This is a genomic window from Streptococcus caballi DSM 19004 (assembly GCF_000379985.1).
GTDB lineage: Bacteria > Bacillota > Bacilli > Lactobacillales > Streptococcaceae > Streptococcus > Streptococcus caballi.
The window spans coordinates 1-52,034 of sequence record NZ_KB904066.1 but is presented as its reverse complement, the minus strand read 5'-3'; the positions used below and the strand labels follow the sequence as shown (position 1 = coordinate 52,034).

48 protein-coding genes, 2 pseudogenes and 1 other annotated feature are annotated in these 52,034 nt (G+C 41.2%); of the genes and pseudogenes, 19 read left to right on the top strand and 31 right to left on the bottom strand.

Annotated features, from left to right (window positions below; genetic code table 11):
• Window positions 1–217 (bottom strand): annotated as a pseudogene (locus tag A3GS_RS11400) (IS4 family transposase); the annotation flags it as partial.
• A gap of 746 nt (window positions 218–963) precedes the next feature.
• On the opposite strand from A3GS_RS11400, the gene mutY reads away from it, so the two are divergent.
• Entirely contained in the window at window positions 964–2,127 is a 1,164-nt protein-coding gene (gene mutY / locus A3GS_RS0102860; RefSeq protein ID WP_018363916.1) for an A/G-specific adenine glycosylase, read from the top strand.
• A 393-nt stretch (window positions 2,128–2,520) separates the two neighbouring features.
• On the opposite strand, the gene A3GS_RS0102855 is transcribed toward mutY, so the two are convergent.
• Window positions 2,521–3,204 (bottom strand): type 1 glutamine amidotransferase domain-containing protein, encoded by a 684-nt coding sequence (locus A3GS_RS0102855; RefSeq protein ID WP_018363915.1) that lies wholly within the window; start codon window positions 3,202–3,204, stop codon window positions 2,521–2,523.
• Window positions 3,205–3,611: 407 nt separating this feature from the next.
• Here A3GS_RS0102855 and A3GS_RS0102850 point away from each other — a divergent pair, with 407 nt between their 5' ends.
• Window positions 3,612–4,043, top strand: coding sequence for a YjdF family protein (locus A3GS_RS0102850; RefSeq protein WP_018363914.1), 432 nt, complete (start codon window positions 3,612–3,614; stop codon window positions 4,041–4,043).
• 298 nt (window positions 4,044–4,341) lie between these two features.
• Here A3GS_RS0102850 and A3GS_RS0102845 read toward each other — a convergent pair whose 3' ends face one another.
• The 4 genes from A3GS_RS0102845 to A3GS_RS0102830 all read right to left on the bottom strand — a co-directional run bounded on the left by A3GS_RS0102845 (window position 4,342) and on the right by A3GS_RS0102830 (window position 7,411).
• Window positions 4,342–5,382, bottom strand: a complete 1,041-nt coding sequence (locus tag A3GS_RS0102845) for a zinc-binding dehydrogenase (protein ID WP_018363913.1) — start codon at window positions 5,380–5,382, stop codon at window positions 4,342–4,344.
• Window positions 5,383–5,825: 443 nt separating this feature from the next.
• A complete protein-coding gene (locus A3GS_RS0102840; protein ID WP_018363912.1) occupies window positions 5,826–6,095 on the bottom strand; it encodes a GIY-YIG nuclease family protein in 270 nt (89 codons plus the stop codon).
• On the bottom strand, window positions 6,085–6,852 hold the full coding sequence (locus A3GS_RS0102835; protein WP_018363911.1) for a tRNA1(Val) (adenine(37)-N6)-methyltransferase: 768 nt from the start codon (window positions 6,850–6,852) through the stop codon (window positions 6,085–6,087). Before A3GS_RS0102835 ends, A3GS_RS0102840 begins: the two co-directional genes overlap by 11 nt.
• Before the next feature lie 34 nt (window positions 6,853–6,886).
• On the bottom strand, window positions 6,887–7,411 hold the full coding sequence (locus tag A3GS_RS0102830; protein ID WP_018363910.1) for an HXXEE domain-containing protein: 525 nt from the start codon (window positions 7,409–7,411) through the stop codon (window positions 6,887–6,889).
• A gap of 110 nt (window positions 7,412–7,521) precedes the next feature.
• On the opposite strand from A3GS_RS0102830, the gene A3GS_RS0102825 reads away from it, so the two are divergent.
• The 5 genes from A3GS_RS0102825 (at window position 7,522) to sodA (ending at window position 13,734) form a co-directional block, all read left to right on the top strand.
• Complete coding sequence (locus A3GS_RS0102825; RefSeq protein WP_018363909.1) at window positions 7,522–8,268, top strand: lysophospholipid acyltransferase family protein; 747 nt, start codon at window positions 7,522–7,524, stop codon at window positions 8,266–8,268.
• A gap of 57 nt (window positions 8,269–8,325) precedes the next feature.
• Window positions 8,326–9,009: a helix-hairpin-helix domain-containing protein gene (locus tag A3GS_RS0102820; RefSeq protein ID WP_018363908.1), complete on the top strand. Its 684-nt coding sequence runs from the start codon at window positions 8,326–8,328 to the stop codon at window positions 9,007–9,009.
• On the top strand, window positions 9,002–11,233 hold the full coding sequence (locus A3GS_RS0102815; RefSeq protein WP_018363907.1) for a DNA internalization-related competence protein ComEC/Rec2: 2,232 nt from the start codon (window positions 9,002–9,004) through the stop codon (window positions 11,231–11,233). Before A3GS_RS0102820 ends, A3GS_RS0102815 begins: the two co-directional genes overlap by 8 nt.
• 688 nt (window positions 11,234–11,921) lie before the next feature.
• Window positions 11,922–12,983 (top strand): DNA polymerase III subunit delta, encoded by a 1,062-nt coding sequence (gene holA / locus A3GS_RS0102810; protein ID WP_018363906.1) that lies wholly within the window; start codon window positions 11,922–11,924, stop codon window positions 12,981–12,983.
• A 145-nt stretch (window positions 12,984–13,128) separates the two neighbouring features.
• Window positions 13,129–13,734, top strand: coding sequence for a superoxide dismutase SodA (gene sodA / locus A3GS_RS0102805; protein WP_018363905.1), 606 nt, complete (start codon window positions 13,129–13,131; stop codon window positions 13,732–13,734).
• A gap of 313 nt (window positions 13,735–14,047) precedes the next feature.
• Here the strand turns inward: sodA and trxA are convergent, their stop codons facing one another.
• Window positions 14,048–14,365 carry a thioredoxin gene (gene trxA, locus A3GS_RS0102795; protein ID WP_018363903.1) on the bottom strand — a complete coding sequence of 106 codons (318 nt, stop codon included), beginning with the start codon at window positions 14,363–14,365 and terminating at the stop codon, window positions 14,048–14,050.
• A gap of 194 nt (window positions 14,366–14,559) precedes the next feature.
• Here trxA and A3GS_RS0102790 point away from each other — a divergent pair, with 194 nt between their 5' ends.
• A complete protein-coding gene (locus A3GS_RS0102790; protein WP_018363902.1) occupies window positions 14,560–15,177 on the top strand; it encodes a DUF975 family protein in 618 nt (205 codons plus the stop codon).
• A 52-nt stretch (window positions 15,178–15,229) separates the two neighbouring features.
• Here A3GS_RS0102790 and A3GS_RS0102785 read toward each other — a convergent pair whose 3' ends face one another.
• From A3GS_RS0102785 to A3GS_RS0102775, 3 genes are read right to left on the bottom strand one after another with little or no spacing between them, the layout of a single operon-like run.
• Complete coding sequence (locus A3GS_RS0102785; RefSeq protein ID WP_018363901.1) at window positions 15,230–17,566, bottom strand: endonuclease MutS2; 2,337 nt, start codon at window positions 17,564–17,566, stop codon at window positions 15,230–15,232.
• A gap of 40 nt (window positions 17,567–17,606) precedes the next feature.
• Entirely contained in the window at window positions 17,607–18,155 is a 549-nt protein-coding gene (locus A3GS_RS0102780; protein WP_018363900.1) for a CvpA family protein, read from the bottom strand.
• A 2-nt stretch (window positions 18,156–18,157) separates the two neighbouring features.
• Window positions 18,158–18,466, bottom strand: a complete 309-nt coding sequence (locus tag A3GS_RS0102775) for a hypothetical protein (protein ID WP_018363899.1) — start codon at window positions 18,464–18,466, stop codon at window positions 18,158–18,160.
• Window positions 18,467–18,617: 151 nt separating this feature from the next.
• Between A3GS_RS0102775 and rnhC the strand changes: the two genes are divergently transcribed.
• The 4 genes and pseudogenes from rnhC (at window position 18,618) to A3GS_RS0102755 (ending at window position 23,309) form a co-directional block, all read left to right on the top strand.
• Window positions 18,618–19,511 carry a ribonuclease HIII gene (gene rnhC / locus A3GS_RS12640; RefSeq protein ID WP_018363898.1) on the top strand — a complete coding sequence of 298 codons (894 nt, stop codon included), beginning with the start codon at window positions 18,618–18,620 and terminating at the stop codon, window positions 19,509–19,511.
• 9 nt (window positions 19,512–19,520) lie between these two features.
• Complete coding sequence (gene lepB, locus A3GS_RS12635) at window positions 19,521–20,114, top strand: signal peptidase I (RefSeq protein WP_018363897.1); 594 nt, start codon at window positions 19,521–19,523, stop codon at window positions 20,112–20,114.
• A 173-nt stretch (window positions 20,115–20,287) separates the two neighbouring features.
• A pseudogene (recD2, locus tag A3GS_RS0102760) lies at window positions 20,288–22,528 on the top strand (SF1B family DNA helicase RecD2); the annotation flags it as partial.
• Between the two features lie 316 nt (window positions 22,529–22,844).
• Window positions 22,845–23,309 carry a hypothetical protein gene (locus tag A3GS_RS0102755; protein WP_018363895.1) on the top strand — a complete coding sequence of 155 codons (465 nt, stop codon included), beginning with the start codon at window positions 22,845–22,847 and terminating at the stop codon, window positions 23,307–23,309.
• 37 nt (window positions 23,310–23,346) lie between these two features.
• Here the strand turns inward: A3GS_RS0102755 and dinB are convergent, their stop codons facing one another.
• The gene (gene dinB, locus A3GS_RS0102750; protein WP_018363894.1) at window positions 23,347–24,441 is read right to left on the bottom strand and encodes a DNA polymerase IV; all 1,095 of its coding nucleotides are present in this window, start codon (window positions 24,439–24,441) and stop codon (window positions 23,347–23,349) included.
• Window positions 24,442–24,659: 218 nt separating this feature from the next.
• Here dinB and pflB point away from each other — a divergent pair, with 218 nt between their 5' ends.
• Both pflB and A3GS_RS0102740 read left to right on the top strand, forming a co-directional pair.
• Window positions 24,660–26,993, top strand: coding sequence for a formate C-acetyltransferase (gene pflB, locus A3GS_RS0102745; protein ID WP_018363893.1), 2,334 nt, complete (start codon window positions 24,660–24,662; stop codon window positions 26,991–26,993).
• Between the two features lie 68 nt (window positions 26,994–27,061).
• Window positions 27,062–27,499 carry a GNAT family N-acetyltransferase gene (locus A3GS_RS0102740; RefSeq protein ID WP_018363892.1) on the top strand — a complete coding sequence of 146 codons (438 nt, stop codon included), beginning with the start codon at window positions 27,062–27,064 and terminating at the stop codon, window positions 27,497–27,499.
• A 51-nt stretch (window positions 27,500–27,550) separates the two neighbouring features.
• On the opposite strand, the gene A3GS_RS0102735 is transcribed toward A3GS_RS0102740, so the two are convergent.
• From A3GS_RS0102735 to A3GS_RS0102725, 3 genes are all read right to left on the bottom strand, one after another.
• Complete coding sequence (locus tag A3GS_RS0102735) at window positions 27,551–28,165, bottom strand: DUF1269 domain-containing protein (RefSeq protein WP_018363891.1); 615 nt, start codon at window positions 28,163–28,165, stop codon at window positions 27,551–27,553.
• Between the two features lie 97 nt (window positions 28,166–28,262).
• Window positions 28,263–29,186, bottom strand: coding sequence for a serine hydrolase domain-containing protein (locus tag A3GS_RS0102730; RefSeq protein ID WP_018363890.1), 924 nt, complete (start codon window positions 29,184–29,186; stop codon window positions 28,263–28,265).
• Window positions 29,183–29,938, bottom strand: coding sequence for a CppA family protein (locus tag A3GS_RS0102725; RefSeq protein WP_018363889.1), 756 nt, complete (start codon window positions 29,936–29,938; stop codon window positions 29,183–29,185). Before A3GS_RS0102725 ends, A3GS_RS0102730 begins: the two co-directional genes overlap by 4 nt.
• Before the next feature lie 139 nt (window positions 29,939–30,077).
• Between A3GS_RS0102725 and A3GS_RS12630 the strand changes: the two genes are divergently transcribed.
• Window positions 30,078–30,242, top strand: a complete 165-nt coding sequence (locus A3GS_RS12630) for a hypothetical protein (RefSeq protein ID WP_018363888.1) — start codon at window positions 30,078–30,080, stop codon at window positions 30,240–30,242.
• Between the two features lie 621 nt (window positions 30,243–30,863).
• On the opposite strand, the gene gla is transcribed toward A3GS_RS12630, so the two are convergent.
• Window positions 30,864–31,715 (bottom strand): aquaglyceroporin Gla, encoded by an 852-nt coding sequence (gene gla / locus A3GS_RS0102715; RefSeq protein ID WP_018363887.1) that lies wholly within the window; start codon window positions 31,713–31,715, stop codon window positions 30,864–30,866.
• A 119-nt stretch (window positions 31,716–31,834) separates the two neighbouring features.
• On the opposite strand from gla, the gene A3GS_RS0102710 reads away from it, so the two are divergent.
• Complete coding sequence (locus A3GS_RS0102710) at window positions 31,835–34,114, top strand: Xaa-Pro dipeptidyl-peptidase (RefSeq protein WP_018363886.1); 2,280 nt, start codon at window positions 31,835–31,837, stop codon at window positions 34,112–34,114.
• 537 nt (window positions 34,115–34,651) lie between these two features.
• On the opposite strand, the gene A3GS_RS0102705 is transcribed toward A3GS_RS0102710, so the two are convergent.
• The 6 genes from A3GS_RS0102705 to A3GS_RS0102680 all read right to left on the bottom strand — a co-directional run bounded on the left by A3GS_RS0102705 (window position 34,652) and on the right by A3GS_RS0102680 (window position 40,251).
• Window positions 34,652–35,509 carry an NAD(P)H-binding protein gene (locus tag A3GS_RS0102705; RefSeq protein ID WP_018363885.1) on the bottom strand — a complete coding sequence of 286 codons (858 nt, stop codon included), beginning with the start codon at window positions 35,507–35,509 and terminating at the stop codon, window positions 34,652–34,654.
• 200 nt (window positions 35,510–35,709) lie between these two features.
• Complete coding sequence (locus A3GS_RS0102700; RefSeq protein WP_018363884.1) at window positions 35,710–37,044, bottom strand: lanthionine synthetase LanC family protein; 1,335 nt, start codon at window positions 37,042–37,044, stop codon at window positions 35,710–35,712.
• Between the two features lie 134 nt (window positions 37,045–37,178).
• Window positions 37,179–37,922 (bottom strand): amino acid ABC transporter ATP-binding protein, encoded by a 744-nt coding sequence (locus A3GS_RS0102695; RefSeq protein ID WP_018363883.1) that lies wholly within the window; start codon window positions 37,920–37,922, stop codon window positions 37,179–37,181.
• Window positions 37,915–38,616: an amino acid ABC transporter permease gene (locus A3GS_RS0102690; protein ID WP_018363882.1), complete on the bottom strand. Its 702-nt coding sequence runs from the start codon at window positions 38,614–38,616 to the stop codon at window positions 37,915–37,917. The genes A3GS_RS0102695 and A3GS_RS0102690 overlap by 8 nt, the downstream gene beginning before the upstream one ends.
• A 17-nt stretch (window positions 38,617–38,633) precedes the next feature.
• The gene (locus A3GS_RS0102685) at window positions 38,634–39,479 is read right to left on the bottom strand and encodes a transporter substrate-binding domain-containing protein (RefSeq protein ID WP_018363881.1); all 846 of its coding nucleotides are present in this window, start codon (window positions 39,477–39,479) and stop codon (window positions 38,634–38,636) included.
• Complete coding sequence (locus A3GS_RS0102680; protein WP_018363880.1) at window positions 39,472–40,251, bottom strand: amino acid ABC transporter permease; 780 nt, start codon at window positions 40,249–40,251, stop codon at window positions 39,472–39,474. Before A3GS_RS0102680 ends, A3GS_RS0102685 begins: the two co-directional genes overlap by 8 nt.
• A 173-nt stretch (window positions 40,252–40,424) precedes the next feature.
• Window positions 40,425–40,721, bottom strand: a binding site (T-box leader).
• A 198-nt stretch (window positions 40,722–40,919) separates the two neighbouring features.
• Here A3GS_RS0102680 and A3GS_RS0102675 point away from each other — a divergent pair.
• On the top strand, window positions 40,920–41,102 hold the full coding sequence (locus A3GS_RS0102675) for a hypothetical protein (protein WP_018363879.1): 183 nt from the start codon (window positions 40,920–40,922) through the stop codon (window positions 41,100–41,102).
• Between the two features lie 45 nt (window positions 41,103–41,147).
• Here A3GS_RS0102675 and A3GS_RS0102670 read toward each other — a convergent pair whose 3' ends face one another.
• From A3GS_RS0102670 to A3GS_RS0102640, 7 genes are read right to left on the bottom strand one after another with little or no spacing between them, the layout of a single operon-like run.
• Entirely contained in the window at window positions 41,148–42,800 is a 1,653-nt protein-coding gene (locus tag A3GS_RS0102670) for an ATP-binding protein (RefSeq protein WP_018363878.1), read from the bottom strand.
• Window positions 42,793–43,470 (bottom strand): winged helix-turn-helix domain-containing protein, encoded by a 678-nt coding sequence (locus A3GS_RS0102665; RefSeq protein ID WP_018363877.1) that lies wholly within the window; start codon window positions 43,468–43,470, stop codon window positions 42,793–42,795. Before A3GS_RS0102665 ends, A3GS_RS0102670 begins: the two co-directional genes overlap by 8 nt.
• Window positions 43,467–44,120, bottom strand: a complete 654-nt coding sequence (gene phoU, locus A3GS_RS0102660) for a phosphate signaling complex protein PhoU (RefSeq protein WP_018363876.1) — start codon at window positions 44,118–44,120, stop codon at window positions 43,467–43,469. The genes A3GS_RS0102665 and phoU overlap by 4 nt, the downstream gene beginning before the upstream one ends.
• On the bottom strand, window positions 44,117–44,866 hold the full coding sequence (gene pstB / locus A3GS_RS0102655) for a phosphate ABC transporter ATP-binding protein PstB (protein ID WP_018363875.1): 750 nt from the start codon (window positions 44,864–44,866) through the stop codon (window positions 44,117–44,119). Before pstB ends, phoU begins: the two co-directional genes overlap by 4 nt.
• Window positions 44,859–45,737 (bottom strand): phosphate ABC transporter permease PstA, encoded by an 879-nt coding sequence (gene pstA, locus A3GS_RS0102650; RefSeq protein ID WP_018363874.1) that lies wholly within the window; start codon window positions 45,735–45,737, stop codon window positions 44,859–44,861. The genes pstB and pstA overlap by 8 nt, the downstream gene beginning before the upstream one ends.
• Window positions 45,738–45,739: 2 nt before the next feature.
• On the bottom strand, window positions 45,740–46,585 hold the full coding sequence (gene pstC, locus A3GS_RS0102645) for a phosphate ABC transporter permease subunit PstC (protein ID WP_018363873.1): 846 nt from the start codon (window positions 46,583–46,585) through the stop codon (window positions 45,740–45,742).
• A 10-nt stretch (window positions 46,586–46,595) separates the two neighbouring features.
• Window positions 46,596–47,489, bottom strand: coding sequence for a substrate-binding domain-containing protein (locus A3GS_RS0102640; protein ID WP_018363872.1), 894 nt, complete (start codon window positions 47,487–47,489; stop codon window positions 46,596–46,598).
• Between the two features lie 249 nt (window positions 47,490–47,738).
• Between A3GS_RS0102640 and A3GS_RS0102635 the strand changes: the two genes are divergently transcribed.
• Both A3GS_RS0102635 and A3GS_RS0102630 read left to right on the top strand, forming a co-directional pair.
• Complete coding sequence (locus A3GS_RS0102635) at window positions 47,739–48,038, top strand: YbaB/EbfC family nucleoid-associated protein (protein WP_018363871.1); 300 nt, start codon at window positions 47,739–47,741, stop codon at window positions 48,036–48,038.
• 283 nt (window positions 48,039–48,321) lie between these two features.
• Window positions 48,322–49,221, top strand: a complete 900-nt coding sequence (locus A3GS_RS0102630; protein WP_240430884.1) for a PrsW family intramembrane metalloprotease — start codon at window positions 48,322–48,324, stop codon at window positions 49,219–49,221.
• 616 nt (window positions 49,222–49,837) lie between these two features.
• On the opposite strand, the gene A3GS_RS12190 is transcribed toward A3GS_RS0102630, so the two are convergent.
• The 3 genes from A3GS_RS12190 to A3GS_RS11385 all read right to left on the bottom strand — a co-directional run.
• Entirely contained in the window at window positions 49,838–50,770 is a 933-nt protein-coding gene (locus tag A3GS_RS12190) for a trypsin-like peptidase domain-containing protein (protein ID WP_018363869.1), read from the bottom strand.
• Window positions 50,767–50,937, bottom strand: coding sequence for a hypothetical protein (locus tag A3GS_RS11390; protein ID WP_018363868.1), 171 nt, complete (start codon window positions 50,935–50,937; stop codon window positions 50,767–50,769). Before A3GS_RS11390 ends, A3GS_RS12190 begins: the two co-directional genes overlap by 4 nt.
• An 854-nt stretch (window positions 50,938–51,791) precedes the next feature.
• Window positions 51,792–52,034, bottom strand: a 243-nt coding sequence (locus A3GS_RS11385; protein WP_018363866.1) for an IS3 family transposase, incomplete at its 5' end; no start/stop codon positions are given.

Below are 52,034 nucleotides of genomic sequence, written 5' to 3'. Positions count from 1 at the left end.
GTTGAACAAAGGCAGATTGAGTGACAGGCAAATCTAAATCAAGTAGCTCTTTGGCTAAGGTATTACCACCCATGGTCAGTATAGCTTGAATCATGGTTTCCATCGTTAGCTGACTTTTCCGACTAAAATCTTTTTCAGGATGAAGCACAAACTGGTTTGCGGTGGAAACGATGTCGTTAATACTATCAAGTAAATGAGCTTTAATCTGGTCTAGCATGATTTTTCCCCTTTTATTTTTAGTGTAACATAAAAAACTAACCTACCACAAAACGTGATAGGTTAGTTAGCTTAATGACATTGGGTGCAAACCCGCCTTTTCTAAAAATATTTGCTGTTTGTGCTCCCACAAACTTTCTCATAAGGAGTCAGTCTGTCGGATTTTTATCTCCATTTTTATAGCGATTCAAATTCATTTTTAGCATAAGCTTATACCTCCACTAACAACTTTTATCACTATTTACATCGGCAACACTCCTTTAGCTATATTTTGCAACAGCTAAGTTATCACCATTCTTGTACCGAGCAACGTTCATAAGATACCTCCAATGTTACTTGAAAATCTTTATTGCAAGGTCTCCCTCGTCACAGCGAGTGACGCTCCGCTGTGATCTTTACAGGTCTCCATTACTGTACCTGTTGACATTTATCATTAGCATAATCTTTACCTCCGATAACCTTCAAACATGCACATAACTAGCGACTATTTTCTACCCCAATGGCCATTGAGTGCTGAATCTAGCAAATTAACTAGACTGGTGTAAAGTTGACGTTTGCCTACCGAATCTGGAGACTAGTCTCCATTTTTGTACCTCGAAATGTTAAACATCACCATGGATAAACCTCCTTGATGCATCTCATCTTCTTTACACTTATATTATATTGCAAACGCTTACTTTTGTCAATGTTTTTATTTTAAAAATTAACTTTTTTTGAAATATTTTTTCAGTCTGCTACAATAGATTTATGTTAGATTTAAACGATTACGGTATCAAAATGTGGGATTCTGAAAAGATTGCCTCTTTTCGCCGCACGCTTCTAGCTTGGTATGATCAAGAAAAGCGTGATCTACCTTGGCGCCGCACTAAGAACCCTTACCACATCTGGGTCTCCGAAATCATGTTGCAACAGACACAGGTTGTCACTGTCATCCCCTACTATGAACGCTTTTTAGACTGGTTCCCAACGATTGATCAACTGGCTCAAGCTTCCGAAGAAAAATTACTCAAGGCCTGGGAGGGACTAGGCTACTACTCCCGCGTCCGCAACATGCAAAAGGCTGCCCAACAAATCATTGCTGACTTTGCTGGCAAGTTTCCTTCAAGCTACGACGACGTTGCTAGTCTTAAAGGCATCGGTCCTTACACCGCTGGTGCGATTTGCTCCATTGCCTTTGACTTACCTGAACCCGCTGTCGATGGCAATGTTATGCGGGTTATAGCCAGACTTTTCGAGGTTAATTACGATATTGGAGAGCCTAAGAATCGCAAGATTTTTCAGGCTATTATGGAAGAACTCATTGATCCCGATCGTCCTGGAGATTTCAACCAAGCACTGATGGACTTGGGCTCCGACATCGAATCAGCTAAGAATCCTCGGCCTGAAGAAAGCCCTATCCGATTTTTCAGCGCAGCCTATTTACACGGAACCATGGACAAGTATCCCATCAAAGAGCCAAAGAAAAAACCTCGGCCTGTGCAGATTCAAGCCTTTGTCATCCGCAATGAGAAAGGCGAATTTCTCTTGGAAAAGAATACTGCTGACCGTTTGCTAGCTGGCTTCTGGTCCTTCCCCATCATGGAAACGGACTTTATTGGCCAACAGCTGGATTTATTTGATGAAGGAACGCCTCAGATAAAGGAAACAGTCTCTCAAAAAGCTCTTTTTAAGCAGGATTACCTGCTGGACGTGACTTGGTCCGAGCAATCATTTGAGAAAGTCAGCCATACCTTTAGCCATCAAAAGTGGACTATCCAGATGACTGAGGGCTTTATCAAAAAGGCAGCGCTGCCTAACTCGCATGAGCTCTGCTGGGTAGCTGCGGCTGATTTTGACAACTATCCCATGGCTGCGCCTCAGAAAAAAATGCTGGCCCAATACCTAAAAACAAGAAAGGAAGCCAAGTTATGATTACAAGCTCTGCTTATTCAGTCAAGTGACCTACCAAGCCCATAAATCACTTAGTCCTCTTGTCTTTTCTTTTTGCCAAAAGGCTAGCGCTACTGCCTTTTCTAGCAATGCTCTGGTAGCCAGTCAAGACTTTAAGATTCTGACTGGCCAAGACAGCCTAGTCACTTACCAATCCTCTCCTGACAAGCTCCGCTATTATTGTTCACACTGACACAGCCAAGTCTACCACACCAAGGATGATACACCTGATAAAATCACCCTCAAACTAGGCACCATTGACCACTGCGACCAAGTTTTGACAGCTATGGAGCGTAAACACATCTTCAATGACCAAACCTTCCCTTGGTTGGCAGATAAATAATACAAAAAAGTTGAGCTTAATCACTCAACTTTTTATGCTTTTTTGATCAGATCAAGCACTGCTAGACCAACTGCGGCTGCTGATTGTGGATTTTGTCCAGTGACCAGACGTCCGTCTGTCACGACAAAGCTTGAAAATGGCTGTGCTTCTTGGTAAAGCCCTCCCTTGGCAATGAGTTCATCCTGAGTTAGGAAAGGCACCGCATCACTGGTGCCGTTGGCCGCTTCTTCGGCATTTGAAAAGCCTGCTACCCTTTTGCCAGCAATAAGTGGAGTACCCACTTGGTCTACAATGGCTAACAGCCCCGCTGCTCCATAACAAACTGAAGAAATAATACCGCCTTTTTGGTAAATCGAGCGAGCAAGTTTGGCCAGCTCTGCATTGTCCGCAAAATCCCACATGGTGCCGTGACCGCCCGTGTAATAGATGATATCATAATCGTCTGCCTTGACCTGACTTGGCTTGAGACTATTAGCCAGCGCTTGGTTTCTGAAGTCTTCGTCTTTGTAATAAGCCCAGTCGCTCTCTGTCATGAAGGCCAAACTGTGCGGGTCAAGAGGCACATAGCCGCCCTTAGGACTGACAAAGTCAACCGCAATATTTTCCCTAATCATGACATCGTAAAAATGGGTTAGTTCTCCAAACCAGAGCCCTGTGGCACGGTCAATCTTCTCGTATTGTTCCACATTGGTCAGTACAATAAGTGCTTTTGTCATTTTATTCTCCTTTTCTTGTCTGAAATCAATAAAGGCTATTATACGACGGGCAGCTCTTCCAAGCAAATATTTTGTTTGCGAGCCATTCCCAAGTTAATCTGAAAATAGCCGTCAATTAGGAGGAATACTCTACTACCGCTTGGATAATAGCTGTCAACTCTTGTTGATGACTTGATGAAAGTTGAACAGCTCTTAGCAAAAATCTTTGATAGCTTGCAATTTCTTAGGTAATAAACTTCAGCAAGTACCTGCTAATTTTTTTCGTCTTTTGAAGCACAAAATGGTATCATAATAAGAGATATAAAAACACAGTTGCAGTTAGGTAGTCTGCAAGCACCTATTGGTGTCAGTAACCTTCCCCTCCGGGTTGTCCTTTATCGCTAAACAGTCAAAAAGGAGGGAACTGTATGGAAATAACAGTTTATTTTGATGGGACTTTTTGGGCGGCTTTGTTAGAATGGCAAAGCAGAGGAGCTTACTATGCCTGTCCTTATGTTTTTGGTAAAGAACCAAAAGATGCCGACATCTGGGACTTTATCCACAGAGATTTGCAAGGGCTTGTGAGAAAACAAGAGCGTCTGCTAGAGCAAACAAACAGCTCTGCCATTTTCCCAAAGGAAAAGAGAAGAAAAACCAACCCTAAGCGTATGCAGCGGGATATAGCCAAGGCTAAGAAAAAGCCTGTGCTGTCAACCAAGGCCCAGTTGGAGATGCAAAAAGCGCATAAGCTCTTGAAACTTGAACGCAAAAAGGCGAGAAAAGACAAGCGAGAAAAAGAAAAGGCATCTCAGTTCGCCATTCGCCAAGAAAAGCGCCATCAAAAACACAAAGGTCACTAACCTAAAAAAGAGTAGGACGCTCGGCCGAAGTAAAAATTCGACCAGCTCCTGCTCTTTTAACGTTAAAAGCCTATCGCAAAACTAATTTTCGATGTTTTCTTATGCTAGGTAGTGCAGACATTAGCAACCGACCTCCTCGTTTCATGACTTATTTTGGGCCTAAGCTCCAAAAGTCCCCTTCCCAGTCGTTACCAACCATACTAGGGCAAAGATAGCTTCTTTGGCTCACTTCATCATGCTTACTGCAGCAAACATTTCCATGTTAGTAAGGTAATCGATGATAAACCGAATGGCTATGTTAAATGATAATCATGGACTTGATAGTCTTGCGGGTTTCCATGTCCTTATAGGCTTGGTCAATGTCATCCAGTTTGTAAGATCTAGTAAAGACCTTACCTGGGTTAATGTCGCCATCAAGGACTGCCTTGAGGAGCACTTGCTTGTCATAGGTTGTGACAGAAGCTGAACCACCTGCGATGGCAATATTTTGTGCAAAAGTAGAGCCAATACGATGGTCCCCGTAGTGAGGGACACCAACAGCACCGATACGACCGCCATTATGAAGAACACCTAGGGCTTGCTCAAGTGCAGCTTCTGTCCCAACACATTCAAGGGCCACATCAGCACCACCACCTAAGATGTCACGCACTTTAGCAATACCTTCTTCACCGCGTTCGGCAACAACTGCCGTAGCACCAGAAGACAAGGCCATTTGTTGACGGTCTTCATGACGGCTCATCATGATAATTTGTGACGCACCACGCATTTTAGCTGCAATGACAGCACATTGACCAACAGCGCCATCACCGATGACAACGACCTTGTCACCACGTTCAACATTAGCCACACGTGCAGCATGATAGCCAGTTGGCATAACATCTGCTAGGCTCAGCAATGATTTCAACATGCCTTCTGTATAATCAGACGGCTGTCCAGGAACTTTGACCAAAGCCCAGTTGGCATAGTGGAAACGCAAGTATTCTGCTTGGTAGCCATTACCCCAATTAGTTGGAATAACATGATTGTCACAAGTCCCATCAAAACCAGCGCGGCAGGCATCACACTCGCCACACCCATGCGTAAATGGCACAATAACAAAATCACCTGGTTTAACAGTGGTAATAGCAGAGCCCACTTCTTCAACTATCCCCAGCGCTTCATGTCCACTATTTGCTGAATGAGCTGCTTTTTCATCCCCGTTCGAATAAGACCAGAGATCAGAACCACAGACACAGGCACGCACAATCTTGATGATAGCATCATCATCAGCTTGCAAACAAGGTTTTTCAACTTCTTCAACTGTCATAAGACCGGCTTTTTCAAAAATAGCTGTTTTCATTGTAAAATACCTAGAGCCCTCCACCGTTAGATTAAGAACGCTCTATCCTTTCTTTAATTAAATAATTAAATCAATTATAACACTTAGACTGAACTCCAAGTCAAGGATTTTTCTTAGTAAAATAGGATGGAGAAAATCAGGATAAACACGGTGGCCAGCTAATAGAACTAGAAGACTTAAAAAGGGATAACTTTCATTCACACAATCCAAAAATCTGACTAATGATTAGGCAAGCTGACCAGAAACTATTAGGGAGTTATTTGAAAAACAATGTCGCGGCCAGATACTTTTTGAGTCATTGTTTCATTTTTCTCTAAATTGAGTGGCTTCAGCCTTACCTGTCTCCAACTCCAGCACAGCATCGCTAGATAAGAGAAAAAGAGCCGGACTTCTACCCTAGCTCTTGTGCGTAATTCTAGAAAAATGAAATAGAGCTAGCAAATCTAGTTTCCCTTACTGTTCATCTGCTTGATATAGGCCAGCTTTTGTTGTCTAGTTTTTTGTTTGAAGTAGCTTTCGGCACTCATGGCAGCTTGCTTGCTATCGAAAGTCTCAAAATAGAGGAGCTCGACTGGCAGGCGAGCACGGGTGTACTTGGCTCCCTTACCAGCGTTGTGGGTTTTAAGGCGGTGCTCAAGATTTGTTGTGTAGCCTGTGTAGAGCGTCCCATCTGAACATTCCAAGACATACATATAGGCCTTTTTATCTTTCATCTGCTCTGCCATTTTTCCCGAAATAAATCTCAAAAATCTCGTCAGTGTAATCGCCATTAACCTTGTGGACAAAAAGTGGCGGTAGAATCTTCATGCCATCCGTTGAGCCATCCTTGATGGCTTCGATAAGGAGCATGTTGGCTTCGCGGCCTGCCTTAGGATAGACGAACTGGATACGCTTAGGCGCGAGGTTGTAACTGCGCATGGTGTCGATAATGTCAAGGAAGCGGTCAGGACGGTGAACCATGGCTAAGCGGCCATTGGATTTGAGGGCATGGCGGGCGACTTGACAGATTTCTTCCAAATTGGTTGTGATTTCATGCCGCGCTAGTAAATAATGCTCGGACAGATTTTTCTTGGAAGTCTCTGTAGCCTTGAAATAGGGCGGATTGCATAGCATGAGGTCAACTTGCGAGCGGGGGACGTAGTCCAGTAGATTTTTCAAATCATCATTGACCATCCGCACTTGGTCTTGTAGGTCGTTGAGTCGGATAGACCGCTCTGCCATGTCCGCCAAACGCTCTTGCAATTCAACTAGGGTGATGGGAGCTGAAGTCGTAGTGCTAGCAAAGAGGCCAACAGCACCATTGCCCGAGCAGAGGTCAACGATCAAGCCTTTTTTAGGGATTTTTGGAAAGCGTGACAACAGAACACTGTCAATAGAGTAGCTAAAGACGTCCTTGTTTTGGATAATTTTGACGTCAGTAGAGAAGAGTTGGTCAATACGCTCTCCCTCTTTTAAAATCGGATTTGTCATAGTCTTCATTATAGCAGAAAAAGTGACAATTGAGTTAGAGGAATGACTTTTTTGCCAGCCATTTTGAGAATTGCTTGCCAAACGTGAGTGCTAAAATTAGATTAACACCGACAATGAGACAGCCAATGATAGAAAAAACAAGCAGCTCCGCCCAACGAACCTGCAACAGCAGACTAACTTTTCCAATAATCCAGCAACTGATAGGAAGGCAGATAAGAGACGTCGCTAGCGAGGGAATGTACTGTCTGAGAAAGAGTGCCTGAAAGATGTGAACCAGTAGGTGGAGGGCATAGGCGATGAAGCCACCTAACCAGATGAGGTAGAGGATTCTATGATGGCCGATAAGAGCGACCAGTGAAAATATTAAGACGATTATCAGTTCCTCAAAAACAGCTAGTGCAAAACCTTCTGTTGAAAGGCCGTCATGAAGTCTCAGAAAAATCGGAGCCTTCTCTTGGAGCAGCTGTTTGTACTTGCTTATCCAAGGCATGAAGCCAATAATTTCTTCCATATCATGACAGATAAAAAGTAGGGGAAAAAGCCAGATGTAAGTTACCATATACCGTACCTCCTCTGTTCATTATAGCATGTTTAAAAATGAGTTTCTTCTTTCGTAAATACCCCAATCGTGATACAATGGGAAAGAAGATTTTAAAAAGGAGTAAACTTGTGTTTTATACTTACCTAAGAGGCTTGGTTGTTTTCCTACTTTGGATCATCAACGGCAATGCCCACTATCACAATGAAAATAAAATTTTAGACAAGAACGAAAATTACATTTTGGTAGCCCCTCACCGTACCTGGTGGGATCCCATTTACATGGCCTTTGCAGCGCGACCTAAGCAGTTCATCTTCATGGCTAAGAAAGAACTCTTCAATAATCGCATCTTTGGTTGGTGGATTCGCATGTGCGGTGCCTTTCCTATTGACCGTGACAATCCTGGTCAACAAGCCATTAAATACCCTGTCAGTATGCTCAAGAAGAGTAATCGTTCCTTAGTCATGTTCCCAAGTGGTAGCCGTCATTCAAGTGATGTTAAGGGCGGTGTTGCTGTCATTGCCAAGATGGCCAAGGTCAAAATCATGCCAGTTGTCTATGCAGGGCCAATGGAAATTAAGGGGCTTCTGACAGGTGAGCGCGTGGATATGAACTTTGGAGATCCGATTGATGTGTCTGATATTCGTCGCATGAATGACGAAGGTATTGAAGAAGTGGCAAACCGCATTCAGACAGAATTTGACCGTCTGGATGCTGAAAATGCGACCTACCACACGCTTAAAAAACCAAATCCGCTGACTTATATTTACCGTGTGCCGCTCGGCTTGATTGCCATCATTGTGGTTATCTTGACTCTGATTTTTAGTTACATTGCTAGCTTTGTCTGGGATCCTGATAAGCACCGTAAACTAAACTAAGACAAAAAACTCGTCATTTTGGCGAGTTTTTTCGTATAGTTAAGGTGAGGTGATAAAATGTTAGAAGTTTACATGGAAAAATGTCGTGACCTTATTGCTAAAAACAAGCTGGTAGCAGGATTGTTGGGGAGTTTGCTGGTATTGGTTTTGGGCTTTGTGATTTGGACACATTTTCTCAATCCATCCCAACCTGTCTCTGCAAACATAACTCTGCTAAGCACTTCGCAGTCTACAGACAGCAGTCAGACAGCAATCCATCCAGAACAATCAGCAGCGTCAGCTTCATCTGCCAATGCCCATTACATGGTTGATGTCAAGGGCGCTGTTAACAAAGAGGGCGTCTATAGCCTGCCAGCTGATAGTCGTGTGACGGATGCCATCAAGGCCGCTGGCGGTTTTAACGGTCAAGCTGACAAGAAATCTGTCAATCTCGCCCAGAAAATCAGTGATGAGCAGGTCATTTACGTTGCCAGCCAGGGTGAAGCTGTCAGTGTGATCAGCAGCCCATCTGCTAGTTCCGAATCAACTTTAACAGGCAGCAGCGCAGATAAAATCAACCTAAACACTGCCACCTTGGCTGACCTACAGACCATCTCTGGTATCGGGGCGAAGCGGGCTCAGGACATCTTGGACTACCGCGATAGCAATGGTGGTTTCAAGTCTGTGGACGACCTAAAAAATGTTTCAGGTATCGGCGACAAGACCCTCGAAAAGCTCAAAGTGGAGGTGACTATTGATTAGATATCTTCCCATCAAGCCAATTCATTTGGCTTTTTTGCTAGTCTTGCTTTATTTTCTGGTCTTTTCTTGGACAATAGCAGGGCTGGTCTTGATGATTCTTGCCTTTTTATTCCTGTGTCGGCATTACGGCAGAACTCAGGTTACCAAGACACTTTGCTTCTTAGCGGGATTCGGTCTGTATTTTGCCGTGCTTAATTACCAGCATCAACAGCATCAGCAAAATCAGCCAGCTAGCCTGCAGCAGCTAAAAGTCATTCCTGATAGCATCGCAATCAACGGAGATCTCTTATCTTTTCGAGGCCAATCAAATGGGCAGACCTATCAGGCATTCTATAGACTACAGTCACAAGCAGAGCAGCGCTTTTTTCGAGACTTAGACAAGACCATCCAGCTGGATTTGGTCGCCAAAACTGAGGTCCCTACTCCCCAACGTAATTTCTCTGGTTTTAACTACCAAGCCTATTTGAAAACACAAGGAATTTATCGCTTGGCGAAGATTGAAAAAATTAAGTCTGTTCATTTAGCCAAGCCAGCCGGTATTACAGGATATTTACAGGAGTGGCGTAGGAAGGCTATTGTATCAATCCAGACTAACTTTCCAACGCCCATGCGCCATTACATGACAGGGCTGCTCTTTGGACACTTGGACAAGTCCTTTGGCGAGATGAGCGACCTTTACAGCAGCTTAGGGATTATCCATCTTTTTGCCTTGTCTGGCATGCAGGTTGGCTTTTTTCTGGGTATTTTTCGCTATCTTTTTCTAAGAATGGGCTGGTGCAGGGGCTACGTGGACTTCTTGCAAATTCCTTTTTCAATCTGCTATGCAGGATTGACAGGTTTTTCAATTTCAGTTATCAGAAGTCTTCTGCAATCCAGTCTAGCCAATCTAGGATTCAAGCAATTGGACAATCTAGCCTTGACCATCATATTTAGCTTCTTTATCATGCCCAATTTTTTGCTCACAACAGGTGGCATATTAAGTTTTGCCTATGCATTCATCCTGTCCTTGACAGATTTTGACGATCTCAGTAAGTATCGCAAAATCATAGCAGAAACCTTGACCATCTCGCTAGGAATTTTACCAATTTTGATCTATTATTTTTCAACCTTTCAACCAATGTCCATCGTACTGACAGCCGTCTTCTCCCTGGCCTTTGACTTGATCATGCTGCCTATGCTAAGCATCATTTTTCTCTTGTCACCCCTGGTTAAAATCACTTTTGCCAACAGCTTCTTTAGCCTCTTAGAATCGCTAGTGAGCTGGGCTGGAAAAATTTTCTCCCGTCCTTTAGTTTTCGGAAAGCCTGACATTTTACTCTTATTAGCTTCACTAATTTTGTTGGGCTGCCTTTATGACTTTTACAGGAGAAAAAGGTTGGCGCTACTATTGAGCTTAGTCATTGCTCTGCTATTTTTTCTCAGTAAACACCCGCTGCAAAACGAGGTGACGGTGGTGGATGTCGGACAGGGTGATAGTATTTTTTTGCGTGATGTCAGAGGGAAGACGGTGCTGATTGATGTCGGAGGGAAGGTGGCTTTTGAAAACAAGCAAGAATGGCAAAAACGGGACATGGATAGTAATGCCGAACGTACGCTGATTCCTTATCTGAACAGTCGCGGAGTCAGCCGCATTGACCAGCTGGTGCTGACCCATACCGATACCGACCACATTGGCGATATGGAGGAAGTCGCTAAACATTTTGATATAGGTGAGGTCTTAGTTAGTCCTGGAAGTCTTACAGTGCCAAATTTTGTAGAGCGACTCAAGGTGATGAGGACCAAGGTGCGCGTGGTCAAAGCAGGGGATAGTTTGCCCATTATGGGTAGTCACTTGCAGGTACTTTATCCCAATCAGACTGGCGATGGAGGCAACAATGATTCTCTGGTGCTCTATGGCAAGCTGCTGGACAAGACCTTTCTCTTCACTGGTGACCTGGAAGAAGCTGGTGAGGCTGAATTGTTGGCTAGCTATCCGCCGTTTTCAATTGATGTGCTAAAGGCAGGCCACCACGGTTCTAAGGGCAGTTCTAGTCCAGAATTTCTAGCCCAACTCCAACCCAAGATTGCCCTCATCTCAGCAGGACAAAACAATCGTTATAAACATCCCCATCAAGAAACGCTGGACAGACTGAAAAAGATTAACAGTCAGGTTTACCGCACCGACCAGCAGGGAGCCATCCGTTTTATCGGCCTGAAAAAATGGATGACTGAGACTGTAAGGTGAAAGAAACTTTTTAGTAAAAAGTGCATTTTCGACAATATTCGACTATTTCCTTCGTTTAGTGCTACAGTACGGCTGAGAAATTAAAAATATTAACTTTTGATAAAAAATAGAGATAATATTGATAAAAAGTTAGAAAAAATATTTCATTCATAGCACTGGGATACCCTCAGGCTTCCTTGTTAAACAGTTTTCTAGACTTCTAGGATAACCCTTACAGCCTTAGCTGCTTTAAGTTGAACTTCTCTCTTCTTGCTAGCTCATAGTCTCTCATATACGACAGTATCTTTTAATTTGGCTAAGCTATAGAAAGTAGGACATCCTGAACAAAGACTTGGTTCAGAAAAACATTAGACATTTGAATTGGGCAGGTATCCATTTTGCTGTCGTTCTGGCAGACTTGCTAATCGTCTTATCAGTGGTTAGAAAAACGGTTTCTGGCAATATCTGCATGTTTTTAACTGTTCTAATTGCATTATTTTTGAGCTTTTCTCTTTTTGCATGGCTGACCATGTCGGTCTATGCATTTGCTTTTGCCATAAAGTATAAGGATTGGGTCTGCTTGGCTACACCTATCCACTTGTTTTTTCTACCGTTGCTTTAATTTTTTATTTTCTACGTGTTTGGTGAACTTAACCACCAAGCCTTTCTTTTCCCTGCTGAAATGCTACAAGCATGGTATAATAAGGCTATGATTACAATCGAACAAATTGATAATTTAAGCAAAGACAACCTATCACCCCTTACTCTTTTAGCTGGAGAAGATTTAGGGCAATACATTCAGCTCAAGGAACACCTGCTGGAAAAGGTGGGATTTGACAAGGATGACTTGACCTACTCTTATTTTGATATGGCTGAGAACAACTATCAAGATGCAGAGATGGACCTTGAGAGCCTACCTTTTTTCGCAGACAGCAAGGTTGTTATCTTTGACAACCTTTTAGATATCACAACGGATAAAAGGGCTTATCTAGATGAAACAGAACTCAAGCGCTTCGAAGCTTATCTGGAAAATCCCGTGGAGACAACCAAGCTCATCATCTGTGCCCCTGGAAAATTGGATGGCAAACGTCGTTTGGTCAAGTTGCTCAAACGCGACGCTCAGGTTTTTGAGGCTTCTACTTTGAAGGAAGCTGAGCTGCGCACCTATTTTCAAAAACAAGCTCACAAAGACAATCTAGTTTTCGACTCGGGCGTCTTTGAGGCCCTGCTCATCAAATCTAATTTCGATTTCAGTGAGATTCTGAAAAATCTGGCCTTTCTCAAATCCTACAAAAAATCTGGCAAAATCAGTCAGGCTGATATTGACGAAGCCATCCCTAAAACCTTGCAGGATAATATCTTTGACTTGACCCAACACATCCTGACTGGTAAGATTGATGCAGCTCGGGAGTTAGTTCGTGACCTGCGTCTACAAGGAGAAGACGAAATCAAGCTCATCGCTGTCATGCTAGGACAATTTCGCACCTTCCTACAAGTTAAAATCTTGGCCATCCAAAACAAAGCCGAGCAACAAATTGTAGCGGAGTTATCAGACTATCTAGGCCGCCGCGTCAATCCCTATCAAGTCAAGTTTGCCCTACGTGATTCAAGAACACTACCTATTCCTTTCTTGAAAAAAGCTATCGTGACCCTCATTGACTGCGATTATGCTATCAAACAAGGCAAATTTGACAAAGACTATCTCTTTGACATTGCTCTGCTGAAGATAGCGAAAGAGAGACAGCTGAGAAGAAACGACCAACAAAACTAGCTCGGCAAGATTTACTTAAGCTAAGTTGCCAACCTGCTTCCTCAAGGAGTTAGTTTTTCTGATCTAGAATTCCCAAGCAAATTAGTTGAAAGCTCTGCTATTTTCCTATAAAATGAAGCTATCAAAAAGAAATGAGGACACTGACATGGCAATTATCCTACCAGAACTACCTTACGCTTACGACGCTTTGGAACCATATATCGACGCTGAAACAATGACCCTTCACCATGACAAGCACCACGCTACTTACGTGGCCAATGCTAACGCTGCACTTGAAAAACACCCTGAAATCGGTGAGGACCTTGTAGCTCTCTTGTCAGATGTGGAATCAATTCCAGCTGACATCCGCCAAGCTCTCATCAATAACGGTGGTGGACACCTTAACCACGCGCTTTTCTGGGAACTGCTATCTCCAGAAAAAACTCAAGTAACTGAAGAAGTCGCAGCAGCTATCAATGAAGCTTTCGGTTCGTTTGATGCGTTCAAAGACGCCTTCACAGCAGCCGCAACTACTCGTTTCGGCTCAGGTTGGGCTTGGCTTGTAGTCAACAAAGAAGGCAAACTTGAAGTCGTCTCAACAGCCAATCAAGATACCCCAATCTCACAAGGATTACAACCAATCTTAGCGCTTGATGTTTGGGAACATGCCTACTACCTTAACTACCGTAACGTTCGTCCAAACTATATCAAAGCCTTCTTTGAAATCATCAACTGGAACAAGGTTGCTGAACTCTACGCTGCAGCTAAATAAGAACAGACAAAAAGCTGATGCCATTCGTACTCAGCTTTTTTGCTGCTCTCTCTTTGCTAGTTCAACTTGTCTAATCTGAAAGAAAATGTTTATTTTCCCCTTGTTTAGCAAACATCGCTCTAAACAGAAACTTTTTACCCTTTGCATAAAAGAATCTGCTGAGGAGGTCTGCTCCAAGTAAACTAGCACGTTTATCTTGCCAAACAAGGGGTGCTGCTTTGCTATTTGACAGCAAAAAACTCTCCGCCTCCCGCCGATGACATAGAGTTCAACGGTAGGAAGGGAGAGTTTACTTTTAGTCTACTAGGACTTTTTAGGCGCTCAAATCAGCTACGATAGCTTTAAGTTGATCTTTGGTGTGAACACCTGCAACTTGCTTAACCACTTGACCATCTTTTTTGAACATGAGGGTTGGGATTGACATGATCCCAAATTTTTGAGCTGTTTCTGGGTTTTCATCAACATCAATCTTGACGATTTTAAGGTCATCCTCAGACAATTCTTCGCCCAGTTGGTCAAGGATTGGCGCTTGCATGAGACATGGACCACACCAAGTTGCCCAGAAGTCAATAAGGACAAGTCCTTGTGCTGTTTCTTCTTCAAATGTTTTATCAGTAACGATATGTGCCATAAGATTTCTCCGTTTCTTTTCGTTTATGCTTTCATTTTACGGTAAAAGTAGGACTTTTACAAGAAATTGCTACGAAAAATGATGACGCTAGCATTTTTTGTAAATTCACACAGAAGATAAGGAATTTTCACGATATTTACAAACAATTCTTTTTTTGTTATAATTAAAGTCATTATTTTTAGGAGGATTTTTTAATGAATCGTGCTGCTATTAAAGAAACCGCAAAAGAAAAGTTAGTTGGAAACTGGGGTTGGGGTGTTCTCACTATTCTCATCGTTGCCTTAGTTAGTATCTTCCTTGGCCTATTGACATCTGGAGTTGGTACTGTTGTTGAAGGTCTCGTTGCGGCTGGTGGTAGTCTTGCCTTTCTTCACTTGGTTGATAATCGCAAAGATAATAATGTCTTCACTGCTGCTTTCTCAGCTTTCACTGAAGGGCGTGCCTTGCCAATCTTTTTAACTTGGCTATTGGAATCCATCTTCCTTTTCCTGTGGGCACTTCTTCTCATTGTTCCTGGCATTGTCAAATCATACTCTTACGCGATGTCATTTTATATCGTTGACGACTTGAAGCGCCAAGGCAAGGAAATCTCACCAACGGAAGCTATCACTAAATCTCGTCAGCTTATGGACGGTCATAAGTTTGAGCTCTTTGTCTTTGACCTCAGCTTCCTTGGCTGGTTTATTCTAGGGATGGTTCCATTTGGAATTGGTACCCTTTGGGTGAACGTTTATTACCGCACAGCTAAAGCTGAATTCTACCGTCAGCTGGTTACTAAAAATGCAGAGGTTCTTGAAGAAACTGTAGACTAACCTTGATGTATATACCACAAAAACCCAGAAGCATAACTTCTGGGTTTTTAGCTTATTTAAAAGTTACAATCGTACAGCCTGACCCGCCTGCATTCTGCGGAGCATAGGCAAAGCTTTTGACATGCTTGTTACGGCGCAGATATTTAGTGACAGCTTCACGAATAACACCTGTTCCAATGCCATGAATGATATCTACTTGAGCCATATTATTGAGCAAGGCTTGGTCAATAAAGCCATCCAGCTCCTGCATAGCTTCTTCATAACGTTTGCCGCGAAGATCCAGACGTGCACGTGGTCCACTGCCAGACTTGATTTTCTTGACAACATTGACTTGTTTTTTCTTAGGCTTTTGTGCTTCTTCCTGCACCTTGACCAGACTAAACTCATCTTCCCTCAAAGTCATCTTAATCAGACCAATCTGTGCTTCCCACTTACCATCTTTGAATTGGCTGGTTAGCGTACCATGTTGACCATAGGCTGTGACAACGATGTCATCACCCACGCGCGGCGCACGAAGTTTCTTGGCTTTTTTAAGCACCTTGTTTTTAGACAAATCAACCTGAGGCGCCAACTTCTTGAGCTTGCCTTTGGCTTCGATGATTTCGTGAGGCTTAAGTTCGGCTTTTTCATGCAAGTTTTTGAGAATGGCTTCACTTTCTGCTAGAGCCGTGTCTACAATTTCCCGAGCCTGACTGCGAACCTTATCCATTTCCTTATCACGCTCATGTGAAAATTCATTGTAAAGTTTCTTGACCGCTCGGTTAAACTTGAAATTTTCTTGTTCCACTTCCTTGATGTGGTCAAGTCGCTTACGCGTTTCCAAGGTCTGATGTTCTAACTGCTCAATGATACGATTAACATCACCGTCACGATTGGTCATCTGCTCTGCTTCATGGACAATGACCTCCGCCAAACCTAATCGACGCGCAATTTCAAAGGCGTTGGAGCGGCCGGGAACCCCCTGCATGAAGTGATAGGTTGGGCTCAGTGTTTCCGTGTCAAACTCCATGCTAGCATTTTCTACAAAGTCCGTCTCAATCCCGTAGGCCTTGAGTTCAGGGTAGTGGGTCGTCGCCATGGTCTTGATTTGCATCAGGCGTAAGTGATCTAGGATGGCCATAGCCAAGCTAGCACCTTCCTGAGGATCCGTTCCAGCTCCCAGCTCATCAAAGAGTACCAGACTGTCACTGTCTGCCACTTCCAAAATCTCCACGATATGGGTCATATGGCTAGAAAAGGTTGACAAGCTCTGCTCGATGGACTGTTCATCGCCAATGTCCGCAAAAATTTGGTTGAAAATAGTTACCTTGCTGCCTTCATCCGCCAAAATAGGCAGGCCAGACTGGGCCATAATCTGAGCTAAGCCCAACGTTTTTAGCATGATGGTCTTACCACCTGTATTTGGACCTGTGATAACAATGGCTGTCAAGTCGTGTCCAAAATGCAAATCATTGGGAACTGGATTGGTCAACAAAGGATGGCGGACACTAAGTAGCTGAATCGTCTTATCTGCTGAAATAGCTGGTAGACAGGCCCCAAAATCACGCATGAAGAAATACTTAGCTCGCACAAAATCAAGATGGCCCAGCAGCCAAGAATTGTTGCGCAGGGCAGCAGTATGCGGACGCAGCATATTGGACAATTCGTGTAGAATCCGCGTCAACTCATGACGTTCATCAGCCTGCAGCTGAGTAATGTCCTCGTTGAGGTTAACCACTGCACGAGGTTCAATATAAACTGTATTACCAGAAGCAGAAATGTCATGCACCACTCCCGCCAAGCGATTGCGGTAGGTGTTTTTAACAGGAAGAACACTGCGGCCGTTACGGCTGGCAATGAGGTGTTCAGCTAGATAATCCGATTTATTTTTCAGAATGTCCTGCAAAATTTGACGAACCTGATGCTCGTTGCTAGTGATCTTACGACGAATTCGTTCCAATTCAGAGCTGGCAAAATTCTCGATAAAGCCACCGTCATTGATAGCCTGTAAGCTGCCCTGCAAGTTTGGAAATGATTCTATCTTTTCAAAAATACGATTGAGAGCAGGCAACTCTACATTCTCCAAATTAGCATAAAAGCGCTGCATGTCGACAGAGATCTGAAGGACCCTTTTTAAATCCAACATTTCAACAATATTGAGGTCAGCTGACAACTCCAAGCGGCGCAGGCTGGCCGACACATCACGCAGAGCTCCCATTCCAAAACTATGATTTTCTAAAAAGATAGCCTCCATGTCTGCAATTTCAGCAAAGCTATTTTCAATTCTTTCCTTATCAGACATAGGTCCCAGCTCATTGAGCTCCATCTGACCCTGCTCTGTTTGTAGGTAAGTGTCAAGCAGAGACTTTACCTTATCAAATTCTAACTGTTCTAAAATTCTGTTGTTCATAATATCTATTATACCAAAAAGAAAGAAGCAAGGCTTAACCTTACTTCAAAATGTTGATAACCCACCAATTCTCCAAAAGATTGGAGAAGATAGGCAAGTGATTGACGAGAAAAGCCACCACGCCGCTGCTCTTTAAAAGATTTTGAACACTTGGCATAGGGACCGTTGCTAAGACGGTGAAAATCATGCTCAGAAAGATAAGCGTGACAAAAAGGGCTAGGACGCCACTAACCAAGTTGAACTTGACATCGTCCAACAAATCAATAGGAGCAAAATGAAGGAAGATACCCAGCAATCTAAGAACTAGATAAACTACACTGTAGACAGCAACAAAAGCAAGTCCTGCATAATAAACCTTATCCAATTCAAAGATGTTGACACTCTTAAAGAAGGCCATGGCCGCATCTTCTGTCGGATTAGAGTAGGGTAGCCAGAGCGTAATCTTCTGCCCCAGTTCTTGATAATAGTGTTGAGCGACTGCCAGCGAGATCAAGCAAGCTAGAGAATAATAAGCCTGCAAAATGATGCCGCGATTATAGCCGATGTAAAAATTCCAAGCTAGAATGACTAAAACAAGGAGCGAGATCATAACTATTCCTCACTGGTTTCTTCTTGGCTAACTTTTTCCTTGATATCAACGATGGCCACAGACCTGAGTTGGGATAATTCTTTTTCCATCTTCTCCATCTCAATTTCTCGACTCAATTGAAGAGACAAAGAATTGATAGCCATTAAAATAGCAATAGTTTCATCGTCCGCGGCAGGTAATTTTTCTTTGATAGCCTGATACTTTTCTTGTGCCACACGCTCAACCTCTTCCATAAAGAGATTGTCTTTGTCAGTCGTTAAGGTAAGTGGCTTTTCTCCAAATACAAATTTATAACGATTTTTACTTTTCATTCTAATACCTCTTTCTAGCATTATACCGTAAAATAAAGATTTCGTAAAATCACAATTCTAATATATTGTTTGACATCTGCCACCCCTAGGATAAGAAAAGAATCGTTTTTTCAATGAGCATGTTGATAGGTTTTATGATAGAATATTAGCTATGAGTACGATTGTCATGAAAATGGGCGAAGGCAGAACAGACAAACTTATTACTGAACTGGCCAACCAGCAAATCAGTAACAATAATCCTTACGTCAGCTTTGCGGCCAAGGTCCAGGGTGTTACTATTCTTCTTTACCGTTCAGGAAAACTCGTTTTCCAAGGTAGCGCTGCTGAGCAGGTGGCTAGTCAATTTGGCTACCAGCCCGAGCCAGCCGTTTTACAGAGCGGACAAGATCTTCCTTTGATTGGATCAGACGAGGTGGGCAATGGTTCTTATTTTGGAGGGTTAGCTGTTGTGGCAAGCTATGTCGAACCTAGCCATCATAGTTTTCTCAAGAGCCTTGGCGTTGATGATTCCAAAAATCTTACCGACCTCAAAATTCGACAAATCGCTCCGCTTTTAGAAAAAAAAATCGCCCACAAAGCGCTACTCCTGTCCCCCAAAAAATACAATGAGGTCGTTGGACAAGGTAAGCGTCACAATGCGGTCTCTGTTAAAGTAGCCCTACACAATCAAGCTATTTTTCTGCTACTGCAAGACGGCCTGAGACCAGAAAAGATTGTCATTGATGCCTTCACCAGTCAGAAAAATTATGAAAAATACTTGAAAACAGAGAAAAATCATTTTTCCAATCCCTTAACTTTTGAAGAGAAAGCTGAAGGAAAATACTTGGCTGTCGCGGTCAGCTCAATCATCGCTCGCAATCTCTTTCTAGAAAATTTAGAAAAACTGGGGCAAGATTTGGGCTACAATCTACCAAGCGGAGCAGGAAATAAATCAGACAAGGTCGCTAGCCAGATTTTAGCTGCTTATGGTATGCCTGGTTTAGAGCACTGCGCTAAACTGCATTTTGCCAACACACAGAAGGCAATCAAGCTATTAAAGAAATGAGGATAAAACATGAAAAACTTTATCAAAGAATGGGGACTCTTTTCTCTCTTCATTATTCTTTTTTTCCTATCTCGCCTCTTTTTGTGGCAAGCAGTCAAGGTTGATGGGCACTCAATGGATCCGACTTTAGCTAATAAGGAACGCCTCATTGTTTTTAACAAAGCTAAGATTGACCGTTTTGATATTGTGGTAGCTTCAGAGGTGGAAGATGGCAGTAAGAAAGTCATTGTCAAGCGCGTTATTGGTATGCCTGGCGACACCATCACCTATAAAAATGACCAACTTTATGTCAATGGTAAAAAAACAGCTGAAAACTACCTCAAAGATTACCAAGCCAAATTCAAAAAAGATAAATTGCAGTCAACCTACTCTTACAATTCCCTTTTCCAACAACTGGCTGATAGCTCAACTGCCTTTACGACTGACACTAACGGTAAGGCAACATTCACTGTAACCGTTCCAAAGGGAGAATATTTCTTGCTAGGCGATGACCGCATCGTCTCTAAAGATAGCCGTGAAGTTGGTACTTTCAAGAAAAAGGCCATTGTTGGTCAAGTCGCCTTTCGCTTCTGGCCTTTTTCTCGTATCGGCAGCGTTAAATAATATAGTTGTTTAGTTTTCCTCTAAATATGAGGCAACGAGGCCCTGGCTATACTTGAGTGAGGCAAACCGAGTAAACGAATTAATCAAAGATAAGCTAAATGACTATAACAGCACAGTATAAAGGTTGACCCTGGTCAGCCTTTTCTTACTAAATAATTAAAGGAAAGGAAGCTATGGAAGTCTATTTTTCAGGCAACATTGACCGTGTGATCTTTGAAAATGCCAGCAATTTCTTCAAGATTATCTTACTGGAAATTGAGGACAGTGATAGTGATTTTGAGGATTTTGAAATTATTGTCACTGGTACTATTGCTGATGTTATTGAGGGGGAGCGCTACACTTTCTGGGGGGAGCTGACCCAGCACCCAAAATACGGAGAACAGCTCAAGGTCAGTCGTTATGAGCGCGCTAAACCAACCTCGTCAGGTTTAGTCAAATACTTTTCTAGCGAGCATTTCAGGGGGATTGGTAAAAAGACAGCTGAAAAGATTGTTCAGCTTTATGGTGACAATACCATTGATAACATTTTAGAGGATCCTAGCAAACTAGACAATATTTCTGGTCTGTCTAAGGTCAACAAAGAAGCCTTTATCAATAAGCTCAAAATTAATTATGGCACCGAGCAGATTCTTGCAAAGTTATCGGAGTACGGCCTGACCAACCGCGTTGCTTTCCAAATCTTTGATCACTACAAGGAAGACAGTCTTGAAATTATTCAGGAAAACCCCTATCAGCTGGTTGAAGATATTCAGGGAATTGGCTTTAAGATGGCGGATCAGCTGGCTCAACAACTGGGTGTAGAAAGCGACTCACCGCAACGTTTTCGCGCGGCCCTTGTCCACACCCTTTTCGAGACTTCTGTTGAACAAGGTGACACCTACCTTGAAGCAAGAAATTTACTAGAAAACGCTATCAACCTGCTAGAAAGTTCACGACAAGTAGAGCTCAATCCAGAAGCTGTTGCTCAAGAATTGAGCAACCTCATTGCCGAAGATAAAGTGCAAAATATCGAAACTAAGATTTTTGATAACACCCTTTTCCATGCCGAAGCTGGCATCAAAAAGCATCTGACTCGCATTCTAGATACACCTCTGGATATCGATTACAAACCTGACCAACTAGAAGCAACAATTAAAGCCGTAGAAGACAAATTTAACATTAGCTATGATGCTACACAAAAAAGTGCTATTGCAGAAGCTCTCAACAGCAAGGTCTTTATTCTAACAGGCGGCCCTGGAACAGGAAAAACTACCGTTATCAACGGGCTCATTGAAGTCTATGCCAGTCTCCACAAGATTGACCTTAACAAGGGTGATCTTCCCATCATTTTAGCTGCTCCAACGGGACGAGCTGCCAGACGCATGAATGAATTGACTGGCCTTCCAAGTGCCACAATCCATCGCCATCTGGGGCTCAACGGTGACAATGATTATCAGACCATTGAGGATTATTTGGACTGTGACCTCATCATCATCGACGAGTTTTCCATGGTTGACACCTGGCTAGCCAATCAACTTTTTAGCGCCATCTCTTCCAACACTCAGGTTATTATTGTTGGCGATAGCGACCAGCTACCATCCGTAGGTCCGGGGCAGGTTTTAGCAGATCTTTTGAAAATAGAAGAGTTGCCTCAGGTTGCCCTTCGCAAAATTTTCCGTCAGTCTGACGACTCAACCATTGTTACCCTAGCCAGCCAAATGAGACAAGGACAGTTGCCTGCTGATTTCACTCAGAAAAAACCTGATCGCTCCTACTTTGAAGCACAGGCTCAGCACATTCCTATGATGGTAGAGAAAATTGTCAGCTCAGCTCTCAAAAGTGGCATCGAAGCTCAGGAAATTCAAATTCTAGCTCCTATGTACCGAGGGCAGGCAGGTATTAACAACCTCAATCTTCTCATGCAAAACCTCCTTAATCCACTTGCCGATCAGCTTGAGTTTACCTTTAACGACCTAAGTTTCCGCAAGAACGACAAGGTGCTTCATCTGGTTAATGATGCCGAACTTAATGTTTTTAACGGTGACATTGGCTATATCACCGACCTCATCCCAGCAAAATACACTGAGTCCAAGCAGGATGAAATTCACATGGTTTTCGACGGGACAGAGGTTATTTACCCACGCAATGAATGGAACAAAATCACTTTGGCTTACGCCATGTCTATTCACAAATCTCAGGGAAGTGAGTTTCAAGTTGTTATCCTTCCTATCACGCGCCAAAGCGGCCGCATGCTGCAACGCAACCTCATCTATACAGCCATCACCCGCTCAAAAAGTAAACTGGTCATGTTGGGGGAATTATCCGCCTTTGACTATGCAGTTAAAAATGAAGGAGCTAAGCGCCAAACCTATCTTGTTCAACGCTTCACCTCATCCCTTCCTAAGGATACAATTAGTCAGCTCACTCAGAAAATCAGTCTAAGCGAAGAACAATCAAGTACAAGCAAAAGAAAACAAGAATCGCTCTACGCCGAACAAATCTGTCTGGACTTGGATGAGTCAGAAGTAGAAATTACAGCTGATGAAAGAAGAGAAGAGAACTTCCGACTAACTGAAGATAACCTCAGGTTTATTGACCCTATGATTGGTATCCGGCAGGAAGATATTGACGCTTTTTTTAAATAATGATGACATTTGATTTACGCTATTTTCTTTCATGAGAAATTATGATAGACTTATTGTGTTATCTTTTTAGTACAGAAGTAACTTTTGATAAACAAAGGAGATTTTTATGGTATCTTATGAAAAAATTCGTCAATCACTGCGGTCATTTACCGTCTTACTACAAGTCATTTATTTCTTGACAGCTATATTTGGTGTCCTGAGTGTCATTGGTGTCTTCCTCTTAAAAGCCAATATCAATTCAGAAGCCTATACTTCTCAATATTCTTCCCAACAGCTGGAGATCTTACGTCAAAGTATCACTCCTTTTGCAATTTTCTTACTTTGTGTCAGCCTAGCTGCCAGCATTCTTATCATTGTTTTCAACTTTATTAACCTATCCAAGATAAAGAAAAAAGATGAGATTAGTTATCTTCCCTTCTACTTGGGAGCCGTGCTCGCACTGATCAATATTGTTAGCAACCTACTGACGGCCAAAGCTCAGGCCATCGGATTATTGATACAAATTGCTATTTTGGCCATTAATTTCTACGCTTTTACACGAGCAAAAATGTTGAATGAGCATGATGATTAGCAAAAAAAGATGAATTGGAACACCCAGTTCATCTTTTTTAGATGTCTAATTGAATGCTATTCTCCTTGTCTTCTAACCCTGTCACAGTAACGCCAAGAAGCCGAATCCCAGAAGCTCTTTCCTCCAAACTGTCAAAAATAGTTTTAGCTACTTGATCAATCTTATCAAAGTCAGCAGTCGCCTTGTCTAGCGTCATTCGCTTAGTTAGCGTAGAAAAATCAGCATAGCGAACCTTGATAACAACAATTTTCCCAACCTTCTGATTTTTTCCTAAAGTAGTCGCCACCCGTCTGGCATTATTTGAAATTTCTGCTTTAATGTCGCTGTCATCATAGAGCAGTTTGGCATAGGTTCTCTCGCTACCGATAGATTTACGAATGCGATTATTTTTGACTGGCGAATTGGAAATACCCCTAGCCTTGCGGTATAAATCAAAACCAAAACGACCGAAGGCATCAATCAGAGTCGTCTCAGAAATAGTTAATAAATCAGCACCTATGTAAACGCCCATCTCGTGTAAACGTTCCACAGACTTCTTACCAACTCCATGAAATTTTTCAATAGGAAGTTTTTCCAAAAAGGCTTGCGCATCTTCAGGTAAAACTAGAGTTAAGCCTCGTGGTTTTTCAAAATCCGAAGCCAACTTAGCTAGAAATTTATTATAGGAAACTCCTGCTGAACAGGTCAAGTGAACTTCCTGCCAAATATCGTGCTGAATGAGTTTAGCTATCTTAACAGCTGACTTGATACCTAGTTTATTTTCAGTCACATCAAGGTAAGCTTCATCAATGGACATGGGTTCAACCAAGTCTGTGTAGCGTTTGAAAATTTCCCTAATCTGATAACCTACCTCGCGGTACTTGGCATAATTACCTGAAATAAAAATGGCTTGCGGACATCGTTCATAGGCTTCTTTAGAAGACATAGCCGAATGAACACCAAACTTTCTAGCCTCATAATTACAGGTAGAAACTACACCACGACCGCCTGTTTTTCTAGGATCTGAGCCAATAATAACTGGCTTCCCAACCAGATTAGGATTGTTCCGTTCCTCCACTGATGCAAAAAAGGCATCCATGTCAATATGGATGATTTTCCGACTAGTATCATTTAAAAGGGGAAAAATTAACATATTGCCTCCTTTCCAACTATTATACCCTTTCTCTTATTTTCTGCCAAATGCAGAGTTTCTATTATTTATAATACAGTTAAGTTATTTTTTAGAATCTGTATTATAAAAGAATATGATATAGATTAAAGTTTTTCACTTTAGAAAACGCTTCCTGTATGATAAACTATACTTGTAAATGTAACAGATGTGTTGTTACTAGATTTAAGGAGAACAAATAAATGGCAACTGTAAAAACTAACACAGATGTTTTCGAAAAAGCTTGGGAAGGCTTCAAAGGAACCGACTGGAAAGAAAAAGCAAGCGTAGCGCGCTTTGTTCAAGCTAACTACACACCTTATGATGGTGATGAAAGTTTCTTAGCTGGCGTTACTGAACGTTCACTTAAAATTAAAAAAATTGTAGAAGAAACTAAGGCTGGCTACGAAGAAGCAGGACGTTTCCCAATGGATACACGCCCAACTTCAATCGCTGATATCCCTGCTGGTTACATTGACAAAGAAAACGAATTAATTTTTGGTATTCAAAACGATGAACTCTTCAAATTGAACTTCATGCCAAAAGGTGGTATCCGTATGGCTGAAACTGCTTTGAAGGAACATGGTTATGAACCAGATCCAGCTGTTCATGACATTTTCACAAAATATGTGACAACAGTTAATGATGGTATCTTCCGTGCCTATACTTCAAACATTCGTCGTGCACGTCACGCTCATACGGTAACTGGTCTTCCAGATGCTTACTCACGTGGTCGTATCATCGGTGTTTATGCTCGTCTTGCTTTGTATGGTGCTGACTACCTCATGCAAGAAAAAGTAAACGACTGGAACGCTATCACTGAAATTGATGAAGAATCAATTCGTCTTCGTGAAGAAGTTAACCTTCAGTACCAAGCACTCGGTGAAGTTGTTAAATTGGGTGACCTTTACGGGGTTGATGTTCGCAAACCTGCTATGAACGTTAAAGAAGCTATCCAATGGGTTAACATTGCTTTCATGGCTGTCTGTCGTGTTGTCAATGGTGCTGCTACTTCTCTTGGACGTGTGCCAATCGTTCTTGATATCTTTGCAGAACGTGACCTTGCTCGTGGAACATTCACTGAAAGTGAAATCCAAGAATTTGTAGATGACTTTGTTATGAAGCTTCGTACCGTTAAGTTTGCACGTACTAAAGCTTATGACGAACTCTACTCAGGTGACCCGACCTTCATCACAACTTCTATGGCGGGTATGGGAGCTGACGGACGTCACCGTGTTACTAAAATGGACTACCGTTTCTTGAACACTCTTGATAACATCGGTAATGCTCCAGAACCAAACTTGACAGTTCTTTGGACTGACAAACTGCCTTACTCATTCCGTCGTTACTGTATGAAGATGTCACACAAACACTCTTCTATCCAATACGAAGGTGTGACAACAATGGCTAAAGACGGTTATGGTGAAATGTCATGTATCTCATGTTGTGTATCACCACTTGACCCAGAAAACGAAGAACAACGTCATAACATCCAGTACTTCGGTGCTCGTGTAAACGTCCTCAAAGCTCTTCTTACAGGTCTTAACGGTGGTTACGACGATGTTCATAAAGACTACAAAGTATTTGACATCGAACCTGTCCGCGATGAAGTGCTTGACTTTGATACTGTCAAAGCTAACTTTGAAAAATCTCTTGACTGGTTGACTTCAACTTATGTAGACGCCCTTAACATCATCCACTACATGACTGATAAGTACAACTACGAAGCTGTTCAAATGGCCTTTTTGCCAACTAAACAACGTGCTAACATGGGATTCGGTATCTGTGGCTTCGCAAACACTGTTGATACTCTGTCAGCTATTAAATATGCTACTGTTAAACCAATTCGTGACGAAAATGGCTACATCTACGATTATGAAACAACTGGTGAATACCCACGTTGGGGTGAAGATGACCCTCGTTCAAACGAATTGGCAGAATGGTTGATTGAAGCCTACACTACTCGCCTTCGCAGCCACAAGCTTTACAAGAACGCTGAAGCTACTGTATCACTTCTTACCATTACTTCAAACGTTGCTTACTCTAAACAAACTGGTAACTCTCCAGTTCACAAAGGTGTCTACCTCAACGAAGACGGTACTGTAAACCTTTCTAAACTTGAATTCTTCTCACCAGGTGCTAACCCATCTAACAAAGCCCGTGGTGGTTGGTTACAAAACTTGAATTCACTTGCTAGTCTTGACTTTGCCTATGCGGCAGATGGTATCTCACTCACAACTCAAGTTTCTCCACGTGCGCTTGGTAAAACATTCGACGAACAAGTTGATAACTTGGTAACCATCCTTGATGGCTACTTCGAAAACGGTGGACAACACGTTAACTTGAATGTTATGGACCTTAAAGATGTCTATGACAAAATCATGAGCGGTGAAGATGTTATCGTTCGTATCTCTGGATACTGCGTAAACACTAAATACCTTACTAAAGAACAAAAAACTGAATTGACTCAACGTGTCTTTCACGAAGTACTTTCAATGGATGATGCCGCTGAAGCTCTCTCAGGTCAAAAAGCTTAATTAGTGGGCTAACACTTAAAAAGATCTTGTCAGTTGACAGGATCTTTTCTTCTGCTTAAAATGGACTTATGCAAATCAAACAAACACGAAACACACTATCAGATACCTACCTTGACGCCGTTCGGATTCGCCAGAAGGTCTTCGTTCAGGAACAAGGCGTTCCTCGTCATATCGAGATTGATAAAAACGAAGCTCTCTGTCTGCATTTTGTTCTTTATGATGATAATGACAAAGCAGCTGCCACATGCCGCATTTTACCAAATGCAGGTCATACAAAAGCCACCCTTCAACGTATGGCGGTGTTGTCAGATTATCGCGGGCAGCATTTAGGAGCACTTCTTTTAGAAGAGGTAGTCAATTTCTGTCAAAAACAAGGTTTTAAAACCATAGAACTTCATGCTCAACTATCAGCCTTTGCTTTCTATCAAAAACTTAGCTTTAGGCCAGTAGGTCAGCAGTTTACCGAGGCGGGAATTGAACATATCACTATGAAAAAAGAACTCTAGTAAAAATCCTTAAAACAAAATCCAACTTGGAAGATGTTTTAAGGATTTTTATTATTTCTTCTTACCTAAGCGGGCAAAGGTCGCTTTGATAGCATCCGCAACGTCACTGCCTTGTTCTTTCAAATGTTCCAAACGCCGTGCGCTTAAATCTTCTTGGACCTTATCATAGAGTTCGTCTTGGACCTGCCCAGCTAGCTCAACTTCTTGTCCAACTGAAATAGCATTCCAACGCATAATGTTAGTTTTAAATGGTGCAAAGACATGATTGAGGACGTTTTCATCATCTTCATGAACCAGTGCCAGAACACCCACTTCACCATCAAGCAATTTCTTAGCTACATCTTCAATCAGCGTATTATCAGTTGAATCCGTAAAGCTACCACTTGCAGCTCCTGCCAGAGTTCCGATACCATAACCCAGAATGACACCAATTGGACCGCTGATGATTCCCAGCAGGCCACCCACAATACCTCCAATAGTAGCGTAATCGTGCGTTGCATCATCGAAATCAATAGAATCCTTGATGACCACATTACCAGACTCATTTTTGACTAGAGCAATTTGAGCAATTTGCGTCTTTTCGTTTTGTTTGAAAGACTTGAGTTCAGAGAAAGCTTGATAGGCTTCGCTTTCCACATCAAATAGGACAAGTAGAACATTTTCCATAGAACATCCCCCCTTCATCTGCTTTCATTATAGCACTTTGAAACTCAAAAATCTTAAATAAAGCGGTTTCAGCGTAGAAAATAAGCTTCCATCCTAATTATAGAGATTTAGCTATGATTTGACGCAATTCCTGTCTCTTAGCAATCCAAAGAGGTCTATCATCATAATCATAGGTGCGATTAGTCAGAAAAATCGCTGCTTTTTGTTCCTTGAGGTTAATCATGATAAATGGGCCTGTGTATCCTGTATGCTCTATCCAGTTTCCTTCCAGATTCCAAGCGATCGAACGTGTCTTTTCTCCTTGAGAATAATTTTGCCAGAGATATTGTGCAAAATCATCCTCTAAATAATGCATACTAAAGCGCTCTAAGTCTCTCAAGGTCGAAAAGAGACCAGCTGAACCAGCATGTTGCCCCAAGACCTTGGCCTTTGGATCATGAACCAGCCCATCTGTAACGCCACGAATAGTTGGTACTGCATTAGGAACAGGTCCAAAAGTCGTTTCAATTAGACCCAGAGGTTTAAAAATTTCCTCTGTAAGCAAGGCATCCAAATTCTTGCCTGAGAGTCTTTCCAACATAAAGCCCAGCAAAAGAAAGTTAATATCGGTGTACTTAAAAGACTTGTCATCCGTAACACGAATTTGATTGATGGCCATTTTGAGCTGGTAGGCATCCATTTCATTGCGATTTGGGATATAAGGGTCAATACCACTGGTGTGAGTTAGGAGCTGGCGCAGTGTCACTGTTCCATCATGAAAATCAGGATAATAGGTCACCAAGGGTTCATCTAACTTCAAAGCTCCGCTATTAAGCCAAAAAATAATCAGTGTGCCTACACCAACTACCTTGGAAACCGATGCTAGATCGTAGACTAGACCTTCATGAACTGGATTTTCCCCATCAATGCTACCGATGTAGTGTTCCTCCCACTGACCATTATGAAAAAGAGCCACGCTGGCTCCCCTGTACAAATTATCCTCAATTTGCTGATTGATATATTCTAAAATAGCTTGAATCATTTGATAAACCAGATTTCAATATTGCTTGGATCTGAGATGACTAGAACTTTTTGCTTGGCATCAAGATAGATATCATCGTAGCCCTTTCCTTCCAAATTAGACTTGAGTGCTCCTAGATCATATTCGACAGGCATTTGACATTCCAGAATTTCAATATCCCAGGTCGTACTTGGTTCCACTTGCAAATCAGGGCCCTGTGTCTCAACGAAACTCATTTTGAGTGGAAACTCCCCATCAAAAACATTGCGATAAAAGGTTTCTGATTTGTCCTTGCTCAATACGTTAAGGCAAATTTCCTCAAAGCTATAATCCGACAATCCTTTGAATTCTGGCTGGGCTGGTAAAACAGGACGATCAACAATAGATAGGTCAGCTAACTTATCTTCGGCGTGAAGGATAAAATGGTCTCCTTCTGGCGAAATCGTCTCAAAAGCGTAGCCATTTTTCCCTTTAAAAACCTGATGTGTAACAGCACCATTAGCCAGTAGGGCTTCAATGTCACTAGCCTTAGCAGCCTTGACAATAATTTTATCCAATTTTTTAGCCCCCTCTGCTGCACGTGTACGAGTTGAAGGGGATTCTTCAATGGTAAAACGTCTGTCCCTATTATCACACGCCGTAAAAATAGCCAAAGCGTTCTCTTCGCTCAATAAGGTAAAGCCGAGGGACTTCTTGTAAAAATCAATACTGCGACTACGATTGTTAACACGCAGCACAGGAGCTTTAAATGTAATGCCGTCTAATAATGTCATATTGTCCTCCTAGAAACTAATCTACTTTATTGTAGACAAATTTAAGAATTTTGACAAGAATCTTTGTGTTCTTTTACAAAAGTAAACAAAAAAGCTTCATAAGACTTCTAATGAAAAGGGGGAAACAAATTCATTAGAAATGACTTATGAGACGCCTTTCAATACCACAAATACCACAGAATTACTTGGAATAAACGACCAATACATCAAAATTAGCTTTGCTTCTCAGCCCCAAGCTCACATTGAAGTACAGGCAACTCTGGATTATCCTACTCCTCTTTATCCACATTGCCAAGGTAAATAATCAAGTACTTAGAGAGATTTTGGGGATAAAAAAAGAAAGCTACAAAAAGCTCCCTGAAGTCATGTCTTGGGACCAACTATAGCTTTCAAAAAGGGCATTCTGCCTCCTTCATTTGGAAACAGATTCTTCAAGGTAGCCGAATGGTCAGTGATACCTTGCTTTACAACCGAATCTTTCGTACCTATCTCTATAAAGAAGGTTCTTAAACAAATCAAGGTTTTCACCAGAATTAGCCGACTACTACGCCCTTTATCATCTCCTGCTCTACCACCTCCAAGAGAAAAAAACTAACTTTTCCTCAAACTGATTCACGACTTCAAAAATACTGTCAACATATTGTTTATCAACGTTTTTAAGACCCTTGACAAATATAAATGATACATTCAGATGCCTTAGCATTAGACCTTTCAAACCCCAAGCATGAGGCAACTAACAAGCTCAGCAATGATATCAAGCGTCAAGGCTTCGATTACCACAATTGCCTAACTTCAAGGAAGACATTTTCGTCATCTTGAAGGTCAAAAAAGAGAAAACTAAGCGGTTCTCTATAGGATATATCTTTTCACATCCCACTACAGTTGACAAGGAGTCCACAAAAAAAGAGGCTGCGCCTCTTTTTTCTTATAAATACAAAAGTTTGAACAAAGCGATAGCTGCAATCCCTGCAAGAATTGGTGCCACAACTGGTACCCAAGCATACCACCATTTTGAATCGCCTTTATGTTCACCAAGAACTGATTTTGGAAGAAGAGCGTGGACGATACGTGGGCCAAGGTCACGTGCGGGATTAAGACCAGGACCTGTAGGACCACCGAGTGAAGCTACGAGTGTCATTACCAAGAAACCTAAAGCAAGGTGAGCTACTGATAAACCTGAGTTAGTGAAAGATCCCAGTTGCAATTTACCTTGAATAGTCGCGCCATCAATGCCTTGTTTTGTAGCGTATTGAACAATTTCAGAACCAAAGTAGTTCTTAGTAAGTGCCATAGCCCCAAAGAAAAGAACGAATGAACCTAAGAACTCATTCAAGAAACCGTTAACCCAAGCTGCTTTGTGGCTTGTCGGAGTGCCATCGTCAACGTTAGAGATTGTTGAGAATGAACCCAAGATATGGTTTGGATTTTCAGTTTGCAAGTAGTAAGGCTTGTGAACCATAACTACCATCAATTGACCAAACATAGCGCCCAACATTTGAGCTACAAGGTAAGGTGCAACTTGTGCCCATGGGAAGAGACCTGATATCGCAAGACCGAGTGTGAAGGCTGGGTTGATATGGTTTCCTGATACATTACCAAACATAAGAGCTGGCATCATAACACCAAAACCGTAACCAAGAGCAATGATAACCCAACCAGAGTTGTTTCCTTTGGTTCCTTTAAGGTCAACGTTAGCAACAGCACCATTCCCCAAAATAATAAGGAGAGCTGTACCAATAAATTCTGTGATGTACTTCACAGTCCATGTAACATCCATGTGTCTTTGTTTCCTCCAAAATAATATTAATTTAGACATCTAACATTTTATCAAGTATAATAAACAATGTAAAGCTGTTTAGGGGAATTAAAACGTTTACTTATTAGGAGGAAAATTTCATGAAATACAATCAATTCTCTTACATTCCTGTCTCCATAGAAGTAGCAGAGCAAGAATTACAGACCCTAGGCTTTGATGTTGCCAAAGAAAAAACACCAAAAGAAAATCTGGAAATCTTTGTTCGTAAAGTTCATTTTAATTATGCTGATACCAACTATCCTTTGTCAAACCTCATCTCTGATTTTGAAACTGACTTATTAGAGTTTTTCCAGTCTAATCGTCATATGACTGTTGAAGTTTTTAATACTATCGCTCTGCAAGTACTAGGTTTTATCCCAAATGTTGATTTTTCAGACACTACTAAGTTTGTTGAACAGATTGATTTTCCTGTACTTTTTAATGAAACTGAGTTTATCAGAACCCTACATCATTTACTAGCCACTCGTATGAAAAAAGGTATGACTCTCATCGACGACTTGGTCAGCCGTGGCATGATTCCAATTGACAATGACTATCACTTTTTCAATGGTAAGTCTCTAGCAAGCTTTGATACCAATGACCTCATTCGTGAAGTGGTCTATGTGCAAGCTCCAGTGGACACCGACGACGATGGGGAGTTGGATCTTATCAAAGTCAACATTATCCGCCCTAAAGCAGCGCAAGCTATTCCTACCCTAATGACTGCAAGTCCCTACCACGAAGGTGTGAATGACCCTGCTAATGATAAAAAACTCCATAAGATGGAAGGTCAATTGGCTGTTAAGGAGTCTGCTCAAATCTCAATTGAGAGTCGCAGCTTTACTCCACTTGAAGTTCCAAGCTGTCATCTTCCTATTACTGAGGCAGAACAAACCTTTAATTACATTGACAGCTATAGTCTAAATAATTACTTTTTAGCTCGTGGTTTTGCCAATATCTACGTTTCTGGTATCGGAACAGCTGGTTCAACAGGTTTTATGAACAGCGGAGACTATGCACAAGTGGAAAGTTTCAAAGCTGTGATTGATTGGCTCAATGGCAGAGCAGTGGCCTTTTCTAGCCACCGTCGTGATAAGCAAGTGCTAGCAACCTGGTCTAATGGTCTCGTCTGCACAACCGGAAAATCTTATCTTGGAACGCTCTCAACGGCTTTAGCAACCACAGGTGTTGAAGGCTTGAAAGTTATTATTGCTGAATCTGCTATTTCATCTTGGTATGACTATTACCGTGAAAATGGATTGGTTTGCAGTCCTGGCGGATATCCAGGTGAAGATCTAGATGTGCTTACAGAATTGACCTATTCTAAGAACCTATGGGCTGGAGATTATTTACGTAACAACTCTCACTACCAACTTCTTTTAAATGCTCAGTCTAAAGCCCTTGATCGTGAGTCTGGTGATTATAATCAATTTTGGCACGATCGTAATTATTTACCTTACGCACACAAGGTAACTGCTACTTGTGTCTATACCCACGGTCTACAAGACTGGAATGTCAAGCCACGTCAGGTTTATAATATCCTTAAAGCGCTGCCATCTTCTGTAGAAGTACATGCATTTCTACATCACGGTGAGCATGTTTATATGCACAACTGGCAATCATTAGATTTCCGCGAAAGCATGAACATTCTCTTGTCTGAGAGGCTACTGGCTCAAAATTATCACCTAGACTTACCAAATGTGCTCTGGCAAGACAATAGTCAAGAACAAACCTGGAGGGCCTTAGAACAATTCGGGACAAGCACTTCCGTTAATCTATCTTTAGGGATGGGGAACCGTATCATTGACAACTATTATGACAAAGAGGACTTCAATCGTTATGGAAATGATTTTAAAACTTTTAAGACTGACCTCTTTGCAGGCAAGGCTAACGCTATCTGTCTAGACATCACTCTTGAACAAGATATTCATCTCAATGGGGAAATGAGTCTTCACTTAACTCTCAAATCTAGTGAAAATAAGGGCATACTATCTGCTCAAGTCCTTGATTATGGCAAAAAGAAACGCTTTACAGATATTCCTGGCTTTGTTGACCACAACGCTATTGATAATGGTCGTAATTTCGCTCGTGAAGCCTTACGTGAATTGCCATTCAGAGAAACACCATATCGAGTTGTCTCAAAAGGTGTTCTCAACTTACAAAACCGCACTAGCTTGCTGACTGTAGAAGAGGTTCCTACTGATCAGTGGATGACCATTGATTTCAAACTACAGCCTAGTCTTTATAAGTTCAGCAAGGGAGATAAGGTCCGTGTGCTTCTGTACACAACAGATTTTGAACACACCATCCGTGACAATTCTAGCTATGATTTGACCATTGATTTAGACAAATCTAGTTTAGAAATTCCTATAGAGAAATAGCGTGGGTATTTGACGCATAAGTATTCTCTGGATTCTCAAACATACTAAGATTAGTAGCGAGGAAATCTCCGATGGGAGAGAGTACTCACTACTTTTCTTTATGGTAAAGTAGAGGTATCTTGTTAAGTCGTGTTCTCTCTAGGAGCTGGACATCGTAACAAAAACTGGCAAGACAACTGTTTTAGGAAGAATGTTATCAAAGTATGTGAGGCGCCAGACATCAAGTATGAAAATGATATTACTAAAACAAGAAATCATTCAACACAAAGAGGAATATCATGCGAACAGTATTTGGTAAAAAGGCAACACTTTTCAGGTCGAATATATTAAACTGGTCATCCAATACCGTGATGATGACGCATTTATAGACATGATTAAACTTCTTAATAACAGCTACAAGTCTGACAAGAGAACAACTGATAAAACAGTCACTATTTCTGACATCAAAGGAGAAGACAACGAGATTATGAAGGGTGAGAAGTAAAAGATCAGTGAAAAAAGACATACTCAAACGGATATGCCTTTTGATATTTTTGATTAACCTAATACTTCCTTGATTGCTTCCACCGCTGTTAATTGTGGGTGACCAAGTAAGTCTTCTAAGTTACTGTATGCAACTTCCAACTGATGGTTGCGGATATCATTTTGGATACCTGCTACGATAGCAATGACAGCTTTAGGCAGACCCGCTTTCTCAAGGCTAGCTTTGTAGTCCTCAACAGAGAGCGACACCACGTCAAAATCCGCACCTGTTGCTTCCTTGATTGCTTCTGCCAAGTCAGCATAGTTGATTTGCTTGCCAGCTAGTTCGTAGATCTTATTGTCGATAAATGGCTGCGCTGCGGCATTAGCAATGGCTTCACCATATTCACGGCGGAGTGCCCAGCCAACCTTACTATCGCCACCCGCATAAACAAAGTTTTGACCCGCTACTGCTGCTTTCAACCTTTCCAATTCATTTTCCAAATACCAATTATTACGCAAAATCTTGTAATTTAAACCAGATTCTTTGATTAATTTTTCCGTTACAACATGGTCTGGTGCCAAAACAGCAGTTGATTGGTCACCATTTGAAATACTTGTGTAAACGATGTTAGCCACACCTGCTGCTTTGGCTGCTGCAATCACATTTCGATGTTGGTCAGCACGCGCTACCTCTTGACCAGGTGCGCCCGAAACAAAAATCAAGGTTTCAATCCCTGCGAATGCCTTTTCCAAGCTTACCTGGTCAGAATAAGTTCCAATGCGAACATCATAGCCTGCATCTGCAAATGTTTTGCCTTTTTCTTCTGAACGTACCAAAACTGCGATTTGTTTTGTTGGTACCTGTTTAGCTAAATTTTCTAAAATCGCAGTTCCAAGTCCACCTGTTACACCTGTTACTAAATATGTCATCTCTCTTCTCCTTTGGATCTTTTTCTAACTATTTTTTTGACAATTCCCTGAGGTGGTGGAAGCGATCTCCTTCAAAGTTCCATTGCTTATTTTCAATCCTAAAATCTTGAAATTCCCTTGAATATTGATTTTTATCAGAGAGCAATCTTCTTCTCACCCCAGCGGGAACTATCGGATTCCAGCGTTCTTACGGTCGCTCATCAATACGTAGATGGGAATGGGTCATCAACAATGCGGGACACTTTATAATCCCCTTCTAGTAAAGAATAGAGTTGAAGTAAGACTGAAGCCACCCCAGCTGCTCCCTCGTAAAATCCGATTGGCGCAGAAATGTTATCGGGTTCCAATCGCGTGTAAGCTTCGTTCCATTTGATACTTTCTTGTCCATTTTCGTCATAATAGTCACCGTCCTTCAGGAGTTGAATTGCTGTACGTTTGGCAAAATCAAGGTAAATGCCATTTCCAGTTACTTGGTAAACACTGAGAAAGGCATTGAGGAAACCTGCGCTACCACAGCAATATGCAATCGTATGCCAGTAACCTTCTGAATGTTCTTCAGGTACACCTAGGTCAACAATAGATTGAATGAGCTGTTCGATTTCGACTAAATCTTGTGCATCGTTACTCACCTTATAATCTTCGTACAAGTAACGAATAAGCCCTGCATTACCACCACAGTATCCAAGATAATGTACTGGTTCTTCATTTGGCAAATCATGCGGGACAGTGATGGTTTTGCCTTGGTATTCATAGATAGCGTGGTAGAATTCCTTGACACCAGCTGTTGCATCTAAGAAGGCCCTATCATCGCTAGCTTGATATAGTTTGAGGAGAGTATAGGCCACACCTCCAGCCCCAATTGGGAAACCTGGAATAATCTTACCACCGAATGATGAACCTTCAAAATAACGTCCACCATCTTTGTAGTCAATGCCTTTATTGAGCAAGACGCGACCTGTTTTCACAGTAAAATCACGCCAGTCTTGGCGGTCAAATTGGTCAGCTAGAGACAAGAGTTCAAGGAAAATACCTGAGTCAGCCAAAATACCAAAAGAACCTGTCCAATAGCCACCCACACCATCGTCAGATGCTTTAACATCAGCAATAATGCCATCTACAACTTCCTCGATGAAAGTCTTGTAAACATCTTTTTTGGTAAATTTATAAAGTTCCGCCACGGCAAAGGAAACGCCTGAATAGCCTGTAGTGAATGCCCAAGGTGAGAAGGCCAAAGTCAAATCACGTGCTTCTTTCCAACGATATTGGATATAAGGGAAGGCAGCTTCAGCGTCTTGCAAATACTGTTCATTGCCCGTCACCTCGTAAAAATGAAGTAAGAAATGAATGATACCAGCAGCGCCAGAGTAGAGAGAAATTTCGTCAAAATATGGTTCTGAATTGGCAGATCCTTCTAAAGAATAACGAATACCATGATCCGTTTCAACGCGTTTGGATTGGATATACCGATAAGCCCCTTCTACAGTTTTCAGTAATTGGTCAGTAGTAATGTCTGCATTGATAAGCGTTTGTGTCATAATGTTCTTCTTTCTAAGTTAATGATTTCATTTTTTGACAGATTGCCTTAGGTGCTGAGGTCTGTCGTTTTGTACGACCTTACGGTCGCTCCTAAATAAGATATTATTAAATGTAGTAGTTCAACCATGTTATTTCAGTGATACCGTACACGGCGGAGGAAAGTTTGGATGCGGGGATTTTCTGTCTTGTGAAAAATCGCTTCTGGCGTTCCTGAATCGACAATTTGTCCATTTTCCATAAAGACCACTCGGTCAGAAATATCATGGGCAAACTGCATCTCATGGGTTACGATAACAATCGTTTTGTCTTGATTTTCCTGAGCAATTTCTTGAATCAAGTCCAAGATGTCACCAATGGTTTCAGGATCCAAGGCTGATGTTGGTTCATCAAAGAGAATCACATCTGAATCTAGCGCCAAAGCGCGGGCAATACCAACACGTTGTTGCTGACCACCAGATAAATGATGTGGATAGGCATGCCGCTTGTCATAAAGCCCAACTTTTTTTAATAGTTTTTCCGCAATCACCTTTGCTTCAGATGCCTTAACATTTCTAGCAATGGTCAGTCCTTCTGTCACATTTTGCAAGACCGTCTTATTAATGAAAAGAGCGTATTCCTGAAAAACCATAGCCGTATTTTGTCGAATAACCTTGGTATCGTTGCGTCCAACTTTAGGAAATTGAATAACTTTATCATCATAGGTAATCTCGCCACTATCAGGAATATTGAGCAGGTTCAAACTTCGAATAAGCGTTGTCTTTCCAGCACCACTCGGTCCGATAATGGAAATAACTTCTCCTTTTGGCAAATCAAGCGATACATTTTTGAGAATTGTGTTGCCTGAAATGGTTTGATTAAGATGACTAATGCTAATCATGTAAAAAACCTCCGTGAAATGAAAATTGAGAAATATGTTTGAAGATAAAGGTCACGATTAAGTAGATTCCCCAGTAAACGATAGCCGCTGCAATGTAGGCCTCTAAGTATTTGTAGTTAATTTGGCTGGTAATGAGTACGGCGTTGAGCAAATCCACCACAGAAACCGCCGAAACTAGCGCAGATCCCTTAATCAAATTGCTAATGATATTACCAAAAACAGGAATACTGGACTTAAAGGCTTGTGGCAATATAATCCGAAAGAGGGTCTGTCTCTGACTAAGTCCGATAGACGCTGCCGCTTCCCATTGATTTTTAGGAACTGACAGCAAGCTAGCTCGAATGGCTTCCGACACATAGTTGATGGCAAAGAGACCTAGCACGATGATGGCAATCCATTCTCTGGGAAAATCGCTGAAGCTCCATTTTTGTCCAAAAAGATGACCCAAGGCTGGTACCGCAGGGATTGTCACCAGATAAACAATCGTCAGCGTCAAAAGAAGCGGAATACTGTTAGAGAGATTGGTCAACCATTCAAAGAGCCGAGCCCAAAAAGGGACTTTATAAAAGCGGATAAGTGCAATCGGAACGCCAATGATAAGTCCCAACGCGAAAGCTGTCAAGCTCAGGTAGAGCGTGAAGGGAGTGTACTCTAGCGCAACCTTGATACATTTCCAAATAAACGGATAATCCATAGAACTCCTCCTACTTTCTACTCAGTGTAATCTCCACCAAGGTATTTTTCAGAAAGTTTTTTCAATGTGCCGTCTTTTTTAAACTCTTTAAGCACACCGCTGACAGCTTTATTGAGCTTATCTTCGTCCTTATCGTCTTTGCGGAAAAGATAATAGGTTGAGGATTTATTGACGGCTGCGTCAGATACTTTGTAATCAGAGCCTAGTTTCTCGTTAGTATACTTAACCGTGTATTTAGTTGCCAAGGTCGCATCAACTGTTCCATTTTTAAAGTTTTCCAGAAGGACCTGGTCAGACCACGAACCATAAACAATCTCAAATGCACCTGGATGTTTTTCCAAATAAGCTTCTAGCAAGGCTGGTGCATTCCCACCTGCAATAGCGTAAACTTTCTTACCTTTCAAATCATCCAAGGAGTCATAATTCCCTGTCAGAGACTGAATATGCAGGTCATAGTTGGTGTAGCCAACTTCACTGAAATCATACTCGGAACGACGTTCGTCGTTGGATTCAATCTGATTGGCAATGATATCAATCTTGTTATTTTTAAGAGCTGGGAAGAGGTTTGAAAATTCGTAATGATCAATTTTAAACTTGTACTGTGGCAATTCATCGTCAATAGCTTTAATCAAAGCAATTTCATAACCTGTGTCGTTACCATCTTTATCTTGATAAACAAAGGGGCGGAAATTCGACCCTGTTCCAACAACAACTGTCTTAGCATCAGCGTCATTGCTCACACTATTGTCACCTTCAGCGCTATTACCTGACAAGCCATAGTAAAGTCCGCCGCCAATCAAAGCTAGGATGGCAACACTACCTAAACCTTTTTTCCAATTCCATTTACTTGCTTTTTTACTCATAACGTAATTCTCCTTCTTTAAGCATCGTTTGTACCTCTTTTTCAGAAATAATTTGCCTGTTTGTGCTTGCTCCAATCACACCATCACTCACCTCATCTACTGCTTCTTCCTCAGATTGCAAGAAAAGTTTAAAACCAATATGAATGGCAATGCTTAGTATGATGAAAATGACAGCGGCGTCAATACTGGCTTCAATTTGATGGGCAGTATTGGCACCAACCAACTGCGCCTTCCCCATGATGTCGTAAATACCCAAGTAAGTCGCCAATGAAGAATTTTGCAAGAGCGACACGATGGTCAATTCCAAGTTTGGCAAGATTTCCTTGATCGCCTGTGGGATAATGTAATGCCTGTAAGTCTGAACCTTGCTCATTCCCAGTGAGTAAGCTGCATCAAACTGATGTTGCGGAACATTAGTAATACTGGCGCGAATAATCTCACCCATGTAAGCTGCTGTATTCAAACTATAGGCAATGTACATGAAGGTTAATTTACTCACATCAGCGGTATCAACCCCTGCCAGAGATAGCAAGTAGGGCACCCCATAATAGACAACAAAGAGTTGCACTATCACTGGTGTCCCTTGGATAAAGGATGTGTACACAATGGTCAGCAGATTGAGCAGAGGTACCTTTTCTAAGCGAATAATTGCCAACAATAATCCCAAAAGTAATCCAGCTATCGTAGAGACGATAACAATAAAGAAAGTTATCGGGAAAGCTTTTATAATCTGTGGAAACAAATCCAGCAGATAATGATAATCAAAGAACATGAATAATCCCCTTTCTAATATACTTTTACTCGACGAAAGTCAAAAATAGATGAGGCAACGCAACCGAAGATAAAACAAAAGTTCACCAAGGTAAGTTAACGAAGTAGCGTTTTGACTTTCAAAGAGAAGGGTAACAAAAAGCACCTTCGTCACCCTGCTATACTTGCTAGCAAGATAAGGACGAAAGTGCTTATTCCGCGGTACCACCTTATTTGAGAGTAAACTCTCGCTCAACTCTCCACCTTGTAGGTACATTTAATAGATAACTGTTTCATATTTTCTTTAGTATTCAAAGATACTCAGTTAAGACATACCTAGGCTCTGTAACGGGAGCTCCCGGATGAGTCTCACTCACGCTCAACTCACCTCGCTTCAAGACCATATTCAATCGAGTTTGATGGCTACCTTTCACCAAGCGGTAGCTCTCTACGCATCTTCCTCAGATTTACTCATCTTTTTATCGCTGTTTCTTTATCTAATTGTTGAGACCATTATATCTTGAAAATCTTAGTTTGAAAACTCTATATTTTTTATGGTGGGCTATAACTTTTGATTATGGGAAAAATTGGAGATGATAGACTGTAAAATTAAGTGCAACAAAAAAACTCATAGGACTCCAAAACGTGTAAACTGTAGATAAACCAATCAACAGAACACGAGGAAAATCTATGAGCTACTACCCTGAGCGAATTAAAGTAGAGAATTACTTAGAATTAGGTTTAAAACCTAGTCAAATTGCTATCAAGTTAAGTGTTCGTAAGTCCACATTTGCAAGAGAATTAAGTCCTTGTCAAAAGCCTTATTCTGCTAAATATGCGCAAGCTCACTATGACCAGAGTGTCAGGCGATAAGGGAGAAAGTCTAGCTTAATTGACAATTTGGATTTTCAAAGAGGGTTATTTATGAAAGGTCACGGTCATTTTAGTTCCTAATCCTAGCTGACTTTCCACCTTAATATCGGCATGATGTTGATTTACTGCATGCTTGACAATGGAAAGCCCCAGGCCAGTGCCACCCAACTTCTTCGAGCGACTCTTATCAACCCGATAGAAACGCTCAAAAATACGTTCCTGCTCATCTTTGGCAATACCAACTCCAGTATCCTGTACTGTCAGAACAATATCGTCCTCATTCGAGGTGATACCGATAGTCACATCTCCCTTATCACGGTTATAGATGATAGCATTATCACAAAGATTATAAATCAAGGAATGAATAAGGGCGTGGTTACCGCTAATATAAGCTGGTTGCCCTAATAAATGCAAGTTGATATGACGTTCGTTTGCCTTAGCAGATAGACTCTCTAAGACTTCCTCTGATATCTGATAGAGATTGATGGGTTCCATAGCTAACTCTTCTGACTCATCAAGATGTGACAGTTTAATAATATCTTCTACCAACTGAATCATACGTTGAGACTCACTGTGGATTTTCTCAGCGAATTGTGGAACATCTTTTTGCGCAACAACATCACTGGCCAACATTTCAGAATACCCAGAAATCAGATGCAAAGGTGTTTTCAGTTCATGAGAAACGTTTGCTGTAAATTCGCGGCGCAGCTGCTCTGCCTGAAGTTGCTCTGTGACATCAAAGAAAAGAAGCGCTAAACCAGTCACCTTATCCTCAGACTGAATGGGACGTACCATAACTTTGTAATGCGAGTCATCTAATTGCAAAATCCCTTCTTGCTTGCGACCTTGAAGACCTTTTTCAAGCCAATTATTTAGTGATAAGTTACGGATAATTTGTAACATATCTTTGCCCAAACAAGTTTGATCAGTCTGCAAAATATCCTGTGCCGCTTGATTGATACTGATGATGCGACAGTTATTGTCTAACAAAATCATGCCTTCTTTAATTTTAGAAATAATGGTATCAAATTCTGATTGGCGTTGTTCTATCATAACTTCTCGCTCAGTGACTTCCTTTTGATGTCTGGCAATCCGTCTTAGAAGTGGTGAAATTTCTTCATAGGCATCATTTTCAAGCGGATGATCAAGATCCAGCCGATTCAATGGTCCCACGACACTCTTAGCAATAGAACGTGAAAGCCATAGAGAGAGGAAGAAGGCCAATACAAGAATGAGAGCCAAGGGCTGGAACATCCGAAACAAAAGCACTAAAATACTATGTCTTGTCACAGATAAGCGAATAACAGTTCCATTATCCAAGCGCTGAGCAGAATAAAGAGACTGAGTGGTTAAAGTTTTCGAGTAGCGAACACTCTCACCGTAACCATCTTTCAAAGCTTCTTTAATTTCTTCTCGATTGGCATGATTGTCCATGGTCCGTGCATCAGACTCATTATCATAGAGAACCTTTCCTTGATTGTCAACCCAAGTGATTCTGACATTTGACATCTTGAGCTCATTAAAATAATCTTGACCTTCCAGAGAAGCCCCTTGAGCAGCTAAGGCTGTCTCCGTCTGCAACTGCTCTTTTTGTACTTGAGTAAAGTAACCATAAAGCAAGCCAACAACCATAAATAGGGTCACCAGAAGAACGCCTAGTGTGGCAAGAAAAGTTGAGCGAAAGATTTTCTTAATCATCTGTTACCTCCAAACGATAACCAACGCCACGAACTGTCTTAATCAGATGACTAGCATCTCCAAGTTTCATGCGAAGGGTCCCAATATGGACATCAACTGTTCGTGTTTCTCCGATAAAGTGTTCTCCCCAAACTTTATCCAAAAGTTCCTGCCGTGTAAAAACACGGTCAGGATTTAACATCAATAAAGATAGCAGTTCAAATTCTTTCAGAGTTAATTCGATTTTTTGCCCATTTTTTCTAACCGTGTAATTTTTTGAATCCAGAGCGAGATTTTTTATTGTCAAATGAGTTTCCTGTTCCTGACTGGATGTACGTCTGAGGACTGCTTTAATACGAGAAATCATTTCCATCATACCAAAAGGTTTAACCAAATAGTCATCGGCGCCCAAATCTAATCCTTTGACTTTATCGAATTCTGTTCCTTTGGCAGTTGTCATGATTACTGGAATATCTTTTGTCATGCCATTTTCGCGTAGGGATTTCAAAATGGTCAATCCATCATCTACAGGCAGCATGATATCTAACAGTATAAGTTTTGGTTGCTCTTCTTCCATGGCTTTCCAAAATAGAAGGGAGTCAGGAAACCCCTGAGCCTCAAACCCTGCTGTTCGCAAAGTATAAAGCATCAGTTCTCGGATATCATCATCGTCTTCAACGCAGTAAATCATGTTTCTTCTCCATTCAGTTCACCAGTGATTGAAAAAATTACCCACTTAGCGACATTGACGGTATGGTCACCAATTCTTTCCAAATATTTGGCAATCATCAAAACATCAATAGTATATTCACCATCATTTCCAAGTTCAGCAATATGGGCAATTAAACTTGCCTTTATTGTATCAAATTCTTTGTCCACTGTGACATCTTTTTGGATAACTTTCAGAGCTAAAGCCTCATCATCATGAACAAAGGCATCCACACTGTCTGTTACCATATTGACAACGTGTTTGACCATTTGTTTGAGATGGCGAAACTCAGCTCCTTCATGAACATGACCGTCACCAATAATATCAGCAATTTCAGCAGATTGTGCACCAATACGTTTCATATCATAAACCATTTTTAAAGCAGCTGAAATACGTCGCAAATCCTTGGCTACTGGCTGTTGACGAAGTAATAGTTTAAGACATTGTGATTCAATATCTCTTTCCATCTGCTCAATTTTTTGATAGGTTTTACTGACATCATTGACCAGATGCTGATCATTGTCACTGATGGGCATTAAGGATTTTGAGATGATATCTTCACATAAAGACCCCATCAAAATTAAATTGGTATTGAGTGCATGCAGTTGATTTTCAAAGGTTGAGCGTATCATCCGAATCTCCCTGTTATATAATTTTCTGTGCGTTCGTCTTGTGGCATTGAAAATAGTTGGCTTGTTTTGTTATACTCAACAATTTCTCCCAATAGGAAGAAGGCTGTCTTGTCGGAAATCCGCACAGCTTGTTGCATGTTGTGGGTCACCATGACGATAGTATATTTCTTCTTAAGTTCAATAACCAAATCTTCAATTTTTGCTGTTGAAATCGGATCTAAGGCACTGGTTGGTTCGTCCATGAGGAGGACATCAGGTTCAATGGCCAAGGCTCTAGCAATGCAAAGCCGTTGCTGTTGACCACCAGACATTCCAAGAGCAGATTTATTGAGGCGCTCTTTGACTTCATCCCAGATGGCAGCTTGCTTTAGGGAACGCTCCACAATTTCATCCAATTGAACTTTATTGTGAATGCCGTGAGTTCGAGGCCCGAAGGCAATGTTATCATAGATACTCATCGGAAATGGGTTTGGTTTTTGGAAAACCATACCTACTTTTTTACGAAGGACATTGATATCCAAATCGCGGTAAACATCTTCTTTATCTAACGTGACCTCTCCAGTAATGCGGCAATTTTTCACCAAATCGTTCATCCGGTTAAGACTTTTCAGTAAGGTCGATTTCCCGCATCCTGAAGGCCCAATGAAAGCCGTAATTTCATTGCTGGCAATTTCTAGATTAATGTTTTTTAAAGCCTTGAAATCCCCATAGTAGAGGTCCAAATTTTTAATTTCTATTTTATTCATCGCTTGTTTTACTTCCTAATCGTCTAGCAATCAAACCCGACACTAGATTAATGATAATAACTAACACTAAGAGAACCACTGCTGTAGCATAGGTTTGATTGACATAAAGTCCCTCTCCTGAGATGGCGTACATATGCACAGCCAAGGTCCGTGACGAACTGAAAACACTCTTAGCCACTTCAGCAACTGTACCTGCTGTAAAAATCAAGGCAGCCGATTCTCCCACAATCCGCCCAATCGCTAAAATAATTCCTGAGAAAATTCCTGGCATGGCACTAGGAAGGACAATTTTAAAAATTGTGCGAAGTTTGCCCGCTCCAAGTGCAAAAGCCCCTTCACGATAGGAGTTTGGTACCGAAAGCAAAGCTTCTTCTGTTGTTCGCATAATCAGAGGCAAAATCATAATACTAAGTGTAACAGCTCCTGACAGCAAGGAAAGTCCCATGTGAGCGAACTTAACAAAGAAAAGGGCACCAAATAGTCCATAGATGATGGAGGGAATCCCAGAGAGCGTTTCGGTTGCAATCCGAATAACACTAACAAAAGGGTTATCACGACGCGCATATTCTGCCAAATAAATAGAGGCCCCTATACCAATAGGCACGGCAACACTTAATGCCAATATGGTCATAAAAATCGTATTGATTAAGGCCGGTAACAGAGAGACATTCTCACTATTGTAAGTCCAAGCAAACAAACTCATGTTTAAATTGGGCAAGCCTTTAACCAGAATGTAGCCTACCGTGAAAGCAATGCCTACAAAAGTTGCCAAAGCAGCCCCATAAACTAACAAGTACAAAATTAGTGACACCAGATCCCGCCGGCGTGACTGCCAATTTTGCTTGAAACTGCGGTGATTGATATTTTCCATGCTTACTCCTCTTTATGTAACAACGAAAAGCTGATGTTAATGATTAGGACAAATATAAAGAGAACAACAGCTGTGCCTATAAGAGCCTCTCTGTGAAGGCCACTAGAGTAACCCATCTCCATAACAATATTGGTTGTCATGGTTCTGACCCCTGATGTCAAAGAAGCTGGCAAGACGGCTTGATTACCTGCAACCATGATAACTGCCATAGTTTCCCCAATTGCACGTCCAATCCCTAAAATGACAGCTGCCAAAATGCCTCGCTTAGCTGCTGGCAGTACCGCAAAAAAGATGCTACGCTCATGGGAAGCCCCCAGAGCTAAACCACCTTCATAATAAGACCTAGGAACAGCACGAATAGCAGCCTCAGAGACACTGATAATAGTTGGTAAAATCATCAAACCAAGCAAAATCGAGGCGGTAAGAACCCCCATCCCAAAGCCACCGATGTTATCACGAACAAAGGGAACTAAAACAACCAGACCAAAGAAACCATAAACAACTGATGGAATCCCTGCCATGAGATTAATAGCTGCCTTGAGCGGTCTGTAGATGACTTCTGGACAAAAAGAAGACATAAAAACTGCTGTCAAAACTCCAACGGGTACTCCAATAATAAGAGCCCCTGCTGTCACATAAAGTGAGCCGACAATCATTGGAAAAATACCAAAAAGGTTGTTAGCCGGTCTCCATACCGTCCCGAAAAGAAAGTTACCTAAGCCAATTTTATGAATAGCAGGAATCCCACTCGAAAACAAAAAGAGGCAGATGAGCAGCACGGATAGAATAGAAATGCAGGCGGTAAGGAAAAATACCGCTTGCATCATTTTTTCTTTTGTATGATTCATTCCTGACCCCTTAGTCTGAAAGACCGTCCCAGCTTGTTGTCTTACCTGTAAAAATAGTCTTGACTTGTTCGCTTGTTAAGCCATCAACTTTGTTATCTTTATTAACAATAACAGCAATACCATCCATCGCAATAACTGTTGAGCTGACTCCTTTAGAGGTTTCTTCATCTTTCAAATCACGTGACGCCATTCCAATATCAGCTGTTCCCTCGATAGCATTTGTGATACCTGTTGAGGAGTCACTTTGTTGAATTTCTACTTCAACCTTAGAATTGACTTTGCTATAAGCTTCTTTTAATTTTTCCATAACTGGTGTGACAGAGCTTGACCCTGAAACGACAATCTTGCCAGAATCAACTGAAGATTTATAGGCTTTGGTATCGTCAAGTGGAATATAACCATTTTCTTCTACGACAGCTTGACCATCAGAGCTTAAAATAAAGTTGATGAAATCTTGAGCAGCTTCACTTATCTTATCTTTGGTAACAATGTTAAATGGTCGAGAAATCTTGTAGCTTCCGGATTTAATATTGGCAACACTTGCTTCAGTGCCATCAATTTTTAAAACCTTGACGGTATCATCCAAAGAACCTAGTGAAGCATAGCCAATAGCTGACTTATCTCCAGCTACTGTCGTTAGCATAACAGAGGTCGAGTTAGTAACAATGGCCTTGTCCGTTGTCAAATCAACCTTTTCACCATTTTTCTCTTCTTGGACTCCGAAAAGTTCAACAAAGGCGCCGCGCGTCCCAGAACCATCTTCACGGGAAACAACACTGATATTACCAGATGCAGATGAAGAAGCAGACGAAGAGCCCCCGTTTGATTTACCACAAGCTGAAAGTCCCACTAGAGCTGCTAAGCCAGCTAAGGTCAGTACCGAAAACAATTTACATTTTTTCATGATGTTCTCCTTTAAAATCTTTACAATGACCATTATAGAGAGCAATTATCAAATCTATTACCATACTTTTGTAAAGTTTTTGTAAAGCCAGCACCAAACGCTCGCTTTTATCGCACAGTTAAATAGGCAGTTGCTTCAAAAAATGCTATAATAAATGAAGCTTTAAGAAATACCCAAAAAGCAAATAAGGCAACGAAAATTTAACAAGAGGGTCTAAACCCTTGATAAGAAAGGAATCTTAAAAATCTTATGATGAATATGCAAAATATGATGAAGCAAGCCCAAAAAATGCAAAAGCAAATGGAGAAGAAACAGGCTGAATTAGCGGCAACGAGTTTCTACGGCAAGTCTGTTCAAGACCTAGTTCAGGTAGAAGTGACTGGTGATAAAAAAGTGACTAACATCAGTTTCAACCCAGCAGTTGTTGACCCTGATGACCTTGAAACCTTGTCTGATATGACTCTTCAAGCTCTCAACAATGCACTCGAACAAGTTGATGAAGCCACTAAAAAATCATTAGGAGCTTTCGCTGGTAAATTACCGTTCTAGAAATCAAAAATGGATTGGCAGAGCCAGTCCATTTCTATTGGTCATGTTATAGTCATCCAGTTATCTTCTACGGTTTTAACGACTAGGAAAACTTCAAATCTTCTGTGGTTATTTGAATACACCTTACTTATACTCCAATATAGCCTGTAAACCTAATCCAACTTCCTTATGAAGGAGTAAAAAATAGAAAAAACAAAAAAATTAATGTCAGAAACCAGTTTATTTGTTATAATAAGTTGTGACTTATGTATCATTATAGTCATACAATGATAAAATTACTTACATGCTGATTAGTTTACAAAAAACATGCTCATATCATAGACGTAAGAACTACAACATCATATTGGAGAATTTTATGAAAACTTTTTTGATAAAAAATCGTTCTAACTTTATTATTTTAGCACTTCTTATACTAAGTATTTCTGGCTTAAACGCTGATATTTCTGAATTGGCAAAAAATCATGGACATGGTAATCTTTATCCGACTTTTTTTCTAGCAACATCACTAACCTTTATCTACATCATTCCTTTTGTTTTTCTTACCCTATATTTGAAAAAACGTTTTAACATTCCAAGTCCTGCGTTTTGGATGAGTTGGTTATTTGGACTTGCTATCCCTGCAAATTTAGCTTCTTTGGGAAATAGTGGTCTCTCCTTCATTCTCCTAAATCTCAACTTGCCAAAAGATTTTATTGACAACTGGGGAGGATCCTTCACAGCCCCTTTCACTGAAGAGATCAGCAAAGGTTTAGTGGTCCTTTTGGTCGCGTTACTTTTACGACAAATTTCTCTTAAATCAGCATTAGTTATGGGAATGATTGCTGGAATGGGATTCCAAATTGTCGAAGACCGCTTCTATATTTTCCAAGATCTCTTTCAAAATAATGGCAATGGCTACAGTATGGCACTTGAACGTATCGCATCAAGTGGCGTTTCCCACTGGGTATTTTCTGGAACTTTTGCACTCGGATTGATCATATTGATGAGTAAAACCACTGCTGTCTCAAAAAAACAGGGGGTGTTTTTCCTCTTAGCCCCTGTTGCCATGCACTTTATGTGGAACTCTCCACTTGATTTTTCAAACATCGATACAGTTTATGGTACCATCAACTGGCTAATCTTACTTTATGCTTTTAAAACAGTTGATGCTTTACCACCAGAAAAAGCACTTGTTAGTCTCTAATAACATCACAAAAAGGTTTCAGAAAATGAAACCTTTTTGTTTCCCTAAATTGTCAAACTAAGTTAGACTTTTAGTATAACTCAGAAAAACTTGATAGGGTACTTGGTAATTGAAGCCGCCGCATTTATGGCAGTCTCAACTATCAAACACCAATGACCCACTGAGTTATTGCTTAACCAAAAACACTTTATAAAATTTATACAGAAAATGTTGCCTTTTCAATATTTCATTTGGAAGGGCCCTTTCCATTGAATTTGGAAATTTTCTTGACTGCTGTAAGTTTTCCCAGAAGCAGCTTGAACCAACAGCCTCATCAAAGTCATTAAGCACGATGTTTTTGGTTTTAGTAAGATGAAAACTTTAAAAAACGGATTTACCTTACTTTAAACATAACAAGAGAGAACCAAACTGATTCTCTCTTGTTGCTAACTATAAGCCAACCCACTACAGTTGACAGAGAGCCTATTAAAACACTTCTGCTTCCAGTTTACTAGATTCCAACAGAAGTGTTTTTCTTGTAACTCAAGACAGGCGCCAAGTATCCTAGTTTGTTCTGTCATCAACATTAGTCAATTCTTTTACTTCAAGGCGTAGCCATTCAGGACTTGGTCTGTTTTCACTCTGCATACCAACCAATTCCCTCATCTCGCCAACCCAACCTTACAAGATTATCACGCTCACCCTCAGAAAGCGTATAATGATGAGCACCAGCTAGCTTAGCGTTAGGGTTATAAAGGCGGTAAACAGGTTTGTCGCCACCTGAATACCAGTTGACACCTTCATAACGCCATCCAGTCGCAACCAGCGAATCTCGTTCACGGAAATCAACTGTATAGAAATGTTCCCCTGAATTACGATTATAAAGGCGGTAAACATCTAAATTATCTCCACTGTAAAATGAAATTCCCTCATCTCGCCAACCTAATCTTACAAGACTATCTCTTTCACCAATACTTGATGTATAATGATGCTTACCACTATTTGGATTATAGACACGGTAAACAGCACCACTTGTATCCTTAATAGATTTGATTAAACTTGTTACTTCAGATGTTACCAATGTTCCCCAGTTCGTAGTAGGATTGTCTTTATCATTAGCACCTGAATGGATAGCAACCATTTCATTATTTTCATTCAAAACAGGGCTACCACTTTGTCCAGCGTAGGTATCAAACTTATACATAGCTAAACTATTATTCAATCCATCTACTGTAGAAGAAGTAGCTACCATATAATTTCTATCTCCAGGATAACCATATGAGGTGACTTTCGTGCCAATATTTATATTCTGAGATAACGGCAAATACCCGGTTTGTTGCCCTATTTTATCCTTTAATCTAATAACACCAACATCATCGCTGGCAGACTTAGTCACTGTATAATCCGGATTTACTTCTGTTTCTACAGCTACTGTACTTCCATAAGGGGCAACTACTCCTCCATTACCTGGATACTCAGCTGGAACCACACGAACTTCTTGAGCGTACTGATTAGTCTCTTGTCTCCAAACAACATGACCACTAGTTAATACAAGATCCTCACTTATCATAACTCCCGTACCGTAACTAAGATAAGTACCCCCACTGTTATCAACAAATTCGAATAAATTTTGACAACACTACGAACAACATTCTGAGTTGTATCCGTAACTTGAACTCCATCATCCTTACCAAAAATTACTTCTGGGTAATCATCTGCCCCAACAGTATATCCCATACTAGCCCGTAAAGTAGTACAAAGCAAAAAGCTAAAGAGATTTTTTCAACTTTTCTCCCCCTGATAAATTTTCTTAAGTTAGAACCCGGTTCCTCCTCGCGCTTATTATAGCATGACTACCTCTCTTTATAAACATTTTATATCCCTTGAGAAAAGCAGTCGCTTACTCCCTGAATATCGCTTTAACAAAGGGAAACATAACTAAGCCTCCTTCTTCTCTACCTGTTCTTTTCTGACTGCCTTTATGCTTATTCACTATAAAAACATTAGCCAGCTCCAACCACCACATTCACCCCCAATCTCCCTATATTTTAAAACTATAGCTCCATCTAAAAAAGACTATAAGCAGAAGCATTGACAACATTTAGGATGCTATGTTAGACCTAATTTACAGTGAATGAAACGATGTCATTTACCGTAGAAAATTTTTATAGAAATCATGGGGACAATGGTTATTGTTTCTTTTGTAGACTGAGCTAAGCCTCAGATACTCCCGCTCACTCTACTTGTCACTTTTTAAAGAAAGCTGAACTCTCAGATAGTCTCCCTAGACTTACCAGCACCTCCACCACCTCATTCCTAGTGTTATGAGCACAGCGGAGAGGTCCGACAACTCCCCTAAAACTATTGCCAAAGTAACAAATCGAATGTTAGTCCTTTTATCCCATGTAGAAGAACTTTTATGATCCACATCCTAGCCCTCGCATCCAAGCTAACCTACAAAAACAAAGTTTGCCCAATATCATGCACGCTTTCTCAAGGATTTTGACGAAAGTCGCATTAGTTTGGAGATAAGAAAGCTACCTGTAAGATTGAACAGCTCCCTGTCAAGTGGACAATGAAATAATAAAAGATTAGGCGACGGCCTTGTTCCTCATTTCAAGAGGGGCAAGGCCGTTGTTGCGTTCTTGAAAACGTTGATGATTGTAAAAATAGATGTAGGCATCAATATCTGACACCAGCTCCTCAAAAGTTTTATACTTCTTCAAATCGTAGCACTCCGTCTTAAAGTGCCCAAAGAAACTTTCAATTGGCGCGTTGTCAATACACTTACCAACACGAGACATAGAGCGGGTCATCTGATACTGGGTCGTTAA

Coding starts and splice junctions, on each gene's coding strand:
- mutY (WP_018363916.1), top strand. CDS start 964: ATGTTAGATTTAAACGATTACGGTATCAAAATGTGGGATTCTGAAAAG.
- A3GS_RS0102855 (WP_018363915.1), bottom strand. CDS start 3,204: ATGACAAAAGCACTTATTGTACTGACCAATGTGGAACAATACGAGAAG.
- A3GS_RS0102850 (WP_018363914.1), top strand. CDS start 3,612: ATGGAAATAACAGTTTATTTTGATGGGACTTTTTGGGCGGCTTTGTTA.
- A3GS_RS0102845 (WP_018363913.1), bottom strand. CDS start 5,382: ATGAAAACAGCTATTTTTGAAAAAGCCGGTCTTATGACAGTTGAAGAA.
- A3GS_RS0102840 (WP_018363912.1), bottom strand. CDS start 6,095: ATGAAAGATAAAAAGGCCTATATGTATGTCTTGGAATGTTCAGATGGG.
- A3GS_RS0102835 (WP_018363911.1), bottom strand. CDS start 6,852: ATGACAAATCCGATTTTAAAAGAGGGAGAGCGTATTGACCAACTCTTC.
- A3GS_RS0102830 (WP_018363910.1), bottom strand. CDS start 7,411: ATGGTAACTTACATCTGGCTTTTTCCCCTACTTTTTATCTGTCATGAT.
- A3GS_RS0102820 (WP_018363908.1), top strand. CDS start 8,326: ATGTTAGAAGTTTACATGGAAAAATGTCGTGACCTTATTGCTAAAAAC.
- holA (WP_018363906.1), top strand. CDS start 11,922: ATGATTACAATCGAACAAATTGATAATTTAAGCAAAGACAACCTATCA.
- sodA (WP_018363905.1), top strand. CDS start 13,129: ATGGCAATTATCCTACCAGAACTACCTTACGCTTACGACGCTTTGGAA.
- trxA (WP_018363903.1), bottom strand. CDS start 14,365: ATGGCACATATCGTTACTGATAAAACATTTGAAGAAGAAACAGCACAA.
- A3GS_RS0102790 (WP_018363902.1), top strand. CDS start 14,560: ATGAATCGTGCTGCTATTAAAGAAACCGCAAAAGAAAAGTTAGTTGGA.
- A3GS_RS0102785 (WP_018363901.1), bottom strand. CDS start 17,566: ATGAACAACAGAATTTTAGAACAGTTAGAATTTGATAAGGTAAAGTCT.
- A3GS_RS0102780 (WP_018363900.1), bottom strand. CDS start 18,155: ATGATCTCGCTCCTTGTTTTAGTCATTCTAGCTTGGAATTTTTACATC.
- A3GS_RS0102775 (WP_018363899.1), bottom strand. CDS start 18,466: ATGAAAAGTAAAAATCGTTATAAATTTGTATTTGGAGAAAAGCCACTT.
- rnhC (WP_018363898.1), top strand. CDS start 18,618: ATGAGTACGATTGTCATGAAAATGGGCGAAGGCAGAACAGACAAACTT.
- lepB (WP_018363897.1), top strand. CDS start 19,521: ATGAAAAACTTTATCAAAGAATGGGGACTCTTTTCTCTCTTCATTATT.
- A3GS_RS0102755 (WP_018363895.1), top strand. CDS start 22,845: ATGGTATCTTATGAAAAAATTCGTCAATCACTGCGGTCATTTACCGTC.
- dinB (WP_018363894.1), bottom strand. CDS start 24,441: ATGTTAATTTTTCCCCTTTTAAATGATACTAGTCGGAAAATCATCCAT.
- pflB (WP_018363893.1), top strand. CDS start 24,660: ATGGCAACTGTAAAAACTAACACAGATGTTTTCGAAAAAGCTTGGGAA.
- A3GS_RS0102740 (WP_018363892.1), top strand. CDS start 27,062: ATGCAAATCAAACAAACACGAAACACACTATCAGATACCTACCTTGAC.
- A3GS_RS0102735 (WP_018363891.1), bottom strand. CDS start 28,165: ATGGAAAATGTTCTACTTGTCCTATTTGATGTGGAAAGCGAAGCCTAT.
- A3GS_RS0102730 (WP_018363890.1), bottom strand. CDS start 29,186: ATGATTCAAGCTATTTTAGAATATATCAATCAGCAAATTGAGGATAAT.
- A3GS_RS0102725 (WP_018363889.1), bottom strand. CDS start 29,938: ATGACATTATTAGACGGCATTACATTTAAAGCTCCTGTGCTGCGTGTT.
- A3GS_RS12630 (WP_018363888.1), top strand. CDS start 30,078: ATGACTTATGAGACGCCTTTCAATACCACAAATACCACAGAATTACTT.
- gla (WP_018363887.1), bottom strand. CDS start 31,715: ATGGATGTTACATGGACTGTGAAGTACATCACAGAATTTATTGGTACA.
- A3GS_RS0102710 (WP_018363886.1), top strand. CDS start 31,835: ATGAAATACAATCAATTCTCTTACATTCCTGTCTCCATAGAAGTAGCA.
- A3GS_RS0102705 (WP_018363885.1), bottom strand. CDS start 35,509: ATGACATATTTAGTAACAGGTGTAACAGGTGGACTTGGAACTGCGATT.
- A3GS_RS0102700 (WP_018363884.1), bottom strand. CDS start 37,044: ATGACACAAACGCTTATCAATGCAGACATTACTACTGACCAATTACTG.
- A3GS_RS0102695 (WP_018363883.1), bottom strand. CDS start 37,922: ATGATTAGCATTAGTCATCTTAATCAAACCATTTCAGGCAACACAATT.
- A3GS_RS0102690 (WP_018363882.1), bottom strand. CDS start 38,616: ATGGATTATCCGTTTATTTGGAAATGTATCAAGGTTGCGCTAGAGTAC.
- A3GS_RS0102685 (WP_018363881.1), bottom strand. CDS start 39,479: ATGAGTAAAAAAGCAAGTAAATGGAATTGGAAAAAAGGTTTAGGTAGT.
- A3GS_RS0102680 (WP_018363880.1), bottom strand. CDS start 40,251: ATGTTCTTTGATTATCATTATCTGCTGGATTTGTTTCCACAGATTATA.
- A3GS_RS0102675 (WP_018363879.1), top strand. CDS start 40,920: ATGAGCTACTACCCTGAGCGAATTAAAGTAGAGAATTACTTAGAATTA.
- A3GS_RS0102670 (WP_018363878.1), bottom strand. CDS start 42,800: ATGATTAAGAAAATCTTTCGCTCAACTTTTCTTGCCACACTAGGCGTT.
- A3GS_RS0102665 (WP_018363877.1), bottom strand. CDS start 43,470: ATGATTTACTGCGTTGAAGACGATGATGATATCCGAGAACTGATGCTT.
- phoU (WP_018363876.1), bottom strand. CDS start 44,120: ATGATACGCTCAACCTTTGAAAATCAACTGCATGCACTCAATACCAAT.
- pstB (WP_018363875.1), bottom strand. CDS start 44,866: ATGAATAAAATAGAAATTAAAAATTTGGACCTCTACTATGGGGATTTC.
- pstA (WP_018363874.1), bottom strand. CDS start 45,737: ATGGAAAATATCAATCACCGCAGTTTCAAGCAAAATTGGCAGTCACGC.
- pstC (WP_018363873.1), bottom strand. CDS start 46,585: ATGAATCATACAAAAGAAAAAATGATGCAAGCGGTATTTTTCCTTACC.
- A3GS_RS0102640 (WP_018363872.1), bottom strand. CDS start 47,489: ATGAAAAAATGTAAATTGTTTTCGGTACTGACCTTAGCTGGCTTAGCA.
- A3GS_RS0102635 (WP_018363871.1), top strand. CDS start 47,739: ATGATGAATATGCAAAATATGATGAAGCAAGCCCAAAAAATGCAAAAG.
- A3GS_RS0102630 (WP_240430884.1), top strand. CDS start 48,322: ATGCTGATTAGTTTACAAAAAACATGCTCATATCATAGACGTAAGAAC.
- A3GS_RS12190 (WP_018363869.1), bottom strand. CDS start 50,770: ATGATAAGTGAGGATCTTGTATTAACTAGTGGTCATGTTGTTTGGAGA.
- A3GS_RS11390 (WP_018363868.1), bottom strand. CDS start 50,937: ATGGGATATACTGTTGGGGCAGATGATTACCCAGAAGTAATTTTTGGT.